General features: G+C 40.9%; 55 protein-coding genes, 2 tRNA genes and 1 other RNA gene. 46 read left to right on the top strand and 12 right to left on the bottom strand.

Annotated features, from left to right (window positions below; all coding sequences use genetic code 11):
• The first annotated feature begins 167 nt into the window (after window positions 1-167).
• Both pdxS and pdxT read left to right on the top strand, forming a co-directional pair.
• Window positions 168-1,043 (top strand): pyridoxal 5'-phosphate synthase lyase subunit PdxS, encoded by an 876-nt coding sequence (pdxS, locus tag HMPREF1516_RS00290; protein ID WP_033605544.1) that lies wholly within the window; start codon window positions 168-170, stop codon window positions 1,041-1,043.
• Entirely contained in the window at window positions 1,044-1,625 is a 582-nt protein-coding gene (pdxT, locus tag HMPREF1516_RS00285) for a pyridoxal 5'-phosphate synthase glutaminase subunit PdxT (protein WP_033605543.1), read from the top strand.
• A gap of 19 nt (window positions 1,626-1,644) precedes the next feature.
• Here the strand turns inward: pdxT and trhA are convergent, their stop codons facing one another.
• Window positions 1,645-2,292 carry a PAQR family membrane homeostasis protein TrhA gene (gene trhA / locus HMPREF1516_RS00280; RefSeq protein ID WP_001097972.1) on the bottom strand — a complete coding sequence of 216 codons (648 nt, stop codon included), beginning with the start codon at window positions 2,290-2,292 and terminating at the stop codon, window positions 1,645-1,647.
• Window positions 2,289-2,735, bottom strand: coding sequence for a DUF1836 domain-containing protein (locus HMPREF1516_RS00275; protein ID WP_001087579.1), 447 nt, complete (start codon window positions 2,733-2,735; stop codon window positions 2,289-2,291). Before HMPREF1516_RS00275 ends, trhA begins: the two co-directional genes overlap by 4 nt.
• A 134-nt stretch (window positions 2,736-2,869) precedes the next feature.
• Here HMPREF1516_RS00275 and HMPREF1516_RS00270 point away from each other — a divergent pair, with 134 nt between their 5' ends.
• From HMPREF1516_RS00270 to trxB, 7 genes are all read left to right on the top strand, one after another.
• Window positions 2,870-3,364 (top strand): GNAT family N-acetyltransferase, encoded by a 495-nt coding sequence (locus HMPREF1516_RS00270; protein WP_033605542.1) that lies wholly within the window; start codon window positions 2,870-2,872, stop codon window positions 3,362-3,364.
• A complete protein-coding gene (locus HMPREF1516_RS00265) occupies window positions 3,361-3,876 on the top strand; it encodes a methylated-DNA--[protein]-cysteine S-methyltransferase (protein ID WP_033605541.1) in 516 nt (171 codons plus the stop codon). The genes HMPREF1516_RS00270 and HMPREF1516_RS00265 overlap by 4 nt, the downstream gene beginning before the upstream one ends.
• 12 nt (window positions 3,877-3,888) lie before the next feature.
• Window positions 3,889-4,245, top strand: a complete 357-nt coding sequence (locus HMPREF1516_RS00260; protein ID WP_000889065.1) for an arsenate reductase family protein — start codon at window positions 3,889-3,891, stop codon at window positions 4,243-4,245.
• A 156-nt stretch (window positions 4,246-4,401) separates the two neighbouring features.
• Window positions 4,402-5,202 carry an amino acid ABC transporter permease gene (locus HMPREF1516_RS00255; RefSeq protein ID WP_000219161.1) on the top strand — a complete coding sequence of 267 codons (801 nt, stop codon included), beginning with the start codon at window positions 4,402-4,404 and terminating at the stop codon, window positions 5,200-5,202.
• Window positions 5,202-5,945, top strand: coding sequence for an amino acid ABC transporter ATP-binding protein (locus HMPREF1516_RS00250; RefSeq protein ID WP_000590976.1), 744 nt, complete (start codon window positions 5,202-5,204; stop codon window positions 5,943-5,945). Before HMPREF1516_RS00255 ends, HMPREF1516_RS00250 begins: the two co-directional genes overlap by 1 nt.
• 77 nt (window positions 5,946-6,022) lie before the next feature.
• Window positions 6,023-6,247 carry a DUF4059 family protein gene (locus HMPREF1516_RS00245; RefSeq protein ID WP_000926603.1) on the top strand — a complete coding sequence of 75 codons (225 nt, stop codon included), beginning with the start codon at window positions 6,023-6,025 and terminating at the stop codon, window positions 6,245-6,247.
• Between the two features lie 65 nt (window positions 6,248-6,312).
• On the top strand, window positions 6,313-7,224 hold the full coding sequence (trxB, locus tag HMPREF1516_RS00240) for a thioredoxin-disulfide reductase (protein WP_000272337.1): 912 nt from the start codon (window positions 6,313-6,315) through the stop codon (window positions 7,222-7,224).
• Between the two features lie 191 nt (window positions 7,225-7,415).
• On the opposite strand, the gene rlmB is transcribed toward trxB, so the two are convergent.
• Window positions 7,416-8,144: a 23S rRNA (guanosine(2251)-2'-O)-methyltransferase RlmB gene (gene rlmB / locus HMPREF1516_RS00235; RefSeq protein WP_000855767.1), complete on the bottom strand. Its 729-nt coding sequence runs from the start codon at window positions 8,142-8,144 to the stop codon at window positions 7,416-7,418.
• A 44-nt stretch (window positions 8,145-8,188) separates the two neighbouring features.
• Complete coding sequence (def, locus tag HMPREF1516_RS00230) at window positions 8,189-8,800, bottom strand: peptide deformylase (RefSeq protein ID WP_001272964.1); 612 nt, start codon at window positions 8,798-8,800, stop codon at window positions 8,189-8,191.
• 155 nt (window positions 8,801-8,955) lie between these two features.
• On the opposite strand from def, the gene HMPREF1516_RS09680 reads away from it, so the two are divergent.
• The 4 genes from HMPREF1516_RS09680 (at window position 8,956) to ssrA (ending at window position 12,171) form a co-directional block, all read left to right on the top strand.
• Complete coding sequence (locus tag HMPREF1516_RS09680; RefSeq protein WP_000415552.1) at window positions 8,956-10,275, top strand: CapA family protein; 1,320 nt, start codon at window positions 8,956-8,958, stop codon at window positions 10,273-10,275.
• A 23-nt stretch (window positions 10,276-10,298) separates the two neighbouring features.
• Window positions 10,299-11,126: a Cof-type HAD-IIB family hydrolase gene (locus HMPREF1516_RS00215; RefSeq protein ID WP_000152918.1), complete on the top strand. Its 828-nt coding sequence runs from the start codon at window positions 10,299-10,301 to the stop codon at window positions 11,124-11,126.
• A gap of 1 nt (window position 11,127) precedes the next feature.
• Window positions 11,128-11,763, top strand: a complete 636-nt coding sequence (locus HMPREF1516_RS00210; RefSeq protein ID WP_000290625.1) for an SGNH/GDSL hydrolase family protein — start codon at window positions 11,128-11,130, stop codon at window positions 11,761-11,763.
• Between the two features lie 60 nt (window positions 11,764-11,823).
• Window positions 11,824-12,171, top strand: a transfer-messenger RNA (tmRNA) gene (gene ssrA / locus HMPREF1516_RS09675).
• Window positions 12,172-12,390: 219 nt separating this feature from the next.
• Here ssrA and HMPREF1516_RS00205 read toward each other — a convergent pair.
• Window positions 12,391-12,478: transfer RNA gene (locus HMPREF1516_RS00205), tRNA-Ser, on the bottom strand.
• Window positions 12,479-12,639: 161 nt separating this feature from the next.
• On the opposite strand from HMPREF1516_RS00205, the gene HMPREF1516_RS00200 reads away from it, so the two are divergent.
• The 4 genes from HMPREF1516_RS00200 to HMPREF1516_RS00185 all read left to right on the top strand — a co-directional run bounded on the left by HMPREF1516_RS00200 (window position 12,640) and on the right by HMPREF1516_RS00185 (window position 18,630).
• Window positions 12,640-13,380, top strand: a complete 741-nt coding sequence (locus HMPREF1516_RS00200; protein ID WP_002877167.1) for a DeoR/GlpR family DNA-binding transcription regulator — start codon at window positions 12,640-12,642, stop codon at window positions 13,378-13,380.
• Window positions 13,377-14,288, top strand: coding sequence for a 1-phosphofructokinase (pfkB, locus tag HMPREF1516_RS00195; protein WP_000640816.1), 912 nt, complete (start codon window positions 13,377-13,379; stop codon window positions 14,286-14,288). The genes HMPREF1516_RS00200 and pfkB overlap by 4 nt, the downstream gene beginning before the upstream one ends.
• Window positions 14,285-16,237: a PTS fructose transporter subunit IIABC gene (locus tag HMPREF1516_RS00190; RefSeq protein WP_033605540.1), complete on the top strand. Its 1,953-nt coding sequence runs from the start codon at window positions 14,285-14,287 to the stop codon at window positions 16,235-16,237. The genes pfkB and HMPREF1516_RS00190 overlap by 4 nt, the downstream gene beginning before the upstream one ends.
• Before the next feature lie 86 nt (window positions 16,238-16,323).
• Window positions 16,324-18,630, top strand: a complete 2,307-nt coding sequence (locus HMPREF1516_RS00185; protein ID WP_084647618.1) for a DNA translocase FtsK — start codon at window positions 16,324-16,326, stop codon at window positions 18,628-18,630.
• Window positions 18,631-18,673: 43 nt separating this feature from the next.
• On the opposite strand, the gene HMPREF1516_RS00180 is transcribed toward HMPREF1516_RS00185, so the two are convergent.
• The gene (locus HMPREF1516_RS00180) at window positions 18,674-19,099 is read right to left on the bottom strand and encodes a DUF6556 family protein (protein ID WP_033605538.1); all 426 of its coding nucleotides are present in this window, start codon (window positions 19,097-19,099) and stop codon (window positions 18,674-18,676) included.
• Window positions 19,100-19,236: 137 nt separating this feature from the next.
• Between HMPREF1516_RS00180 and HMPREF1516_RS00175 the strand changes: the two genes are divergently transcribed.
• The 9 genes from HMPREF1516_RS00175 to HMPREF1516_RS00135 all read left to right on the top strand — a co-directional run bounded on the left by HMPREF1516_RS00175 (window position 19,237) and on the right by HMPREF1516_RS00135 (window position 28,212).
• A complete protein-coding gene (locus HMPREF1516_RS00175; RefSeq protein ID WP_033605537.1) occupies window positions 19,237-20,379 on the top strand; it encodes a cysteine desulfurase family protein in 1,143 nt (380 codons plus the stop codon).
• Between the two features lie 8 nt (window positions 20,380-20,387).
• Complete coding sequence (gene thiI, locus HMPREF1516_RS00170) at window positions 20,388-21,602, top strand: tRNA uracil 4-sulfurtransferase ThiI (RefSeq protein WP_033605536.1); 1,215 nt, start codon at window positions 20,388-20,390, stop codon at window positions 21,600-21,602.
• Window positions 21,603-21,738: 136 nt separating this feature from the next.
• On the top strand, window positions 21,739-22,563 hold the full coding sequence (locus tag HMPREF1516_RS00165; RefSeq protein WP_001016818.1) for an alpha/beta hydrolase: 825 nt from the start codon (window positions 21,739-21,741) through the stop codon (window positions 22,561-22,563).
• A gap of 20 nt (window positions 22,564-22,583) precedes the next feature.
• Complete coding sequence (locus tag HMPREF1516_RS00160) at window positions 22,584-23,324, top strand: esterase family protein (RefSeq protein WP_000546816.1); 741 nt, start codon at window positions 22,584-22,586, stop codon at window positions 23,322-23,324.
• A 12-nt stretch (window positions 23,325-23,336) separates the two neighbouring features.
• The gene (locus HMPREF1516_RS00155) at window positions 23,337-24,503 is read left to right on the top strand and encodes an ATP-grasp domain-containing protein (RefSeq protein ID WP_033605535.1); all 1,167 of its coding nucleotides are present in this window, start codon (window positions 23,337-23,339) and stop codon (window positions 24,501-24,503) included.
• A gap of 156 nt (window positions 24,504-24,659) precedes the next feature.
• Window positions 24,660-25,529 (top strand): aquaglyceroporin Gla, encoded by an 870-nt coding sequence (gene gla, locus HMPREF1516_RS00150; RefSeq protein ID WP_000348103.1) that lies wholly within the window; start codon window positions 24,660-24,662, stop codon window positions 25,527-25,529.
• A 111-nt stretch (window positions 25,530-25,640) separates the two neighbouring features.
• Window positions 25,641-26,366, top strand: coding sequence for a CppA N-terminal domain-containing protein (locus HMPREF1516_RS00145; RefSeq protein ID WP_000382984.1), 726 nt, complete (start codon window positions 25,641-25,643; stop codon window positions 26,364-26,366).
• On the top strand, window positions 26,363-27,298 hold the full coding sequence (locus tag HMPREF1516_RS00140; RefSeq protein ID WP_000764158.1) for a serine hydrolase domain-containing protein: 936 nt from the start codon (window positions 26,363-26,365) through the stop codon (window positions 27,296-27,298). Before HMPREF1516_RS00145 ends, HMPREF1516_RS00140 begins: the two co-directional genes overlap by 4 nt.
• 8 nt (window positions 27,299-27,306) lie before the next feature.
• Window positions 27,307-28,212 (top strand): DMT family transporter, encoded by a 906-nt coding sequence (locus HMPREF1516_RS00135; RefSeq protein ID WP_033605534.1) that lies wholly within the window; start codon window positions 27,307-27,309, stop codon window positions 28,210-28,212.
• A gap of 44 nt (window positions 28,213-28,256) precedes the next feature.
• Here the strand turns inward: HMPREF1516_RS00135 and HMPREF1516_RS00130 are convergent, their stop codons facing one another.
• Both HMPREF1516_RS00130 and rsmG read right to left on the bottom strand, forming a co-directional pair.
• Window positions 28,257-29,540: a uracil-xanthine permease family protein gene (locus tag HMPREF1516_RS00130; RefSeq protein ID WP_000808282.1), complete on the bottom strand. Its 1,284-nt coding sequence runs from the start codon at window positions 29,538-29,540 to the stop codon at window positions 28,257-28,259.
• Window positions 29,541-29,861: 321 nt separating this feature from the next.
• Window positions 29,862-30,575, bottom strand: coding sequence for a 16S rRNA (guanine(527)-N(7))-methyltransferase RsmG (gene rsmG / locus HMPREF1516_RS00125; protein WP_000801957.1), 714 nt, complete (start codon window positions 30,573-30,575; stop codon window positions 29,862-29,864).
• 93 nt (window positions 30,576-30,668) lie between these two features.
• Between rsmG and HMPREF1516_RS00120 the strand changes: the two genes are divergently transcribed.
• The 3 genes from HMPREF1516_RS00120 (at window position 30,669) to HMPREF1516_RS00110 (ending at window position 32,837) form a co-directional block, all read left to right on the top strand.
• The gene (locus tag HMPREF1516_RS00120; protein ID WP_000219838.1) at window positions 30,669-31,229 is read left to right on the top strand and encodes a LemA family protein; all 561 of its coding nucleotides are present in this window, start codon (window positions 30,669-30,671) and stop codon (window positions 31,227-31,229) included.
• A 1-nt stretch (window position 31,230) separates the two neighbouring features.
• Window positions 31,231-32,130 (top strand): zinc metalloprotease HtpX, encoded by a 900-nt coding sequence (gene htpX, locus HMPREF1516_RS00115; protein WP_000895756.1) that lies wholly within the window; start codon window positions 31,231-31,233, stop codon window positions 32,128-32,130.
• Window positions 32,131-32,237: 107 nt separating this feature from the next.
• On the top strand, window positions 32,238-32,837 hold the full coding sequence (locus tag HMPREF1516_RS00110) for a CPBP family intramembrane glutamic endopeptidase (RefSeq protein ID WP_223326387.1): 600 nt from the start codon (window positions 32,238-32,240) through the stop codon (window positions 32,835-32,837).
• A 189-nt stretch (window positions 32,838-33,026) separates the two neighbouring features.
• On the opposite strand, the gene HMPREF1516_RS00105 is transcribed toward HMPREF1516_RS00110, so the two are convergent.
• Together HMPREF1516_RS00105 and HMPREF1516_RS00100 are read right to left on the bottom strand one after the other, a co-directional pair.
• Window positions 33,027-34,586, bottom strand: a complete 1,560-nt coding sequence (locus HMPREF1516_RS00105) for an ATP-binding cassette domain-containing protein (protein WP_033605533.1) — start codon at window positions 34,584-34,586, stop codon at window positions 33,027-33,029.
• A gap of 329 nt (window positions 34,587-34,915) precedes the next feature.
• Window positions 34,916-35,245 (bottom strand): hypothetical protein, encoded by a 330-nt coding sequence (locus HMPREF1516_RS00100; RefSeq protein ID WP_033583983.1) that lies wholly within the window; start codon window positions 35,243-35,245, stop codon window positions 34,916-34,918.
• 168 nt (window positions 35,246-35,413) lie between these two features.
• Between HMPREF1516_RS00100 and HMPREF1516_RS00095 the strand changes: the two genes are divergently transcribed.
• The 7 genes from HMPREF1516_RS00095 (at window position 35,414) to HMPREF1516_RS00065 (ending at window position 44,799) form a co-directional block, all read left to right on the top strand.
• On the top strand, window positions 35,414-35,956 hold the full coding sequence (locus HMPREF1516_RS00095) for a YceD family protein (protein ID WP_000773191.1): 543 nt from the start codon (window positions 35,414-35,416) through the stop codon (window positions 35,954-35,956).
• Window positions 35,957-36,586 (top strand): endonuclease III, encoded by a 630-nt coding sequence (nth, locus tag HMPREF1516_RS00090; RefSeq protein ID WP_000244435.1) that lies wholly within the window; start codon window positions 35,957-35,959, stop codon window positions 36,584-36,586.
• Between the two features lie 211 nt (window positions 36,587-36,797).
• Entirely contained in the window at window positions 36,798-37,319 is a 522-nt protein-coding gene (pyrR, locus tag HMPREF1516_RS00085; protein WP_000850018.1) for a bifunctional pyr operon transcriptional regulator/uracil phosphoribosyltransferase PyrR, read from the top strand.
• 18 nt (window positions 37,320-37,337) lie between these two features.
• Window positions 37,338-38,276 (top strand): aspartate carbamoyltransferase catalytic subunit, encoded by a 939-nt coding sequence (locus HMPREF1516_RS00080; RefSeq protein WP_033583988.1) that lies wholly within the window; start codon window positions 37,338-37,340, stop codon window positions 38,274-38,276.
• A 34-nt stretch (window positions 38,277-38,310) separates the two neighbouring features.
• Window positions 38,311-39,390, top strand: a complete 1,080-nt coding sequence (locus HMPREF1516_RS00075) for a carbamoyl phosphate synthase small subunit (RefSeq protein ID WP_000166847.1) — start codon at window positions 38,311-38,313, stop codon at window positions 39,388-39,390.
• A gap of 448 nt (window positions 39,391-39,838) precedes the next feature.
• Window positions 39,839-43,015 carry a carbamoyl-phosphate synthase large subunit gene (gene carB / locus HMPREF1516_RS00070; protein WP_033605532.1) on the top strand — a complete coding sequence of 1,059 codons (3,177 nt, stop codon included), beginning with the start codon at window positions 39,839-39,841 and terminating at the stop codon, window positions 43,013-43,015.
• Between the two features lie 449 nt (window positions 43,016-43,464).
• Window positions 43,465-44,799, top strand: coding sequence for an Nramp family divalent metal transporter (locus HMPREF1516_RS00065; protein ID WP_033605531.1), 1,335 nt, complete (start codon window positions 43,465-43,467; stop codon window positions 44,797-44,799).
• A 116-nt stretch (window positions 44,800-44,915) separates the two neighbouring features.
• Here the strand turns inward: HMPREF1516_RS00065 and HMPREF1516_RS00060 are convergent, their stop codons facing one another.
• Window positions 44,916-45,158: a type B 50S ribosomal protein L31 gene (locus HMPREF1516_RS00060; RefSeq protein WP_000710762.1), complete on the bottom strand. Its 243-nt coding sequence runs from the start codon at window positions 45,156-45,158 to the stop codon at window positions 44,916-44,918.
• 95 nt (window positions 45,159-45,253) lie between these two features.
• A complete protein-coding gene (locus HMPREF1516_RS00055; RefSeq protein WP_000401791.1) occupies window positions 45,254-46,189 on the bottom strand; it encodes a DHH family phosphoesterase in 936 nt (311 codons plus the stop codon).
• 103 nt (window positions 46,190-46,292) lie between these two features.
• On the opposite strand from HMPREF1516_RS00055, the gene HMPREF1516_RS00050 reads away from it, so the two are divergent.
• The 10 genes from HMPREF1516_RS00050 (at window position 46,293) to csn2-St (ending at window position 54,469) form a co-directional block, all read left to right on the top strand.
• Window positions 46,293-46,736 carry a flavodoxin gene (locus HMPREF1516_RS00050; protein ID WP_001162125.1) on the top strand — a complete coding sequence of 148 codons (444 nt, stop codon included), beginning with the start codon at window positions 46,293-46,295 and terminating at the stop codon, window positions 46,734-46,736.
• Window positions 46,737-46,851: 115 nt separating this feature from the next.
• The gene (locus HMPREF1516_RS00045) at window positions 46,852-47,118 is read left to right on the top strand and encodes a chorismate mutase (RefSeq protein WP_000362353.1); all 267 of its coding nucleotides are present in this window, start codon (window positions 46,852-46,854) and stop codon (window positions 47,116-47,118) included.
• Entirely contained in the window at window positions 47,115-47,489 is a 375-nt protein-coding gene (crcB, locus tag HMPREF1516_RS00040) for a fluoride efflux transporter CrcB (protein ID WP_000712109.1), read from the top strand. Before HMPREF1516_RS00045 ends, crcB (HMPREF1516_RS00040) begins: the two co-directional genes overlap by 4 nt.
• Window positions 47,483-47,812, top strand: a complete 330-nt coding sequence (gene crcB / locus HMPREF1516_RS00035) for a fluoride efflux transporter CrcB (RefSeq protein ID WP_033583998.1) — start codon at window positions 47,483-47,485, stop codon at window positions 47,810-47,812. The genes crcB (HMPREF1516_RS00040) and crcB (HMPREF1516_RS00035) overlap by 7 nt, the downstream gene beginning before the upstream one ends.
• Window positions 47,813-47,930: 118 nt before the next feature.
• Complete coding sequence (gene rplS / locus HMPREF1516_RS00030; RefSeq protein ID WP_001068669.1) at window positions 47,931-48,278, top strand: 50S ribosomal protein L19; 348 nt, start codon at window positions 47,931-47,933, stop codon at window positions 48,276-48,278.
• Window positions 48,279-48,320: 42 nt separating this feature from the next.
• Window positions 48,321-48,392, top strand: a tRNA-Arg gene (locus HMPREF1516_RS00025).
• Window positions 48,393-48,610: 218 nt separating this feature from the next.
• Complete coding sequence (gene cas9 / locus HMPREF1516_RS00020; RefSeq protein WP_001013912.1) at window positions 48,611-52,015, top strand: type II CRISPR RNA-guided endonuclease Cas9; 3,405 nt, start codon at window positions 48,611-48,613, stop codon at window positions 52,013-52,015.
• A gap of 177 nt (window positions 52,016-52,192) precedes the next feature.
• Window positions 52,193-53,101: a type II CRISPR-associated endonuclease Cas1 gene (gene cas1, locus HMPREF1516_RS00015; protein WP_033605530.1), complete on the top strand. Its 909-nt coding sequence runs from the start codon at window positions 52,193-52,195 to the stop codon at window positions 53,099-53,101.
• Window positions 53,102-53,105: 4 nt separating this feature from the next.
• A complete protein-coding gene (cas2, locus tag HMPREF1516_RS00010; RefSeq protein WP_001268300.1) occupies window positions 53,106-53,429 on the top strand; it encodes a CRISPR-associated endonuclease Cas2 in 324 nt (107 codons plus the stop codon).
• Window positions 53,426-54,469 carry a CRISPR-associated protein Csn2-St gene (gene csn2-St / locus HMPREF1516_RS00005; protein ID WP_033605529.1) on the top strand — a complete coding sequence of 348 codons (1,044 nt, stop codon included), beginning with the start codon at window positions 53,426-53,428 and terminating at the stop codon, window positions 54,467-54,469. Before cas2 ends, csn2-St begins: the two co-directional genes overlap by 4 nt.
• Window positions 54,470-54,731: the final 262 nt, after the last annotated feature.

Raw genomic sequence — 54,731 nt, 5'->3', positions numbered from 1 at the left:
CTTACCGTACTCAAGTACAGCCTGCGGCTAGCTTCCTAGTTTGCTCTTTGATTTTCATTGAGTATCAATCTGTACCCATACAATTATTGTTTTTCTATCTTGTACTTCATTCTAATCTGGCTTAAAATGAAATGGTAGCTACCAATACAAATGATGAGGATTAAGAAATGACTGAAAATCGTTATGAACTAAATAAAAACTTGGCACAGATGCTCAAAGGTGGGGTTATCATGGACGTTCAGAACCCTGAACAGGCTCGTATCGCAGAGGCTGCTGGTGCGGCAGCTGTTATGGCCTTGGAACTGATTCCAGCTGATATTCGTGCAGCTGGTGGAGTTTCTCGTATGAGTGATCCAAAGATGATTAAGGAAATTCAAGAAGCGGTCAGTATTCCAGTGATGGCCAAGGTCAGAATCGGGCATTTTGTCGAAGCTCAGATTTTAGAGGCTATTGAGATTGACTATATCGATGAGAGTGAAGTGCTGTCTCCAGCAGACGATCGTTTCCATGTGGACAAGAAAGAATTCCAAGTTCCTTTTGTCTGTGGAGCTAAGGATTTGGGTGAAGCCTTGCGTCGTATCGCTGAAGGAGCTTCCATGATTCGTACCAAGGGAGAACCGGGTACAGGAGACATCGTTCAAGCTGTTCGTCATATGCGTATGATGAATCAAGAAATTCGCCGCATTCAAAACCTCCGTGAAGATGAGCTCTATGTGGCTGCCAAGGACTTGCAAGTCCCTGTTGAATTAGTCCAATACGTCCACCAACATGGAAAATTACCAGTTGTCAACTTCGCAGCCGGAGGTGTGGCAACACCAGCAGATGCTGCGTTAATGATGCAATTGGGGGCAGAGGGCGTCTTTGTCGGTTCAGGTATTTTCAAATCAGGCGACCCTGTTAAACGAGCAAGTGCTATTGTTAAGGCCGTAACCAACTACCAAAATCCTCAAATTCTGGCTCAAATCTCTGAAGATCTAGGGGAAGCCATGGTTGGTATCAATGAGAATGAAATCCAAATTCTTATGGCAGAGCGAGGAAAATAGATGAAAATTGGAATATTGGCCTTGCAAGGCGCCTTTGAAGAGCATGAAAAAGTGCTAGATAAATTAGGTGTCCCAAGTGTTGAAATTAGAAACTTAGATGATTTTCAACTGCATCAGAGTGACTTGTCTGGTTTGATTTTACCTGGTGGTGAGTCTACGACAATGGGCAAACTCTTGCGTGACCAGCAGATGCTGGCTCCAATCCGAGAAGCTATTTTATCTGGCCTTCCCGTTTTTGGTACTTGTGCGGGCTTGATTTTGCTGGCTAAGGAAATTATTTCTCAGGAAGAAAGTCATCTAGCGACTATGGACATAGTAGTTGAGCGCAATGCCTATGGGCGTCAACTAGGAAGTTTTTATACAGAAGCAGAATGTAAGGGAGTTGGCAAGATTCCAATGATCTTTATCCGCGGACCAATTATCAGCAGTGTTGGAGAGGGTGTGGAAATCCTAGCAACAGTTGATGATCAAATCGTTGCAGCTCAAGAAAAAAATATGCTGGTGACCTCTTTTCATCCTGAGTTAACAGACGATGTTCGCTTGCACCAGTACTTTATCAATATGTGTAAAGAAAAAAGTTGAGAAAAGATTCTCAACTTTTTTACATGTAATAAACAATCGCGATATATTGGAGTGCAGATGCTGCTAGGATAAAGAGATGCCAGATCATGTGGAAATAAGGTTTTTTCTTAGCGTAAAATCCAGCTCCAACTGTATAACAGAGCCCACCAGTTACCATGAGACTCCAGAAAATTGGCGTTGTTTGACTAATGATGGCAGGAATGATAGCCAGAACCAACCAGCCCATAATCAGGTAAAGGGCAAGGCTGAATTTCTCATTGACCTTTTTAGCAAAGATTTTATAGAGGATGCCAAAGATAGTTGTTCCCCACTGAATGGCAATGATCAGATAGCCAAACCAGTTATTCATCAAAGTCAATACGACCGGCGTATAAGAGCCTGCGATAGCCACATAAATCATAGAATGGTCGATGATCCGCAAGACGTATTTGTGGGTTGAACCATAGGCCATAGAGTGGTAAATGGTTGACGAGAGGAACATGAGAAATAGACTGATAACAAAGATAGAAACGCCAAAAGACGATAAAAATCCATGTGCTTCATAACTATAGGTGGATGAAATAGGGAGTAGGATGAGCATGATAACTGCACCTACAGCATGGGTCACGCTATTAGCAATTTCCTCTCCAAAACTGAGTTTTTTACTGAGCTTTAGGCTGGTGTTCATTGGATTTCCTCCTCTTCTTTGCTAAGGATTAAGTCTAGAGTTTGATGATAGAGTTTAACCGTTTGACAGCTGGTTTGGATAATAGGATTTTCTGGATCAATCCCATGGTTCATGTAGTCCACAAAAGCATCGTAGAGCTGGTCTGAGCTCGCTTGAGTTTGCAGAGTATTAAGGGTCTGAGCGATTTCTTGGATCGAAAAGACAGACTTGAGAGTGGTGATGGCAATCAAACGGGCGATCTGTTTGCGTTGGTATTTTTTCTTGTCTGGCTTTGTCAGGTAACCATGTTTGACATAGTTATTGACCATAGATGCTGTTAGTCCCTTGTCCTTATCTGGAGAGATAGGGGCACAGACCTGATTGACATAAAGTAAAACTTGATCCAGATAGAGGTCAATGTTTGGAATGTCTTCCCATTTTGGGTAGGAAAAGTTAGAATTCATTTCCAACTCCTTTTTATCTAGTTTCGATAACTAGATTATAAAATAATAAAAAACAAAAGTCAAGTTTCAACTGCTTGTAGAAAGCTTTAAATTATGCTATGATGAGAGAAAATAGTTAGAAATGAGGGGAAAAGATGGAGATTCGTTTAGCTTTCCCAAACGAAGTGGATGCGATTATGCAGGTGATGGAGGATGCCAAAAAGTGCTTAGCAAAGTCTGGTAGCGACCAGTGGCAAAATGGCTATCCAAATGCAGATATCATTATTGATGATATCATCTCAGGCCAAGCCTATGTGGCCTTGGAAGAAGGAGAACTGCTGGCCTATGCTGCTGTGACCAAGAGTCCAGAGGAAGCCTATGAAGCCATTTATGAAGGAAGTTGGCAAGGGGGAGAACCAGAATATCTGGTTTTTCACCGTATCGCTGTGGCAGCAGATGTCCAAGGACAGGGAGTTGCTCAGACTTTCCTAGAAGGCTTGATTGAAGGATTTGATTACCTAGATTTTCGTTCAGATACGCATGCAGAAAACAAGGCTATGCTGCATGTCTTTGAAAAACTAGGCTTCCAACAGGTCGGTAAGGTTCCAGTTGATGGGGAACGTTTGGCCTATCAGAAATTAAAAAAATGAAGCAAAAAAAGTACGTAAAAATGTTCTACTCGTCGCCAATTGGAACCTTGTCCTTGGTTGCTGACGAGCAATATCTGTATGGAATTTGGGTGCAGGACCAGAAGTATTTTGAGAGGGGATTAGGGGATGAAACGATAGAAGAAGTTGTTAGCCACCCTGTATTAGAGCAAGTTATTTTCTATTTAGATATCTATTTCGAAGGCAGTGTTCAGGATATATCTGACTTACCTTTGGCTCCTATTGGAACAGATTTTGAAAAGCGGGTCTGGGCCTACTTACAGAGCATTCCTTATGGTCAAACAGTGACTTACGGTCAAATAGCGAAAGATTTGCAGGTGGATTCTGCCCAAGCGATTGGCGGAGCAGTGGGGCGTAATCCTTGGTCCATCCTCGTACCCTGTCACCGTGTGCTGGGATCAGGCAATCGTCTGACAGGCTATGCATCGGGAGTCGAAAAGAAAGCCTGGCTCTTGCAACATGAAGGTGCAGCATTTCAAGAAAATAAAAAATAGAAAGAAAAGCAGATGTTAGAATTTATCGAATACCCAAAATGTTCAACTTGTAAGAAAGCAAAAAATGAATTGGATAAACTTGGACTGGAATACCAAGATGTCCACATCGTAGAAGAAACACCAAGTGAAGATGTGATTTTGAACTGGTTGGAAACTTCCGGTTTTGAAGTGAAACAATTTTTCAATACTAGCGGGATCAAATACCGCGAACTGGATCTAAAAGATAAGGTGGGAAGTTTGTCAAAACAAGAAGCAGCCAAGCTTCTAGCGAGTGATGGTATGTTATTGAAACGTCCAATTTTGGTGGAGAATGGTGCTGTTAAACAAATCGGCTATAGAAAACCCTATGAGAACTTAGGTTTGAGATAGTTTTTATTTATCTCCTTGATAGGTAAAATATATAGCCTCCCTGTTTTAAAGTGTGATAAACTAGAAGATAGACAAAGTCTGAGTAGCCCGTAGCAAATAATTTGCTTGCGAGCAGAAGTATGATAGAATGAATCATTATCAGGAGAGGATGTTTTTATGACTGTTACAACATTTTTAGCATCAGATTGGTACCAAAGTTTGATGCAACTCATTCCGGATGGTAAACTCTTTAGTTTGCGTTCGGTCTTTGATGGAATTCCAAGGATTGTCCAACAACTGCCTACAACCTTGATGTTGACACTTGGAGGTGCACTCTTTGGTTTGCTACTTGCCTTGATTTTTGCCATTGTTAAGATCAATCGTGTTAAAATTCTATATCCCTTGCAGGCCTTTTTCGTTAGCTTCTTAAAAGGTACTCCAATCCTAGTTCAACTTATGTTGACCTACTACGGAATTCCTTTGGCACTGAAAGCTATCAACCAACAATGGGGCACTGGTTTCAATATCAATGCGATTCCAGCAGCGCTTTTTGCGATTGTGGCCTTTGCTTTTAATGAGGCGGCTTATGCAAGTGAAACGATTCGTGCAGCCATCCTTTCTGTTAATCCAGGTGAAATTGAGGCGGCGCGTAGTCTGGGTATGACTCGTGCTCAAGTTTATCGTCGCGTGATTATTCCAAATGCGGCGGTGGTAGCGACACCGACTTTGATTAACTCTCTTATCGGTTTGACCAAGGGAACTTCTCTAGCCTTTAGTGCGGGTGTTGTCGAAGTTTTTGCTCAAGCTCAGATTTTGGGTGGAGCAGATTATCGTTACTTTGAGCGTTTCATCTCCGTAGCCCTTGTTTATTGGGTAGTCAATATCGGAATTGAAAGCCTCGGTCGTTTCATCGAGAGAAAAATGGCTATTTCTGCACCTGATACAGTGCAAACAGATGTGAAAGGAGACCTTCGTTAATGATTAAGATTTCGAATTTAAGCAAATCCTTTTCAGGACAAACTGTCTTGGATCATCTGGACTTGGATATCCAAAAAGGGGAGGTAGTGGCCTTGATTGGTTCATCTGGAGCTGGGAAATCAACCTTTCTTCGTAGTTTGAACTATCTTGAAACTCCAGATAGTGGAACGATTCAGATTGACAATTTTAAAGTTGATTTTTCTCAGATTAGCCAAGAAGAAATCCTAACCCTTCGTCGCAAGTTGTCTATGGTTTTCCAACAGTTTAATTTGTTTGAACGCCGAACTGCTCTTGACAATGTTAAGGAAGGTTTGGTTGTTGTCAAGAAATTATCGGATGAGGAAGCAACAAAAATCGCCAAGGAAGAGTTGGCTAAAGTTGGTCTTTCTGACCGTGAAAACCATTACCCTCGCCACTTATCAGGTGGACAAAAGCAACGGGTTGCCCTCGCGCGTGCGCTTGCTATGAAACCAGATGTCTTGCTCTTGGACGAGCCCACTTCAGCCCTTGACCCGGAGTTGGTCGGTGAAGTAGAAAAGTCTATTGCAGATGCTGCCAAGTCAGGTCAGACCATGATTTTGGTCAGTCATGATATGTCTTTTGTAACCCAAGTGGCAGACAAGGTTTTATTCCTAGATAAAGGGAAAATCATCGAGTCTGGCACACCGGATGAAATCATCAATCATCCAAAAGAAGAACGGACAAAAGAATTCTTCGCTAGTTACAAACGGACTTATATTTGATATAATAGAAAAAGGAAAACTCAGTTAGTTGGACTAGCTGAGTTTACTCTTTAAAAAAGATAGAAACGAGAGAGATCATGCTGCTGCAACTGTTTTCTTTATATTTCGAGAGTTTGATCTTAACGACCATCCTTGTCGTGATTTTTCTGGGGATTTGGATTGGATTGAGAGCCATGTCTGGTGTGGACAAGACAGCCAAGGCTCGTCAAGCTCATCTCTATGATATGATTATGATTGGAGTTTTGGTCGTTCCGGTGTTATCCTTTGCCGTCATGAGTTTGCTCTTGGTTTTCAAGGCATAATCCTTGCGTGACTAGCAAGAATAAGTTAGAATAAAGATAGTTACAACAAGAAAGAAGGAATCGAAATGTACGATACGATTATTATCGGTGCTGGACCTGCGGGAATGACCGCTGCCTTATATGCTGCTCGAAGCAATCTGAAAGTAGGCTTGATTGAAGGTGGTCTGCCAGGCGGGCAAATGAATAACACATCTGATATCGAAAACTATCCAGGTTATGCCAATATCAGTGGACCTGAATTGGCTGAAAAGATGTTTGAACCACTTGAAAACCTTGGAGTAGAGCATCTTTATGGCTATGTTGAAAATATTGAAGACAAGGGTGACTATAAGAAGGTAATCACTGATGATCAAGTTTACGAAACCCGTACTGTCATCGTGGCAACTGGGTCAAAACACCGTCTTTTGGGAGTTCCCGGAGAAGAAGAACTGAACAGTCGTGGTGTTTCTTACTGTGCAGTCTGTGATGGAGCTTTCTTCCGTGACCAAGACTTGCTCGTAGTCGGTGGTGGAGATTCAGCGGTAGAAGAAGCCCTCTTCTTGACTCGCTTTGCCAAGACTGTTACCATTGTTCACCGTCGCGACCAACTTCGTGCCCAAAAGGTGTTGCAAGACCGTGCCTTTGCTAATGAGAAAGTCAACTTTATCTGGGACTCTGTCGTCAAGGAAATCAAAGGTGAAAACCGAGTAGAATCTGTCGTATTTGAAAATGTAAAAACAGGTCAAATAACAGAGCAAGCCTTTGGTGGTGTCTTTATCTATGTTGGTTTGGATCCCGTTAGCGATTTTGTCAAAGATTTGAATATTCAAGATCAGGCTGGCTGGATTGTGACAGATAACCACATGAAAACTGCCGTTGACGGTATCTTTGCGGTTGGAGATGTTCGCCAGAAAGACCTTCGCCAAGTAACAACAGCAGTTGGAGATGGGGCTATCGCTGGTCAAGAAGCTTACAAATTTATTACAGAACATAGTTAATACACTTCGAAAATCTCTTCAAACCACGTCAGCTTCGCCTTGCCGTAGGTATGGGTACTGACTTCGTCAGTTCTATCCACAACCTCAAAGCAGTGCTTTGAGCTGTCTTAAGCTAGCTTCCTAGTTTGCTCTTTGATTTTCATTGAGTATAATCATAAAAAAGTTTCCAATCAGATGACTGGAAACTTTTTTTATAGTCTATTTCGGAAAACTTCGTACATGAGAATGGCTGCAGCAACACTGGCATTGAGGCTTTGAACATGTCCATTCATGGGAATGGTAATCATCTCATCAACCTGTTTTTTGATGTTGCTAGAGATGCCTTTTCCTTCATTTCCGATGATGAGGGCGATTTTTCCTTTTGTATTCCACTTGTGGCAAGGAGTACCGTTCATATCCGTTCCAAAGGTCCAGAAGCCTTCATCCTTGAGTTTGTCTAGAGTTTGACTGAGGTTGGTCACTCGCGCAATCGGTACATGCTCAATAGCACCTGTGGCCGTTTTGGCAACGACAGGAGTCACTCCGACGGCACGGTGCTTGGGAATGATGACACCTGAAACATTGGTCGCATCAGCAGTCCTTAAGATAGAACCTAAGTTGTGAGGGTCAGTTAGACCATCCAGAATCAATAGAAGTGGATTTTCTTCTTGGCGTGTTTTTGCAAGGATGTGATCCAGCTCGCTATAGGCAAATTCAGAGACTCTTAGGACAAAGCCTTGGTGAACAGCGCCTTCGGTCATCTCAGATAGGGATTTTTTTGAGGTCCAAGAGATGGAGACTTTTTTCTCAGCAGCCAGTTCCTTGACTCTCTCAACATTCTTTCCCCTTAGATCTTCTTGGAGGTAGAGTTTGTTTCCTGTATTTTCAAGGAGGGCTTCAGTAACGGCATGGACGCCATAGACAATATCATTTGTTTTCATGCCTCTATTATAACACAAAACCCCGTCTTGCAACGGGATTTTCTTTATTCAAGAATCAGTAAACCATCTTTAACTGCAAATGGGTCTTTTTCATTGATACGATCGTAGAACATGATTCCGTTGATGTGATCAATTTCATGTTGGACAACGATGGAGTTGTATCCTTTAAGCTTGATGCGGTGTTTTTCGCCGTCCTTGTCAAAGTAGTCAACAGTGACGCGGGCATGACGAACAACATAGCCTGGAACTACACGGTCGACAGATAGGCACCCTTCTCCTTCACCGAGGGCGGCGTCCTGAACAGAGTGAGAGACGATTTTTGGATTGTACATAACAGCTTGCAGGTCGTAGGCTTCCTGAGGAGTTTCACCTTCTTCCACAATATTTGGCACTAAAACAGCGATAATGCGTTTTGAGATATCTAACTGAGGAGCAGCCAATCCAACACCACCACGCAAGCCCATTTTCTCAGCCATAACAGGATCCTGAGAATTTTTGAGGAATTGCATCATCTTTTCTCCAAGGATGATTTCCTGGTCAGACAGTGGGAAAGTGACCTCCTCAGCAACCGCGCGTAAAGTTGGGTTCCCCTCACGGATAATATCGTTCATATTAATTAAATGAGCAGCTTTTGTAATACGTTCTATAGCAGACATTTTCTCTCCTTTCATTACCTCTACATGATAACACAAAATAGGCGAGAAAGAAAGTCACAGAAGTTCCTAAAAAATAATATAATAAACGGTATTCCTCTTTTGTCTGTGGTATAATAAAAGAAAAGACTTGCAGTAAAAGCAAGGGGGGAATAAAGATGGAAAAGCGACAAGATAGATGGTCTCATGGTCCTATTTTTGGATTGTTGAAGAGTAGTATTGGTTTCTTTAGGAATTATAAATCTTGGACAAATGCCCAGTTTATTACGGTGCTGTTGCTTGCAGTTTCCTTGTCTATGGGGCTGAACTTGTTGACCCAAGCAGTACAAGGGAACAAGGGAACAAGTCCGAGTGGTCAAACAGTTGATTCTGCTCAGACGTCTAGTCAGTCTAAGGAAAATCAGTCTGCCGAAACGACAGCTCGTATCATGGCAAATGGTGACCTTCTCTACCATATTCCTATCTACCGAACAGCTCTGAAAGAAGATGGAACCTATGATTTCCATGAAAATTTTGAGTATGTAAAACCCTGGCTCAAACAAGCGGATTTAGTGCTTGGTGACTTTGAAGGAACGGTGAACAAGGACCACTACTTGGCAGGCTATCCTCTCTTTAATGCACCAGGGGAAGTCATGGATGCGATCAAGGATGCAGGCTACCAAGTTCTAGACTTGGCTCATAATCACATCTTGGATTCTCAAATTGAGGGAGTGGTTTCGACAGCAGAAGCTATTGAAAAGGCAGGGATGACACCCATAGGAGTCTACACACATGAATCCCGTGACCAAGCTCCACTAGTTATCAAGGAAGTCAATGGTATCAAGGTAGCTCTCCTAGCCTATTCTTACGGTTTTAATGGCATTGAGCAGTATATCTCTCAAGAGGATTATAATCGCTATCTTTCTGACCTGAATGAAGATAAGATGAAGGCGGAAATCGAACGAGCTGAGCAAGAGGCGGATATTACTGTCATCATGCCTCAGATGGGAATTGAGTACCAGCTAGAACCGACGGAAGAACAGAAAACACTGTACCATAAGATGATTGACTGGGGAGCTGATATTATCTTTGGAGGGCATCCTCATGTCGTTGAACCTGCTGAAACCGTTGAAAAAGATGGTGACAAAAAATTGATCATCTACTCCATGGGGAATTTCCTCTCAAACCAGCGCATTGAAACCATGCAAGACGAGGAAAATGCCAAGTGGACGGAGCGAGGAGTTCTCATGGATGTGACCATTAAGAAAAAAGATGGCAAGACAAGGATTGAAACTGCTAAAGCGCATCCAACTTGGGTTAATCGAACTCCAAAAGGTACTTACTCTCCAGAAGGCTATCCGCTCTTCCTCTATCAGACCTATATCCTAGAGGACTTCATCGAGGGAGGCAGTCATCGTGATCAGTTGGACGAGGCGACCAAGGAACGAATTGACACGGCCTATAAAGAAATGAATGAACATGTAGGGTTGAAGTGGTAGGTGCTCACCCTAAAGGAGATAGGATGACGATTAAATTAATTGCAACAGACATGGATGGAACCTTGCTAGACCCGAGAGGTCAGCTGGATCTGCCCCGCTTGGAAAAGATTTTAGATCAGCTGGATCAAAGGGATATCCGTTTTGTCATTGCGACGGGGAATGAAGTTCATCGTATGAGACAATTGCTTAAACATTTGGCGAGTAGAGTTGTCCTAGTCGTTGCCAATGGGGCGCGTATTTTTGAAAATAATAAACTGATTCAAGCACAGATCTGGGATAATGCTATGGTTGACAAGGCTTTAGTTCATTTTAAAGGGAGGGAGTGTCGAGATCAATTTGTTGTCACTAGTATGAACGGGAGTTTTGTCAAGAAAGGAACTGTTTTTACAGAACTTGATAAATTTATGACTCCTGAGATGATTGAAAAACTCTATCGGCATACAAACTTTGTTGAAGAGCTCAGCTCGGGCCTCTTCGGTGGAGTGTTAAAGATGAGTATGGTCGTCGGTGAAGAACGCTCTAGTTCTGTTTTGCGGGAAATAAATGACCTCTTTAATGGGCATGTAAGAGCTGTTTCCAGTGGTTATGGTTGTATCGATATCCTACAGGCTGGGGTTCACAAGGCTTGGGGATTGGAAGAATTACTCAAGCGCTGGGATTTGACATCAGAACAAATCATGGCTTTTGGTGATAGCGAAAACGATATTGAAATGTTAGAGCTGGCTGGAATTGCCTATGCGATGGAAAATGCAGATGATAATGTCAAGGCAGTTGCGACTGCCCTGGCACCAGCCAACAGCCAGGCGGGTGTGTATCAAGTTCTAGAAAATTGGTTAGAGAAAGAGGGATAAGGTGGCAGTACAGTTATTAGAGAATTGGCTCTTAAAGGAGCAGGCAAAGATTCAAACCAAGTATCGTGAATTGAATCAAGTATCTGTTCTAGAGCCAGATATCATCTTTATTGGTGATTCGATAGTGGAGTATTGCCCTCTTCAAGAGTTGTTGGGAACTGCCAAGACGATTGTTAATCGTGGCATCCGAGGCTACCAGACGAGACTTTTATTAGAGAATCTAGACGCCCATCTTTATGGTGATGCTGTGGATCAAATTGTTCTCTTAATTGGGACAAATGATATTGGGAAAGATATTCCCTTGAATGAAGCTTTGGATAATCTTGAGCGAGTTATCCAATCAATTGCCCGAGATTATCCGTTGTCACAAATAAAGCTCCTTTCTATTCTGCCAGTCAATGAGGGAGAGAAATACAAGCAGACTGTTTATATCCGAACCAATGAAAAGATTAGAGAATGGAATCAAGCCTATGAGGCTCTAACATCCGCCTATATGCAGGTAGATTTTGTGCCTGTTTATGATAGTTTGATAGATTCAGAAGGACAACTCAAAAAAGACTATACAACAGATGGCCTCCATCTAAGTGTAGCCGGTTATCAAGCCTTATCGGAAGCCTTAAAAGGGGTTCTTTTCTAAAGAGGTGGCTTGATTTTGCATTTTTCATGAAGATAGGTTATAATGGTTCTATCGTCTTTTGGGGTCGTTACGGATTCGACAGGCATTATGAGGCATATTTTGCAACCCGTGTGGCGACGTAAACGCTCAGTTAAATATAACTGCAAAAAATAACACTTCTTACGCTTTAGCTGCCTAAAAACCAGCAGGCGTGACCTGATTTGAATTGCTCGTGTTCAATGACAGGTCTTATGATTAGCGAGATACGATCAAGCCTTGTCTAGTGGTTTGATAAGAGATTAATAGACTCGCAGTTCCTAGGCTTGAGTTATGTGTCGAGGGACTGTTAAAACAATACATAACCTATGGTTGTAGACAAATATGTTGGCAGGTGTTTGGACGTGGGTTCGACTCCCACCGGCTCCATTATTCTTTCACCAACCTTGGAAAAACGTTGTTAAATCAACGTTTTTTGTTTTTGCCTTTTGTATTCCTTGGTATTCTTTTGCTAAAAAAGGATACAACATTTTTGTCGTATCCTAGAAATCTATATCCTTTTGTTTTATGAAATCATATAGTGTTTGTATTATTTGATTTTTAAATACTTGTGATAAAAAACTGCACCGAAATGCAGTTTTTGTTTTTCTACGGAAGACATGGGATTCGAACCCACGCACGCTGTTACACGCCTACCGCGTTTCCAACACGGCCTCTTAAGCCTCTTGAGTAATCTTCCAATACTTACTCAAATAGTCTACCATAAAGCCACTTATCTTGCAATAAAAATTTTGGAAATAAGGAAAATGATAGAATTTGAAAGAAAATGATAAAAAATGCTTGACTTTGATAGAAATTGTGCTAGAATGAATAGTGTAAACGATAACAGGAGGTGATTTGGTGTTAAAAACTGAGCGGAAGCAACTGATTTTAGAGGAGTTAAATCAACATCATGTAGTTTCCCTAGAAAAATTGGTTAATCTATTAGAAACATCAGAATCAACGGTACGAAGAGATTTGGATGAGTTGGAGGCGGAAAACAAGCTTCGCCGTGTGCATGGTGGAGCAGAATTACCCCACTCCTTGCAGGAAGAAGAAACCATCCAAGAAAAATCTGTCAAAAACCTTCAAGAGAAGAAGCTACTGGCTCAGAAAGCAGCCTCTCTTATTAAGGAGAAAGATGTTATCTTTATCGATGCTGGCACAACAACTGCTTTTTTAATCAAGGAATTGGTTAATAAGAATATTACAGTTGTGACCAACTCCATTCACCATGCAGTTCAGTTGGTTGAAAAACAGATTCCAACTGTCATGGTTGGAGGAAGTGTCAAGATGGCAACAGATGCATGTATCGGTGGAGTGGCTCTTAACCAAATCAATCAATTGCACTTTGACCGTGCCTTTATCGGGATGAATGGTGTCGACGATGGTTATTATACGACTCCTGATATGGAGGAGGGAGCCGTTAAGCGTGCTATTTTAGAGAATGCCAAACAAACCTATGTCTTGGTTGATTCGTCTAAGATTGGACAAACTTGCTTTGCCAAGGTAGCACCACTTAAACGCGCCATTGTTATTACAAGTCAAGGGCATGAGCTCTTGCAGGCTATTAAGGAGAAAACGGAGGTAATAGAAGTATGATTTATACAGTCACACTCAATCCATCCATTGACTATATCGTGCGCTTGGACCAAGTTCAAGTCGGTAGTGTCAATCGTATGGACAGTGATGATAAGTTTGCTGGTGGGAAAGGAATCAATGTCAGTCGTGTCTTGAAACGCTTGGGTATTCCAAATACAGCGACTGGATTTATCGGAGGATTTACTGGTAAATTTATCACAGATACTCTAGCAGAAGAGGAAATCGAAACACGTTTTGTCCAAGTAGCAGAAGATACTCGTATCAATGTTAAAATCAAAGCAGACCAAGAAACAGAAATCAATGGAACGGGTCCAAATGTGGAACCAGCTCAGCTAGAAGAATTGAAAGCTATTTTATCTAGTTTGACAGCAGAAGATACGGTTGTGTTTGCAGGTTCAAGCGCTAAGAACCTAGGCAATGTTATCTATAAGGATTTGATTGCATTGACACGCCAGACTGGTGCGCAAGTGGTTTGTGACTTTGAAGGACAGACCTTGATTGATAGTTTAGACTACCAGCCACTTTTGGTTAAACCAAACAATCACGAACTTGGAGCTATCTTTGGAGTGAAACTTGAAAGTTTAGATGAAATCGAGAAATATGCTCGAGAATTGTTAGCTAAAGGTGCTCAAAACGTTATCATCTCCATGGCTGGGGACGGTGCCCTCCTTATCACATCTGAAGGAGCTTACTTCGCAAAACCTATCAAGGGAACGGTCAAAAATTCAGTTGGTGCTGGTGACTCTATGGTTGCTGGATTTACCGGTGAATTTGTCAAATCAAAAGACGCAGTAGAAGCCTTCAAGTGGGGAGTAGCTTGTGGAACAGCAACTACCTTCTCGGATGACTTGGCAACAGCGGAATTTATTAAAGAAACATATGAAAAAGTTGAGGTAGAAAAACGATGAAAATTCAAGACCTATTGAGAAAAGATGTCATGTTGCTGGATTTGCAGGCGACTGAAAAAACAGCAGCTATCGAAGAGATGATTCATAGCTTGGTAGATCACGGTTATGTGACGGATTTTGAAATCTTTAAAGAAGGAATCTTAGCGCGTGAAGCTCTAACTTCTACTGGTTTGGGTGATGGAATCGCTATGCCTCACAGTAAAAACTCTGCTGTCAAAGAAGCAACAGTTCTCTTTGCCAAGTCAAACAAGGGTGTTGACTATGAGAGCTTGGATGGGCAACCAACAGACCTCTTCTTCATGATTGCTGCTCCAGAAGGTGCAAATGATACTCACTTAGCAGCCTTGGCAGAATTGTCTCAATACTTGATGAAAGACGGTTTTGCTGACAAACTTCGCCAAGTAACATCTGCAGATCAAGTTATCGAACTATTTAACCAAGCTTCAGAAAAAGCTGAGGAGCCTATCTCAGTACCTGCTAATGACTCTGGCGACTTTATCGTAGCTGTTACAGCTTGTACAACAGGTATTGCCCACACTTACATGGCCCAAGAGGCCCTTCAAAAGGTTGCCGCTGAAATGGGTGTTGGTATCAAGGTTGAAACCAACGGTGCTAGTGGTGTAGGTAACCAACTAACTGCAGAAGACATCCGTAAGGCTAAAGCTGTTATCATCGCAGCAGACAAGGCGGTCGAGATGGATCGTTTCGATGGCAAACCATTGATTAATCGTCCAGTTGCTGACGGTATCCGTAAGACGGAAGAGTTGATCAACTTGGCTCTTTCAGGAGATGCTGAAGTTTATCGTGCAACTAATGGAGCAAAAGCTACAACAGCAAGCAATGAAAAACAAAGTATCGGTGGTGCTTTCTACAAACACTTGATGAGTGGTGTATCTCAAATGTTGCCATTCGTTATCGGTGGTGGTATCATGATTGCCCTTGCTTTCTTGATCGACGGAGCTTTTGGTGTGCCACAGGATAGTCTTGGCAATCTCGGATCCTACCATGAGCTAGCTTCCATGTTCATGAAAATCGGTGGGGCTGCCTTTGGCTTGATGCTTCCAGTCTTTGCTGGTTATGTAGCCTACTCTATTGCTGAAAAACCAGGTTTGGTAGCTGGTTTTGTGGCTGGTGCTATTGCCAAAGAAGGTTTTGCCTTTGGTAAAATTCCTTATGCCGCAGGTGGTGAAGCAACTTCAACTCTTGCAGGTGTATCATCTGGTTTCCTAGGTGCCCTTGTTGGTGGATTTATCGCAGGAGCTTTGGTTCTTGCTATCAAGAAATACGTTAAAGTTCCCCGTTCACTTGAAGGTGCTAAATCAATCCTTCTCTTGCCACTTCTTGGAACTATTTTGACAGGATTTGTCATGCTGGCTGTCAACATTCCAATGGCAGCAATCAACACTGCTATGAATGACTTCCTTGGCGGACTTGGAGGAGGCTCAGCGGTCCTTCTCGGTATCGTTCTTGGTGGTATGATGGCTGTTGATATGGGTGGACCTGTCAATAAAGCAGCCTATGTCTTTGGTACAGGTACGCTTGCAGCGACTGTTTCTTCAGGCGGTTCTGTAGCCATGGCAGCAGTTATGGCTGGAGGAATGGTGCCTCCACTTGCAATCTTTGTCGCAACCCTTCTTTTCAAAGACAAATTTACCAAAGAAGAACGCAACTCTGGTTTGACAAATATCATCATGGGCTTGTCATTTATCACTGAGGGTGCGATTCCATTTGGTGCCGCTGACCCAGCTCGTGCGATTCCAAGCTTCATCCTTGGTTCTGCAGTAGCAGGAGGACTTGTTGGTCTTGCAGGAATCAAACTCATGGCGCCACACGGAGGAATCTTCGTTATCGCCCTTACTTCAAATGCCCTCCTTTACCTTGCCTCTGTCCTGGTTGGTGCAATTGTAAGTGGTGTGGTTTATGGTTACCTACGCAAGCCACAAGCATAAAATGGATTAGAATAGAAAGATTGTTACCATTTGGTGCAATCTTTTTCTCTATTCGAAATGGCTGTGAAATATGGTATAATAAAAGAATGGCAAACAAGAATACTACAAAAACAAGACGGAGACCGTCTAAAGCAGAACTTGAAAGAAAACAGGCTATTCAGAGGATGTTGATTTCCTTAGGAATTGCCTTATTGTTGATTATTGCAGCCCTTAAACTTGGTGCAGCAGGTGTCACTCTTTACAATCTCATTCGACTGGTGGTCGGAAGTTTGGCCTATGTGGCCATTGGTGCCCTTCTCATTTATCTTTTTCTATTTAAATGGATCCGCAAGCAAGAGGGACTTCTGTCAGGATTTCTCTGTATCTTTGCTGGCTTTCTCTTGATTTTTGAGGCCTACTTGGTTTGGAAATATGGCTTGGAGCAGTCAGTTCTAAAAGGGACCCTGTCTCAAGTTATGACGGACCTGACTGGTATGCGGGTGACTAGCTTCGCTGGTGGAGGCTTGCTTGGTGTCGGACTTTATATTCCCATAGCCTTTCTTTTCTCAAATATCGGGTCGTACTTTATTGGAGTTCTTTTGATTCTAGTTGGGGCACTCTTGGTTAGTCCTTGGTCTATTTATGATGTTGCAGCCTTTATTGGAGCTCAGTTCAGATCCTTCATGGAAAAACAGGAACAGAGAAAACAGGAACGCTTCATCAAGAGAGAAGAAGAGAAGGCTCGTCAAGAAGCTGAAGAAGCAGCAAGAATCAAGAGAGAACAAGAAGAACAGGATGCACTACCGCTTCCTCCTGTAGATCCTGAAACTGGAGAAATCTTACCAGAAGTTCCAGACTATGATCTTCCACCAATTCCTGAAAAAGAATGGAGTGAACCCGAGATTATCCTCCCTCAAGCTGATTTTGACGTTCCAGATGTGGAAGAAGACTTTGAGGATGAAGAGGTGCAGGTTGATTTTTCTGCCAAGGAAGCCCTCGAATACAAGCTACCAAGCTTGCAACTCTTTGCGCCAGATAAACCCAAAGATCAGTCCAAGGAAAAGAAGATTGTTCGAGAAAATATCAAAATCTTAGAAGAAACCTTTGCTAGCTTCGGTATCAAGGTAACGGTTGAACGGGCTGAAATCGGCCCATCAGTAACCAAGTATGAAGTCAAACCAGCAGTCGGTGTACGGGTTAACCGCATTTCCAATCTGGCAGACGACTTAGCGCTTGCTCTGGCGGCCAAGGATGTTCGGATTGAGGCTCCAATACCTGGTAAATCCTTAGTCGGAATTGAGGTTCCTAACTCTGAAATTGCGACTGTTTCCTTCCGTGAGCTCTGGGAACAGTCTCAGACTAAACCAGAGAATCTCCTCGAAATTCCCCTAGGGAAGGCTGTCAATGGAACTGCTCGCACCTTTGACCTTTCTAAGATGCCCCACCTACTTGTTGCAGGTTCGACAGGATCAGGAAAATCAGTCGCAGTTAACGGTATTATCGCTAGCATTCTTATGAAAGCAAGACCAGACCAAGTCAAGTTTATGATGGTGGATCCAAAGATGGTTGAGTTATCGGTTTACAATGACATTCCTCATCTCTTGATTCCAGTTGTGACCAATCCACGCAAGGCCAGCAAGGCTCTGCAAAAGGTTGTGGATGAGATGGAAAACCGTTATGAACTCTTCGCTAAGGTTGGTGTGCGAAATATCGCTGGTTACAATGCTAAGGTCGAGGAATTTAATAGCCAATCCGAGTACAAACAAGTAGCGCTGCCTTTAATTGTTGTCATTGTAGATGAGTTGGCAGACCTCATGATGGTGGCTAGCAAGGAAGTGGAAGATGCCATCATTCGTCTCGGACAGAAGGCGCGTGCCGCAGGGATTCACATGATTCTCGCAACGCAACGTCCATCAGTCGATGTTATCTCTGGTCTTATCAAGGCCAATGTCCCGTCTCGTGTGGCTTTTGCAGTTTCATCAGGTACAGACTCACGAACCATCTTGGATGAAAATGGAGCAGAAAAATTGCTTGGTAGAGGAGATATGCTCTTTAAACCAATCGATGAAAATCACCCAGTCCGTCTACAAGGATCCTTCATCTCAGATGACGATGTCGAGCGCATTGTAAACTTCATCAAGGCTCAGGCGGATGCGGACTACGATGAGAGTTTTGATCCAGGTGAGGTTTCTGAAAATGAAGGAGAATTTTCAGATGGTGAAGCTGGCGGCGATCCGCTTTTTGAAGAAGCTAAGGCTTTGGTTATCGAAACTCAGAAAGCTAGCGCTTCGATGATTCAGCGTCGTTTGTCGGTTGGATTTAACCGTGCGACCCGCCTTATGGAAGAACTCGAAATGGCGGGTGTTATCGGTCCAGCTGAAGGAACCAAACCACGAAAAGTATTGCAACAATAAAAAATAGCTTCTTTCCAAAGCTGGAAGGAAGCTATTTTAGTAGTTATTGATTGCTTTTGTTTTCGGAACTAGTCGTTTTGGACGAGTTTCCACTATCAGTTGTTTCTTTTGTTGAGGAAGGTGTAGAAGAACCCTGAGTTGTTGTTTTCTTCTCTTCTTTTTGCTCTTCCTTTTTATTGGATTGAGGAGTTTCTTCTTGCGGGGTATTTTCTTTAGTAGAAGTGTTGTCCTTGTTAGGTGTAGTATTTTCCTGAGGGGATTCCTTTTGAATCTCCTTGACAACAGTTGTTTGAGTTGTCGTTGGTTCTTTTTTGTTGTTTTTGTTATTATCCATAGCGTTCATGATGGTAATAGTAGCAGTGATGAGACCAAGGATACTACCGATGGTAGCAATCGTTTTTTGAAAGACAGTAAATCCCTTTTTGATGTGTTCTGTTTTTGGTTTTGAAGTTCTATGATAGTTAGACATGATACTCTCCTTTAATTATGATTTATTATACCTCATTTCTTTAAAAAAATCTTAAAAAAAGAGGACTTGCCCTTTCTTGTCGCAAGCTTCGTTTCATGATACAATAGAAGAAGTGATTTTAGAAAGCGTGAGAAAACATGATCTACTTTGATAATTCGGCAACGACCAAGCCTTATCCTGAAGCACTTGAAACCTATACGCAGGTCGCTTCGAAAATTGTAGGAAATCCATCCAGTCTCCATCGTTTGGGAGATCAGGCAACACGAATTTTAGATGCTTCCCGGCAGCAAATTGCAGATTTGATTGGCAAGAAGAGTGATGAAATCTTCTTTACTTCTGGTGGAACAGAAGGAGATAACTGGGTCATCAAAGGTGTGGCCTTTGAAAAAGCCCAGTTTGGCAAGCACATCATCGTATCAGCTATTGAGCATCCAGCAGTCAAGGAGTCAGCCCTCTGGCTGAAAAATCAAGGTTTTGAGGTGGATATTGCTCCAGTTGATAGCAGAGGATTTGTGGATGTTGAAGCATTAGCAGATTTGATACGTCCTGATACGACTCTTGTCTCCATCATGGCAGTTAACAACGAAATTGGCTCTATCCAGCCTATTGAGGCTATTTCGAAACTGTTAGCAGATAAGCCGACCATTTCCTTCCATGTTGATGCGGTTCAGGCACTCGCTAAGATTCCGACTGAAAAATATCTGACAGATCGAGTGGATTTTGCGACCTTTTCGAGTCATAAATTTCATGGTGTTCGAGGAGTCGGCTTTGTCTATATCAAGTCTGGTAAGAAAATTACGCCTCTTTTGACAGGTGGTGGTCAAGAGGGAGACTATCGTTCGACAACTGAGAATGTGGCAGGAATTGCAGCGACAGCCAAGGCCCTCCGTTTGTCTATGGAAAAGTTAGATATCTTTACTAATAAGGCAGGGCAGATGAAATCAGTCATTCGCCAAGCGCTTTTGGACTATCCAGATATTTTTGTCTTTTCAGATGAGGAAGACTTTGCCCCTCATATCCTGACTTTTGGAATCAAGGGTGTTCGTGGTGAAGTCATTGTTCACGTATTTGAAGACTATGATATTTTCATCTCCACAACCTCGGCTTGTTCATCCAAGGCTGGAAAACCTGCGGGGACCTTGATTGCCATGGGAGTGGACAAAGATAAGGCCCAGTCAGCTGTGCGTCTAAGTCTGGACCTTGAAAACGATATGAGTCAGGTTGAGCAGTTTTTGACCAAGCTAAAATTAATTTACAATCAAACTAGAAAAGTAAGATAGGAGCATTCATGCAGTATTCAGAAATTATGATTCGCTACGGAGAGTTGTCAACCAAGGGTAAAAACCGTATGCGGTTCATCCATAAACTTCGCAATAACATTTCGGGCGTTTTGTCCATTTATCCCCAAGTTAAGGTAACCGCTGATCGCGACCGTGCCCACGTTTACCTCAATGGAGCCGACTACACAGCAGTTGCAGAATCTCTCAAACAAGTCTTTGGGATTCAAAATTTTTCTCCAGTATATAAGGTTGAAAAATCTGTAGAAGTTCTGAAGTCTTCTGTCCAAGAGATTGTGACAGATATCTACAAGGAAGGCATGACCTTTAAGATTTCTAGTAAGCGTAGCGATCACAACTTTGAGCTCGATAGTCGTGAACTCAACCAAACACTTGGTGGAGCTGTATTTGAGGCAATTCCAAATGTCCAAGCTCAAATGAAAAATCCTGATATCAATCTTCAGGTGGAGATTCGTGAGGAAGCGGCTTATATTTCTTATGAGACTATTCGAGGAGCAGGTGGCTTGCCTGTGGGGACTTCTGGTAAGGGGATGCTCATGTTGTCAGGAGGGATTGACTCGCCTGTGGCAGGTTATTTAGCCCTTAAACGTGGAGTAGATATTGAGGCCGTTCACTTTGCCAGCCCACCTTACACAAGTCCTGGTGCCCTTAAAAAGGCCCAAGATTTGACCCGTAAATTAACCAAGTTTGGCGGCAATATCCAGTTTATCGAAGTGCCTTTCACAGAGATTCAAGAGGAAATCAAGGCTAAGGCGCCAGAAGCCTACCTCATGACCTTGACGCGTCGTTTTATGATGCGCATTACTGACCGTATCCGTGAGGTACGAAATGGTTTAGTTATCATCAATGGGGAAAGTCTTGGTCAAGTAGCTAGCCAAACTCTTGAAAGTATGCAGGCTATCAACGCTGTGACCAACACCCCTATCATCCGCCCTGTGGTTACGATGGACAAGTTGGAAATCATTGACATCGCTCAGGAAATCGATACCTTTGAAATTTCAATCCAGCCTTTTGAAGATTGCTGTACTATTTTTGCTCCTGACCGTCCTAAGACCAATCCTAAGATTAAGAATGCGGAGCAGTATGAAGCACGCATGGATGTTGAAGGCTTGGTTGAGCGAGCAGTGGCAGGGATTATGATTACTGAGATTACACCTCAAGCTAAAAAAGATGAAGTTGATAACTTGATTGACAATCTCCTCTAATCAGAAAATCCAGAAGAATTCAGAAAAACAAATGAAAAAAGTTAGTTATTTATCCTTAAAATGGACATTTACTGACTTTTTTTCTATTTTTATGGTATAATGAGATAAAATTTTGAATATAGAGAGTTTTCTGACAATGAATCATTCCTACTTTTACTTAAAAATGAAAGAACACAAACTTAAGGTTCCTTATACAGGAAAGGAGCGTCGTGTGCGTGTTCTTCTGCCTAAGGACTACGAGAAGGACACAGACCGTTTTTATCCTGTAGTTTACTTTCATGATGGGCAAAATGTCTTTTACAGCAAGGAGTCTTATATCGGACACTCTTGGAAAATTATTCCAGCTATTAAGCGAAATCCAGATATCAGTCGCATGATTGTCGTTGCCATAGATAATGACGGCATGGGACGGATGAATGAGTATGCGGCTTGGAAGTTTCAAGAATCTCCTATACCAGGGCAGCAGTTTGGCGGTAAGGGTGTGGAGTATGCCGAGTTTGTCATGGAGGTGGTCAAGCCTTTTATCGATGAAACCTATCGTACCAAAGCTGATCGCCAGCACACGGCTATGATTGGTTCGTCACTAGGAGGCAATATTACTCAGTTTATCGGACTAGAGTACCAAGACCGAATTGGTTGTCTAGGTGTCTTTTCATCTGCCAACTGGCTTCACCAAGAAGCCTTTAACCGCTATATCGAGCGTAAGAAATTGACGCCTGAACAGCGCATTTTCATCTATGTAGGGACAGAAGAAGCAGACGATACGGACAAGACCCTAATGGCTGGCAATATCAAGCAAGCCTATATCGATTCGTCGCTTCGTTATTATCATGATTTGATTGCAGGTGGAGTAGGCTTGGATAATCTTGTCTTGAAAGTTCAGTCTGGAGCCATCCATAGTGAGATTCCATGGTCGGAAAATCTACCAGACTGTCTCCGATTTTTTGCAGAGAAATGGTAAGTTAAGAAAGGAGAAAGCCGATGCATATTGAAAACCTTAGCCACTGGAGTGGCAATCTTAATCGTGAAATGTACCTTAACCGTTACGGACATGCTGGGATTCCAGTTGTTGTTTTTGCTTCATCTGGTGGCAGTCACAACGAATACTATGATTTTGGCATGATTGACGCCTGTGCTTCCTTTATCGAGGAAGGTCGCGTCCAGTTCTTTACTCTCTCCAGTGTGGACAGTGAGAGCTGGCTGGCTACTTGGAAAAATGGTCATGACCAGGCGGAGATGCACCGCGCCTACGAACGCTATGTAATTGAGGAAGCCATTCCTTTTATCAAGCATAAGACAGGTTGGTTTGATGGTATGATGACGACAGGTTGCTCGATGGGGGCCTACCATGCACTTAATTTCTTCCTCCAGCATCCAGATGTCTTCACCAAGGTGATTGCTCTCAGCGGTGTTTACGACGCACGTTTCTTCGTTGGCGATTACTACAATGATGATGCTATTTACCAAAACTCACCAGTAGATTATATCTGGAATCAAAACGACGGATGGTTTATCGACCGTTACCGTCAGGCAGAAATCGTCGTCTGTACGGGCCTTGGTGCCTGGGAACAAGACGGTCTACCATCTTTCTACAAGCTCAAAGAAGCCTTTGACCAGAAACAAATTCCAGCCTGGTTTGCTGAATGGGGACACGATGTCGCCCATGACTGGGAATGGTGGCGTAAACAAATGCCCTATTTTCTTGGACACCTGTATCTATAAAAGGAGTTGCCTATGAATTACCTTGTTATTTCTCCCTACTATCCGCAAAACTTTCAACAGTTTACCATCGAGCTAGCCAATAAAGGCATCACCGTTCTAGGGATTGGGCAAGAACCCTATGAACAACTAGATGAACCATTGCGCAATAGCTTGACTGAGTATTTCCGAGTTGATAATCTTGAAAATATCGATGAGGTTAAACGTGCAGTTGCCTTTCTTTTCTATAAACATGGTCCTATCGACCGCATCGAGTCCCACAATGAATACTGGCTTGAACTGGACGCAACACTTCGTGAGCAATTTAATGTCTTTGGTGCCAAACCAGAGGATCTCAAAAAGACCAAGTTTAAGTCTGAAATGAAGAAACTTTTCAAAAAAGCAGGTGTTCCTGTGGTACCTGGAGCTGTTATCCAGACGGAAGCAGATGTGGATAAAGCTGTGAACGAAATCGGTCTACCAATGATTGCCAAACCTGATAATGGAGTGGGAGCGGCAGCAACCTTTAAGCTTGAGACAGAAGACGATGTAAATCACTTTAAGGCTGAATGGGACCATTCAACCGTGTATTTCTTTGAAAAATTTGTCACTTCTAGCGAAATCTGTACCTTTGACGGGCTTGTGGACAAGGATGGCAACATCGTCTTTTCAACGACTTTCGATTATGCCCATACTCCACTTGATCTGATGATTTATAAGATGGACAATTCCTACTATGTACTCAAGGATATGGATCCCAAACTGCGCAAGTATGGCGAGGCCATTGTCAAGGAATTTGGTATGAAAGAACGCTTTTTCCATATCGAGTTTTTCCGTGAAGGGGACGACTACATTGCCATTGAGTACAATAATCGTCCTGCAGGTGGCTTTACCATTGACGTTTATAACTTTGCTCATTCCTTGGACCTCTATCGTGGCTATGCAGCGATTGTCGCAGGAGAAGAGTTCCCAGCATCAGAGTTTGAACCTCAATACTGTTTAGCTACATCACGTCGTGCAAATGCCAACTATGTCTATTCAGAAGAAGACTTGCTTGCTAAATACAGTCAGCAATTCAAGGTCAAAAAAATCATGCCAGCAGCCTTTGCAGAGCTACAAGGGGATTACCTTTATATGCTGACTACTCCAAGTCGCCAAGAGATGGAGCAGATGATTGCAGACTTTGGTCAGCGTCAAGAGTAACGAAAAGGATGAAGGGAGTTTGACTTCTTTTGCCCTTTTCTTAAAGATAAGTTAAATAAAGCGTTTTCCATAGATTCTTTTAGAAAATCTGTTGCTAAAAGGTCTAAAAATTGATAGAATAAGGATTGTCTAAAAAAATTAAGGAGAATCTATCAAATGGATTTTACATGGGCTATTAAATATGCCACTGAATTTTTGGGAACTGCCATTTTGATCATTCTTGGTAATGGTGCAGTTGCTAACGTTGAACTTAAAGGTACGAAAGGTCACCAAAGTGGCTGGCTCGTTATCGCGGTTGGTTACGGTATGGGGGTTATGATCCCAGCCTTGATGTTCGGTAATGTATCTGGTAACCACATCAACCCAGCTTTCACACTTGGACTTGCTGTGAGTGGACTTTTCCCTTGGGCACAAGTACCATATTACATCCTTGCGCAAGTTTTAGGAGCGATTTTTGGTCAAGCTATGGTTGTGGCAACTCACCGTCCTTACTACTTGAAAACAGAGAATTCTAATAACATTTTGGGTACTTTCTCAACGATTTCAAATGTTGATCACGGTACAAAAGAATCACGTTTCGCAGCAAGTGTAAATGGTTTTATCAATGAGTTTGTCGGTTCGTTTATTTTGTTCTTTGCAGCCCTAGGAATGACTAAAAACTTTTTTGGTGCAGAAGTAATGCAATACATGAAGCAAATGGCAACGCAGGCTAATCAAACAGTTGACTTTTCTGAATTAGCTATTAAGGCTCAAATAGCACCACACACAGCAGCAGGTCTTTCAGTTGCTCATTTAGGGCTTGGTTTCCTAGTAATGGCCTTGGTAACTTCACTCGGTGGACCTACTGGACCTGGTTTGAACCCGGCTCGTGACTTTGGACCACGTCTTCTTCACGAACTCCTTCCAAAATCAGTTCTTGGTCAACACAAGGGTGATTCAAAATGGTGGTATGCATGGGTTCCGGTTGTAGCTCCAATTGCAGCGGGAATTGCAGCAGTAGCACTATTCAAACTACTTTACCTATAAGAAACGAAACTGGGGAAACCCAGTTTTTTTCTTGGAAAATTTTCTAATTTAAACAAATATGGCTTGTAAAATATTCTAAAATCCTTTAAAATAAAAGAGTTGGAGGAACTTATGGATGTGAATGAGATTGTTCGGATCATTCCGACTTTGAAAGTTAATAATCGAAAATTAAATGAGATATTTTATATTGAAACTCTAGGAATGAAACCCTTACTAGAAGAGTCTGCCTTTCTTTCATTAGGCGACCAGACGGGTACGGAGAAATTGATTTTAGAAGAAGCTCCAAGCATGCGAACTCGTAGAGTTGAAGGACTTAAGAAGCTAGCTAGACTCTTGATAAAGGTTGAGGATCCTTCTGAAATCGAGGCCCTTCTTTCTCAAATGAAGTCTCTTCCTCGCTTGTTTAAAGGAAACCGTGGGTATGCTTTTGAGATTGTTTCACCTGAAGAGGATGTGATCCTTGTTCATGCAGAAAATGATGTAAGAGATTTGGTTCCACTGGAAACTGTTCCTGAATTTTATTCAAATACAAGTATAAAATACGTGAGTCAATTTGAGGTTTCTATGGAGTTGCGTTTACCTGAAGGGACAGAGAGTTTACTTGATCCTGAAGGAGTAGCACCAGCAATCACCTTTACGAAAGGGCAAGGACCAGATTTGGCTGTTGAAAACAATGTCACTTGGGATTTGACGATGTTAAAATTTTTAGTAAGAAATTTTGATCTAACCAGTCTTCGTAAGAAATTTGAAAAGACAGGCTACTTTGTCCCTAAGTCTAAAAAATTCTTCCTTGGTAAAGATACCAATAACATCGAATTGTGGTTTGAAGAAGCATGAAGTTGGAAAAAATTCTAAGAAAAATAGAAAATCAAATCGAGGCAGGGATTTATCCCGGGGCCTCTTTTGCGTATTATAAGGATGGTGAATGGAAAGAGTCTTATCTAGGATTGAGTGATCCAGAAAGGGGCTTGAAAACAGAGAGCGGTTTGATTTATGATCTGGCTAGTGTGAGTAAGGTTGTGGGAGTGGGGACGGTTTTTACCTTCTTGTGGCAGCAGGGCAAATTAGATATTAATCGACCGGTGACGGATTTTTTACCGGAGTGTGATTATCCTGATATCACTATACGGCAACTTCTGACTCATGCAACAGACTTAGACCCCTTTATTCCAAATCGGGATCTCTTGACTGCCCCTGAATTAAAAGAAGCCATGTTTCACCTCAACAGACGAAGTCAGCCTGCTTTCTTATACTCGGACGTTCACTTTTTACTCTTGGGCTTTCTTTTGGAAAAAATCTTTAACCAAGACTTGGATCAGATTATAGAAGAACAAGTTTTGGAACCATGGGGAATGACGGGAACCAAGTTTGGTCCCGTTGAGCAAGCTGTCCCAACAGTGAGAGGGGTGGAGGCCGGAATCATTCATGATCCCAAAGCTCGTCTATTAGGGAAACACGCTGGAAGTGCTGGTTTGTTTTCGACTGTTAAGGATTTGCAGATCTTTCTGGAACATTACTTGAAAGATGATTTTGCTGCAGAATTGAGCCGAAATTTTTCTCCTTTAGATGATAAGGAGCGGTCTCTATCATGGAATCTGGAAGGAGCTTGGCTCGACCATACGGGTTATACAGGTACCTTCATTATGTGGAATCGGGAGAAGCAGGAAGCGGCTATCTTTCTATCCAATCGAACGTATGAGAAGGATGAGCGTGCCCAGTGGATAGTCGATCGAAACCAAGTGATGGAAATGATTCGTCAAGAGGAGTAGGAAGAAGTATGTCAAAAACCGTAAAAGGAACTCTGTATACAGTAGTGGCAGGGATTGCTTGGGGCTTGTCTGGAACCAGTGGCCAATACCTAATGGCACACGGGATTTCCGCTCTAGTCTTGACCAATTTACGACTTATCATTGCAGGCTTGGCACTAGTAATCTTATCCTATGCGACTTCAAAGGATAAACTCTATGCTTTTTTTAAAGACAGAAAAAGTCTACTATCTCTGTTACTATTTGCAGTTTTCGGGCTTTTCTTAAACCAGTTTGCCTATCTTTCTGCCATTCAGGAAACCAATGCTGGAACTGCGACAGTTCTCCAGTATGTATGCCCTGTTGGGATCTTGGTTTATACCTGTATCAAGGACAAGGTAGCTCCGACTCTGGCTGAGATTATTTCGATTGGATTGGCTATAGGAGGAACTTTTCTGATCGCGACGCACGGGAAAGTTGACCAGTTATCTGTCACACCCCTAGGTCTGTTCTGGGGCCTCTTTTCAGCCTTGACCTATGCCCTCTATATCATCCTTCCTATTGCTTTGATTAAGAAGTGGGGCAGTATTTTGGTGATTGGTGTTGGGATGGTTATTTCTGGTGTAGTGGCTCTTCCTTTCACAGGAGTCTTACAGGCCAGCATACCAACCAGCTTAGATTTTCTCTTTGCATTTGCTGGGATTATCATCATCGGAACGGTTTTTGCCTATACAGCTTTCCTAAAGGGAGCTAGTCTGATAGACCCTGTTAAGTCTAGTTTATTAGCTTCCATAGAACCAATTTCTGCCGTTTTCTTTGCCTTTCTGATTATGAAGGAACAGTTTTATGCGATTGATTTTGTCGGTATGGCTATGATTTTACTAGCCGTGACCATTATTTCATTGAAAGATTTACTGTTGGAAATAAAGAGTAAGTAATTAAAAAATCCACTCAATCGAGTGGATTTTGTGTGTATAGATGATTAGTCTTTATTTTCGTGTGGCAAAATCAAGTTTAAGATAATTCCTGTCATGGCTGATAAAGCAGTACCTGAAAGTGTAACTGGGCCAAGTTTGAGGATGGCTCCACCAAGTCCAAGTACCAACATGGCACTGGCAATGATGAGGTTACGCATTTGACTGAAGTCAACACGTTCCTTAATCAAAACTTTCAAACCATTGCTGGCGATAACTCCGTAGAGAAGGATGGACATGCCACCAAGCACAGCATTTGGAATGGTTGAAATCAAGGCAGTGAATTTACCTAGGAAGCTAAGAGCAATGGCGATGAAGGCCGCGTTACGGATAACTGAGACAGAAGCGATACGAGTCATCCCGATGACCCCTGTATTTTCTCCGTAAGTCGTATTAGCTGGTCCACCGAGGAAGGCTGATACAGATGTCGCGATACCATCACCAAGAAGCGTACGGTGAAGTCCTGGTTCTTTCAGGAATTGACGGCCACAGATTTGGCTTAAAACTGTGTGGTCTCCGATGTGTTCTGAAATTGTTACGATTGCAATTGGCAAGATGGCGATTGTTTCAGGACCGAAGTACAAGTTGTACTCTTTAAAGGCTCCACCTGTACTAAATGGCAAGTAGAAACCAGGAATTTCAAACCAATTGGCTTGAAGGACTGGGGTAAAGTCAACCAAACCAAGCATCATAGCAAAGATATACCCACCGATGATGGCAAAGAGGAAAGGAATGATACGAAGGAAACCTTTTCCTTTTGTATTGATAAAGGCGGCAATCAAGAATGTAACAACGGCTACAAGGGCGTTTTTCCAGTTTCCGTCTGCTACGAGTCCAGCATTCGTTACAGCAGAACCAGCAAGACCAAGACCGATAACGATAATCATAGGTCCGATAATGATTGGGGGCAAGAGTTTATCAATCCATTTCGTACCTGCAAAACGAACACTTGCTGCTACAAGAACATAGACCAAACCAGTCAAGATTACCCCCGTTTGAGCAGCAGATACATCGCCCCCCATTTCTTTCATGGCTAAAGACATAGCCGTGATAAAGGCGAATGAAGAACCTAGGTAAACTGGAACCTTAAAGCCAGTAGAAATCATGTAGATAAGTGTTCCAATACCGGATGCAAAGAGAGCAACCGATACGGGCATTCCCAAAATTAAGGGAACGAGAATGGTTGCGCCAAACATGGCAAATACGTGCTGGAAGCTTAGAAGAATACCTTTACCAGCAGAAGGACGTTGATCAACGTCTAGTAACAAGTCAACAGTTGATTCCTGTTTCATAAAAACCTCACTTTTGGGCACCAAAAAAGAGCCCATTATTTTGCAGCAATAGGCCCTCAGAGTAAGACTTTTTAAAAAATAGCTATCTTTTAAAAATTTATATAAATCTGCGCCTTCGTCACCTCACAGGATGACATTAAAAACCTTTGCTTGTGATAGTATAGCAGAAAAAAATGATTTTGTAAATCATTTTTTCCCGAGCCCGGAAATGTGAGAGTGAGGTCCGTTTTGTAAACGAATTTTTCCCGAGCACGGAAATGCGAGAGCGAGGTATGATTTTGTAAATGGTTTTCTGAATTTTAAACAAGGGTGCACCATTGTTTAAAGTGGGCGTTTGTTGGGCATGCCAGCCTTTCTTGGATACTTGTTAGGTGTTTCCTTTTTCTTTTCGACCACAGTGATGTAGCGAGGATCTCCATTTGGCAGGGCATAGCTGAGGTTGTCCTCTACCTTACTAAAGAGGAGGTTGAGGGCATTCTTGGCTTCTAGCAATTCCTCAGGAGCATTGCTGGCCTTGAGTGCCAATAGTTTTCCGCCAACTTTAAGATAGGGAATGGTCAGCTCAGACAAAACCTGCATACGGGCAACCGCACGAGCCGTCACCACATCAAACTGGGCACGGAAGTTCTTGTCTTGGGCAAAGTCTTCTGCCCGCCCATGGTAGAAGTGAACACCATCCAAATCCAACTCCTGAGCCAAAAGTTGAAGGAAATTGATGCGCTTATTTAGCGAATCAATGATGGTTACATTTAACTGAGGATAGAGGATTTTCATAGGAAGGCTGGGAAATCCTGCCCCTGCTCCGATATCAAGAAGTTTGATAGTTTCATTTGAAATCAAGCCTTGTAGGATGGGTGCAATCGAATCATAAAAGTGCTTAAGGTAGACTTCTTCTTTATCCGTAATAGCGGTCAAATTAATCCTCTCATTCCACTCGACCAAGAGTTCAAAATACCGTTCAAATTGGTTCTTTTGCTGGTCCGAAAGTGGAAGATTTTGCTCAGCTAGTAGGCTGTAAAATGTTTCTGGTTTCATAGTAGTTTCCTTCTCTAGTATCATCTTATTTTACCATATTCGTTAAAATTTTGATATACTGGTAGTAATCTAAAAGCAGAAAGGAATAAGATTATGACTTGGATTATTCTTGGAGTTTTGGCTCTGATTGTTATTTTTGTGATTGTTAGCTATAACGGTTTGGTTAAAAATCGTATGCAGACCAAGGAGGCTTGGAGCCAGATCGATGTTCAGTTGAAGCGTCGTAATGATCTCCTCCCAAACTTGATTGAAACAGTCAAAGGCTATGCCAAATATGAAGGTTCTACCTTGGAAAAAGTAACAGAACTTCGTAGACAAGTAGCCGCAGCAACTTCACCAGCAGAAGCTATGAAGGCCAGTGATGCCCTTACCCGCCAGATTTCTGGTATCTTTGCAGTAGCAGAGAATTACCCAGACTTGAAAGCTAGTGCTAATTTTATCAAATTGCAAGAAGAGTTGACCAATACAGAAAATAAAATTTCTTATTCACGCCAACTCTACAACAGTGTTGTCAGCAACTACAATGTAAAACTTGAAAGCTTCCCAAGTAACATCATCGCAGGGCTATTTGGCTTTAAAGCTGCAGACTTCCTTCAAACACCTGAAGAGGAAAAGGCAGTTCCTAAAGTTGACTTTAGCGGTTTAGGTGACTAAGATGTTGTTTGATCAAATTGCGAGCAATAAACGAAAAACTTGGATTTTGTTGCTGGTTTTCTTCCTACTCTTGGCCTTGGTTGGTTATGCAGTTGGCTATCTCTTTATGCGTTCAGGTCTTGGGGGCATGATTATTGCCTTGATTATTGGTCTTATCTACGCTCTGACCATGATCTTTCAATCGACAGAGATTGTCATGTCTATGAATGGGGCGCGTGAGGTTGATGAGCAAACAGCCCCAGATCTCTACCATGTAGTAGAAGATATGGCCATGGTCGCTCAGATTCCCATGCCACGTGTTTTCATCATTGAGGATTCTTCTTTAAATGCCTTTGCAACAGGTTCGAATCCGCAGAATGCAGCAGTTGCAGCCACTTCGGGTCTTCTGGCTATCATGAATCGTGAGGAGCTAGAAGCTGTTATGGGTCATGAAGTCAGTCATATCCGAAACTACGATATTCGCATTTCGACCATTGCTGTTGCCCTTGCCAGTGCCATTACCCTTCTGTCTAGTATGGCAGGACGGATGATGTGGTGGGGTGGCGCTGGTCGCAGACGGAGCGATAATGATCGTGATGGAAATGGTTTGGAGATTATCATGCTTGTTATCTCTCTCTTAGCCATTGTTCTAGCACCTCTCGCAGCAACCTTGGTGCAACTAGCCATTTCCCGTCAGAGGGAATTTTTGGCGGATGCATCCAGTGTGGAGCTGACTCGCAATCCTCAAGGGATGATCAATGCCTTGCGTAAGTTGGAGAATAGCGAGCCGATGCATCAACATGTTGACGATGCCAGTAGCGCTCTTTATATCAATGATCCGAAGAAAGGTGGCGGACTCCAAAAACTATTTTACACCCACCCACCTATCTCAGAACGAATCGAACGCTTGAAACAGATGTAAAAAAATCCAGAGATGACCTCTGGATTTTTGCTTTTAGTATCTCGCTTTTAACTTGTTATCTCTCCAAAAAATAGTATAATATATGTAATTCTATATAATTGAGGTGAATGATGTATAAGCGCTGGATGACGTTTTTCTTGATTTTGATTTTTATGCCGATTCATTTGAGTATAGCAGAGAAAATCATGCGAATAAATTCATTACCGCTATCAATCCTTTTTACACTTGTTGAACTTGCATTATTTTTATATGTAGGAAAAAAGTATGACTTGTTTCACATTCGGCAAATCAGCCTAAAAGATATTCTTAAATGTTTTCTTTCATACGCCTTGCTTTTCCTGTTTTATATTATGGTCAATTTTTTAGGCCCTACCCAATCAGACACAACTCAAACTGTGCAAAGTTTATCACTTTCATGGTCTGTACTTTTTGTGGATCTCTGTGTTTTGGCACCTGTCACGGAAGAAATCTTTATGCGAGGTATGTTACAGGGGATAGTATTTAAGAATACCTATTTTGGATTGTTTGCCACATCGCTTCTTTTTGCTTATCTTCATGGTCCCTATACTATTCCTAGCTTTATCAGCTATTTAGGTATGGGATTTGCATTTGGGGTAAGGTATAAGACTTCTGACAACCTATGGAATTCCATTCTTTTGCATGTCCTCAATAATCTGGTTGCATTTTGCTTTTTGTACATGAGATAATGCTACATTAGAATGCTTTGAGCTGTAAGATAGTAAAAAATGATTTCTAGCTTATACAATTTAAACAAAAGCCAGAGCATAATCTGTCACGTCGATGATGCCAGCAGCGATCTTTATATCAATGTTCCCAAGAGCGACGTATGTAAAAAGAATCCAGAGAAGTCTCTGGATTTTTGCTATGTTCAAAAATTATAAATCTTGTAAATCAACAACTTCCAAACCATTTTCTGTCAAACGATAGGTACTCGTACAGACCTCTTTTAAGAAGCGTCTGTCATGCGAAACAGTGATCAGACCGCCGGGATAGGAGGCAAAGAGTTTTCTGATTTCGGGTTGAGAAGTGGGAGAAAAATTACGTGTAGGCTCATCCAGAAGGAGAAAGTTTGGTTTGTGCAACACTAAATCCAAAAGTAGGAGTTTGCCTTGTTGCCCGCCAGATAGGGAGCGGATTTGGTGGTGCATCTCTAGATAGCTGAAATTGAGACTGGCTAGGTGAGATTGGATTTTCTGTAGTTCTTCTTTTTGTCCAGTGTGGCTGAGGTAGGCTACTGGAGATAAATCCAATTGCAGTTTTTTATGGTAATCTTGTGGCATAAAACCAAGCGAAATCTCTCTTCTGGCGCTGAGCAGTTGTTGAAACTTGGCTAACAGAGTTGATTTCCCAACACCATTTGGCCCGATGATACCGATTTTATCTTGGCCACGGACCGTTAGTCGTAACTCCTGAGTTAAAATGCGCTCGCCAATAGACAAATTTTCTTTTTCCAGTTGGACTAAGACTTTAGAAGCCGGTAATGGTTGGATGTCTGAAAAGAAAAGTTGGATTTGTTCCTCTTCAAGTGGCATTTGGGCCATGGACTGAGCTTCCTTTTCAAAGCGTTTTTCTTGAGAGAGAACAGTTTTCATCTTTTTAGCCAATAGGCGACCGGCAGTACTGTCTTTGGTAGCTCGAAGTGCAGTTTCTACATTTTGCTTAACTCGGCGATGTTTTTCTATGGTTTTATCATAGGCTCTCTGGTCGTTAGCAGCTTGCTGGCTTTGTCTTGCAAAATTAGCCTTTCTCTGCTCATTATAGCGATCATAGTCTAAATGCTCGACTAGCGTTTCCGCTTCTTTCCGATGCTTGACCAGTCGCAAGTGGACAATAGTATCAGCCGTATGAGAAAGAAAGTCTTCATCATGGGAAATGAAAATAACTGTTTGCTTCATCTTCTGTATCTGCCTTTTTAGCCAATCAACCGTCTCAAGGTCCAGGTCATTTGAAGGTTCATCTAAAAATAGAATCTCAAAAGGTTTTGCTAACTCGTGAATGAGCTGAATTTTCAAAGCTTCGCCCCCTGATAGACTGCCAATTTCTTGGTCGCTAGCAAAACGGTCGCTATCAAAGTGCAACTCCTCCGCCAAGCGATAGAGAATACTGTAGTCTAAATCAGCAGAATCCAAAAAGAAGTAGTCGTGTAGAGTCCTATTTTTTAGCTCCTCAGGTAACTTTTGAGGAATGTAGGCCAGTGATTGAAGGTCAGACTGGATGTCGCCCCTGATAGTAAAATCAGATAATGCTTCTCCCATTAAAGCTCGTAGTAAAGTCGATTTACCATTTCCTTCTTCACCAATAATAGCAACCTTTTCCCCGTCTTGGATAGTCATGGTTAGGTCAGATACAAGATCTCGTAGATCTTTGTTTTGCGTGATGGTTAGATGATTGATTTTTATCATATTGTTGCCCTTTCTAGAATGTCGATAGTGCATAACAAAAAGCTCTACTTTATCTAGTAGAGCCCAAAGTCACTGTCAAAACTCTATTATCCTCGTTGAAAAACTCGTCAAACTAGCTTGGAGTTGCCTAACCCAACCCAAGAGGAGCATAGCTTTCTAGTTTTTCGATTTTCAATGAGGACAAGATACTAGAAAATCTAGTATAAAAAGAGCACACAAAAAGAGACAAAAACAAGATCTACTAAATAAAGTTCTTTATTTGATAGATTAGTTGTTCATGTCTCCCATACCTCCGAGTATTAGTACCTCTATCCTATACCTTTAAGGAAATTTTGTCAATAGAAAACAAGTAATTTCAAGCTCTAAAAACCAAAAACAGGCCCATAGAGAGTTAATACGTGTTTGACATGTTCATAGTGGAACTTGTCATAGTTGCGCCAAGCAGAACGAGCTTGATCGTTTAGTTTTAGGCTCCCTAGTCCAATCAGCAGACTAGTACGTTGGTAAAATTTCTCAAGGTCAATTAAGATACTGTTGTCTAGCTTTTCTGCTTTTTTTAGTTCCTTAAGAGTAGTGTTCAGCAGCTCTTGCAGTCGAAGATCATCGGCTGTTCCCTGTTTGCAACTTTGGTAGCTTTTATTTAACTCGGAAAGGAGTTGGTAAGCTTCAGTGATGAGTGCTTTGTCTTCCATGTGAGCATCCTCCTTGCTCTGATGTATTCTTGCCTGTAGTATAGCACTAATAGGAAGTTTTGTCATAGTAAATATGTTAAAAAATGAGATTTCAATATCAAAGTTTGGAAAGCTGACTTATAGCCTTTTCATGGTATAATCAAGTGAGTACATCTTTATGGAGGAAATATGAAGTTAAATATTCAAGAAATTCGTAAGCAACCTGAAGGTCTGCATTTTGAACAAGCTTTAGACCTGGCAGCAGACTTGCGCAAACGGAACCAAGAGATTTTAGATGTCAAAGATATCCTTGCAGTGGGGAAGGTACAGTACGAAGACCGTCTGTATTTCTTGGACTATCAGTTGTCATATACCATTGTCCTTGCTTCCAGCCGCAGTATGGAGCCAGTTGAGTTGGCTGAATCTTATCCAGTCACAGAAGTTTTCATGGAAGGAGCGACCAACCAACTAGACCAGGAAGTTCTAGATGATGACTTGGTCTTGCCTATCGAAAATGGGGAAATCGACCTTGCTGAGAGCGTAGCAGATAATATTCTGCTCAATATCCCAATCAAGGTCTTGACGGCAGAAGAAGAGGCGGGTCAAGGTTTTGTGTCCGGAAATGACTGGCAAATCATGACAGAGGAAGAATACCAAGCTCAACAAGCAGTCAAGAAAGAAGAAAACAGTCCATTTGCTGGCTTGCAAGGACTATTTGATGGAGACGAGTAGATGGTTTTATCCAAGAAACGTGCCCGTCATGTCATTGAGGAAATTATTGCCCTCTTTCCAGATGCCAAGCCTAGTCTTGATTTTACTAATCATTTTGAACTACTGGTTGCGGTGATGTTGTCAGCTCAGACGACAGATGCAGCGGTAAATAAGGCCACACCAGGTCTCTTCGCTGCCTTTCCGACACCACAAGCCATGTCTGTAGCGACAGAGAGTGAAATTGCTTCACACATTTCTCGCCTGGGACTGTATCGAAATAAGGCTAAATTCCTTAAAAAATGTGCCCAACAGTTACTAGACGATTTTGATGGTCAAGTGCCTCAGACTCGAGAGGAATTAGAAAGTCTAGCTGGTGTTGGTCGTAAAACAGCAAATGTAGTATTGAGTGTGGGCTTTGGAATTCCTGCTTTTGCAGTGGACACTCATGTGGAGCGTATCTGTAAGCATCACGATATCGTTAAAAAATCAGCTACGCCACTTGAAGTAGAAAAACGTGTCATGGACGTCCTACCACCAGAAGAGTGGTTAGCAGCCCACCAGGCCATGATTTACTTTGGACGAGCTATCTGTCATCCCAAAAATCCAGAATGCGATCACTATCCCCAATTATATGATTTTAGTAATGTTTAAGAGGACTCTGAAAAAAGTTTTTGCTTGATTTTAAGGGTGCTTTGTGCTATAGTAAATGGTAACTAAATAGTCCTTTAAACCTGTCCCGTGAGGCAGGCAAGGAGCGCGATAAAGTAGAAGGGTGAAGTCTATACTGTTTATAGTAGGGCTCGCTTGGCTATACATTTCAAGTCTCCTTGTAGAAGGAGACTTTTCTTTTTGGAGGTTTGTCATGAAGACAAAAGAAGTTGTAGACGAATTGACTGTCAAACGAGCGATTACGCGAATTACTTATGAGATTATTGAGCGCAATAAAGATTTGAATAAAATTATCCTAGCGGGGATAAAAACGCGTGGTGTTTTCATCGCTCATCGTATCAAAGAACGCTTGGAGCAGTTGGAAAATATCACTGTTCCTGTTGTGGAATTGGACACCAAGCCTTTCCGTGACGATGTTAAAAGCGGAGAAGATACTTCTTTGATTTCTGTTGATGTGACAGACCGTGAAGTTATCTTGGTGGATGATGTACTCTATACAGGCCGTACTATCCGTGCTGCGATCGATAATATTGTCGGACATGGTCGTCCTGCGCGCGTGAGTCTTGCGGTGCTAGTTGACCGTGGACATAGAGAATTGCCTATCCGTCCAGATTACGTTGGGAAAAATATCCCAACCAGTCGTTCTGAAGAAATCATCGTAGAGATGACAGAACTTGATGGCCAAGATAGAGTTCTGATTACTGAAGAAGCTTAGAAAGCTGAAGGAGTAGCTATGTCAGAAAATCAACAAGCATTGAACCATGTGGTTTCTATGGAAGACCTCACTGTCGATCAAGTGATGAAATTGATTAAGCGAGGAATTGAGTTTAAAAATGGAGCCCAGCTTCCTTATGAAGACCATCCGATTGTTTCAAATCTTTTCTTTGAGGATTCTACACGGACACATAAGTCCTTTGAAGTGGCAGAGATTAAGCTAGGGCTGGAGCGACTTGACTTTGATGTGAAGACCAGCTCAGTAAATAAGGGTGAGACACTTTATGATACCATCTTAACCTTGTCTGCGCTTGGTGTAGATGTCTGCGTGATTCGGCACCCAGAGGTTGACTACTACAGAGAGTTGATTGCGAGTCCGTCGATTACGACTTCCATTATCAATGGTGGTGATGGCTCAGGTCAACATCCTAGCCAGAGCTTGCTTGATTTGATGACCATTTATGAGGAATTTGGGCACTTTGAGGGTCTCAAGGTTGCTATTGCAGGCGACTTGGACCACTCACGTGTTGCCAAGTCCAATATGCAGATTTTGAAACGCTTGGGAGCGGAACTTTACTTTGCAGGACCTGAGGAATGGAGAAGTCAAGAGTTTGCGGACTATGGACAGTTTGTAACTATTGATGAGATTGTTGATCAGGTGGATGTTTTGATGTTACTCCGCGTTCAACATGAACGCCATGATAGTGGAGCAGTTTTTTCAAAAGAAGCCTACCATGCTCAACACGGTTTGAACCAAGAACGCTATAATCGCTTAAAAGAAGAAGCCATTATTATGCATCCGGCTCCAGTTAATCGAGATGTGGAAATTGCTGACCACTTGGTTGAAGCGCCAAAATCACGTATTGTCCAACAAATGACCAACGGTGTCTTTGTTCGAATGGCAATCTTAGAATCCGTATTGGCGAGTAGAAACGCCAATGAAAACACAAGACGTTAAAAGACGCCAGTGAGCGTCCACGAGAGGTGAAAATATGACAAAAAGACTTCTAGTATTAGAAGATGGCACAGTTTTTGAAGGCAAGGCCTTCGGAGCAGATATTGATGTAACAGGCGAAATCGTCTTTAACACAGGGATGACCGGCTATCAAGAATCCATTACAGACCAGTCTTATAATGGACAAATCTTGACCTTTACTTATCCTTTGGTGGGAAATTATGGAATTAACCGTGATGATTATGAATCCATCATTCCAACTTGTAAGGGAGTTGTCGTTTTCGAAGAGGCGCGTCGAGCTAGCAACTGGCGCAACCAAATGACGCTGGATGAATTTTTGAAAGCTAAGAAAATTCCGGGTATTTCAGGGATTGATACGCGTGCACTTACCAAGATTATCCGTAAGCATGGTACGATGCGTGCAACTTTGACTCATGTTGGGGACAGTATGGACCATGTGACGGACCAGCTCCAAGCAACAGTCTTGCCGACAGACAATATCAAGCAGGTTTCTACTAAAACTTCCTATCCAGCTCCGGGAGTTGGTTTGAGTGTAGTGCTAGTGGACTTTGGTCTCAAGCACTCAATCTTACGTGAACTTTCTAAACGCAACTGTAACGTGACGGTTGTTCCTTATTCGACAACGGCTGAAGAAATTCTTCATCTTAATCCTGATGGAGTTATGTTGTCAAACGGTCCAGGAAACCCAGAAGACGTTCCAGAAGCACTGGACATGATTCGTGGTGTGCAAGGAAAAATTCCAATTTTTGGTATCTGTATGGGACACCAACTCTTTGCCATGGCAAATGGGGCTAAGACCTACAAGATGAAATTTGGTCATCGTGGATTTAACCACGCGGTACGTGAGATTGCTACAGGACGAGTAGACTTTACTAGCCAGAACCATGGTTATGCGGTTAGCCGTGAGGATTTGCCAGAGCACTTGATTATTACACACGAAGAAATCAATGACAAGTCAGTTGAAGGAGTTCGACACAGATACCAACCAGGTTTTTCTGTACAATTCCACCCAGACGCAGCTCCTGGTCCACACGACGCAAGCTACCTATTTGATGAATTTATCGAGATGATGGAAGCCTTTAAACAAGCAAACTAAGAACGAGTAAAAGCTCGTCGGAGAATTTATGTAACTGAACACGGACGGAAAGCTCGGAATTTAGAGAAACCAACTTGGATTGTCAATCCTTCCTTGGTTTCCTAAAATTCAATCGCTTTCTATTCGTCCTTTGTATCTTATTTAATGTCGCTCTGTGAGGCGACGAATAGAAAGACAGGTCGTTTCTTTTAGTCGCTATTGGGTGAACTAAAAACTCCCTGCACTAGATTTTTTATCGAAAAATATCGTTTCTCTAAAAAATCGTCGGAGAATTTATTTAATGGCAACCAGAGAGTTGCCGAATAGAAAGGAGAAGGGTGGTCCGTATTTGCTGAACTGAATACGGGCTACGGACTGTGCTAAAAAGATAGTTATTCCTAGAACTGACAGTTCTTCGTCATAACTCCTATTTTAGCTTTGTCCGCTTGACGCCCTTAATATCTTATAAATGCCTAAACGTACTGATATTCAAAAAATTATGGTGATTGGTTCTGGTCCGATTATTATTGGTCAGGCTGCTGAGTTTGACTACGCTGGGACCCAGGCTTGCTTGTCTTTGAAAGAGGAGGGCTATGAGGTTGTTTTGGTGAACTCAAACCCTGCAACCATCATGACGGACAAGGAGATTGCTGATAAGGTTTACATCGAACCGATTACACTTGAGTTTGTGACACGTATTCTTCGTAAGGAACGTCCAGATGCCTTGCTACCAACACTTGGTGGTCAGACAGGTCTCAACATGGCCATGGAATTGTCTAAAAACGGTATCCTTGATGAGCTTGGTGTTGAACTTCTGGGAACTAAATTATCTGCCATTGATCAAGCGGAAGATCGTGACCTCTTTAAACAATTGATGGAAGAGCTTGAGCAACCAATCCCTGAATCTGAAATTGTCAACACAGTTGAAGAAGCTATTGCCTTTGCGGCGTCAATTGGCTATCCTGTTATAGTTCGTCCAGCCTTTACCCTTGGTGGTACTGGTGGCGGTATGTGTGCCAACGAGGAAGAATTGCGTGAAATCGCTGAAAATGGGTTGAAATTGTCACCTGTTACCCAATGTTTGATTGAACGTTCCATTGCCGGTTTCAAGGAAATCGAATACGAAGTCATGCGTGATTCAGCTGACAATGCCCTCGTTGTTTGTAACATGGAAAACTTTGACCCAGTTGGGATTCATACAGGGGATTCTATTGTATTTGCTCCTGCGCAAACCATGTCGGACTATGAAAACCAAATGCTCCGTGACGCGAGCTTGAGCATTATCCGCGCTCTCAAGATTGAAGGTGGGTGTAACGTTCAGCTGGCCCTTGATCCGCATAGCTTCAAGTACTATGTTATCGAAGTAAACCCTCGTGTATCGCGTTCGTCAGCCCTTGCTTCTAAGGCGACGGGTTATCCGATTGCCAAATTAGCTGCCAAGATTGCTGTCGGTTTGACCCTGGATGAGGTCATCAACCCAGTTACAGGTTCAACTTATGCCATGTTTGAGCCAGCCCTTGACTACGTCGTTGCGAAAATTCCACGTTTCCCATTTGACAAGTTTGAAAAAGGTGAGCGTCGTCTTGGAACTCAGATGAAAGCGACTGGGGAAGTCATGGCCATTGGTCGTAACATCGAGGAATCTCTTCTAAAAGCCTGTCGTTCACTTGAAATTGGGGTTCACCACAATGAAATGCCTGAACTGGCAACCGTTTCTGATGATGCCTTGATTGAAAAGGTTGTCAAGGCCCAAGACGACCGTCTCTTCTACGTATCAGAAGCTATTCGCCGTGGTTACACACCAGAAGAAATTGCTGAATTGACTAAGATTGATATCTTTTATCTTGATAAGCTCTTGCACATCTTTGAAATTGAGCAAGAATTGGGTGCCCATCCACAAGATCTAGAAGTCTTGAAAACAGCTAAACTCAATGGATTTTCAGACCGTAAGATTGCTGAACTCTGGAAAACGACAGCTGACCAAGTTCGCCAACTTCGTTTGGAAAACAAGATTATCCCAGTCTACAAGATGGTTGATACTTGTGCGGCAGAGTTTGACTCTGAAACACCATATTTCTATTCAACATATGGTTGGGAAAATGAATCTATCAAATCTGATAAGGAATCTGTACTTGTCCTAGGTTCAGGTCCAATCCGTATCGGACAAGGAGTTGAGTTTGACTACGCAACTGTTCACTCAGTTAAGGCTATCCAGGCTGCTGGCTATGAAGCTATCATCATGAACTCAAATCCAGAGACCGTTTCTACAGACTTCTCTGTGTCTGACAAGCTCTACTTTGAACCATTGACATTCGAAGATGTCATGAATGTTATCGATTTGGAACAACCAAAAGGTGTTATTGTTCAGTTTGGTGGTCAAACAGCCATCAACCTTGCGGAGCCTTTGGCAAAAGCAGGTGTGACCATCCTTGGTACCCAAGTAGCTGACTTGGACCGTGCCGAAGACCGTGACCTCTTTGAACAAGCCCTTAAAGACTTGGATATTCCACAGCCACCAGGTCAAACGGCTACCAATGAAGAAGAAGCAGTGCTTGCAGCTCGCAAGATTGGTTTCCCAGTCCTCGTTCGCCCATCTTATGTCTTGGGGGGACGTGCTATGGAAATTGTAGAAAACGAAGAAGACCTTCGTTCTTACATGCGTACCGCTGTTAAGGCTAGTCCAGACCACCCAGTTCTTGTTGACTCTTACATCGTTGGGCAAGAGTGTGAAGTTGATGCCATTTCAGACGGAGAAAATGTCCTTATCCCTGGTATCATGGAACATATCGAACGTGCCGGTGTTCACTCAGGTGACTCAATGGCCGTTTACCCACCACAAACCTTGTCGCAAAAGGTTCAGGAAACCATCGCAGACTATACCAAACGCCTAGCAATTGGTCTTAACTGTCTTGGCATGATGAACATCCAGTTTGTCATCAAGGATGAAAAAGTTTATGTTATTGAGGTTAATCCACGTGCCAGCCGTACAGTGCCATTCCTTTCTAAGGTAACCAATATTCCTATGGCTCAGGTAGCGACTAAGCTCATTCTTGGGCAGAGTCTTGAAAAACTTGGCTACCAAGATGGCCTTTATCCAGAAAGCACTCGCGTTCATATCAAGGCGCCAGTCTTCTCCTTTACCAAACTAGCTAAGGTAGATAGCTTGCTTGGTCCTGAAATGAAGTCAACAGGGGAGGTTATGGGTTCTGATACAACTCTCGAAAAAGCTCTCTACAAGGCCTTTGAAGCTTCTTATCTTCACTTGCCAACCTTTGGAAATGTTGTCTTTACTATCGCAGATGATGCCAAGGAAGAAGCTTTGGATTTGGCTCGTCGTTTCCAAAATATCGGCTACGGTATCCTCGCGACAGAAGGGACAGCAGCCTTCTTTGCCAGTCATGGACTGCAAGCTCAACCTGTTGGTAAGATTGGTGACGATGAACAGGATATCCCAAGCTATGTTCGTAAAGGGAAAATCCAAGCTATCATCAACACAGTTGGTACTAAGCGAACTGCTGATGAAGATGGTGAACAAATCCGCCGTTCAGCTATCGAACATGGTGTACCACTCTTTACAGCCCTAGATACAGCGGATGCTATGCTTAAGGTACTTGAAAGCCGTAGCTTCGTTACAGAAGCAATTTAGTTTCTTGTTAAATGATCTAAGTAGCTTTTATCCAGCGTCAAAAGACGCTGGTTTTTCCTCTTTTATAGAGAAATCGAGTTAGAAATAATAGTTACAGTTCACTATTAAATGTCAAAGTTTATCAATAGATTTATCATTATCGTTAATGAGTAGACTTATTCTGACTTTCCCTAAAATTTTGTTGAATTTTCTTAAGTTTTTATCATATTTTTTATAATTAAGGTGCCTTAAGAAAAATAATGAAAAAACTAAATGTTTTTCATATAGTTTTCATTTTTTGTGTTATAATTAAGGTGCCTTAAGAAAAATATTAAGGTGCCTTAAGAAAAATAATGAAAAAAACTAAATGTTTTTCATATAGTTTTCATTGTTTTAATAGTTTAAAGTCAATCTTATTTTTCTCTAATAGAAAATAATGAAAAAGTAGGTTTAGAAAGAGGTAAGTATCTATGTCTTCTCATAAAAAAGTGTCACTCTCTGAGATTAATCAATCTATCGATACTCCAAATAACAATCATTTCTGGCAAAATTTAAAGGCCTTTTTAGGTCCGGGTGCTCTTGTCGCAGTTGGTTATATGGATCCAGGAAACTGGATTACCAGTGTAGTCGGTGGTGCTTCCTACAAATATAGTCTCTTATTTGTTATTTTGATTTCATCCATCATTGCCATGCAACTACAACAGATGGCTGGAAAGCTTGGTATCGTGACTAGGATGGACCTGGCGCAGGCAACAGCTCATCATGCTCCCAAGTGGCTTCGCTATAGTTTATGGGTGATTTTAGAATTAGCTTTAATGGCGACAGATTTGGCTGAAGTTTTAGGTTCAGCAATTGCCTTAAATCTTTTGTTTAAAATACCGATTATGATTGCTATCCTTCTAACCGTTTTAGATGTATTTTTGTTACTTCTATTGATGAAATTTGGTTTTAAAAAAATTGAAGCCATTGTTACGACCCTTATTTTAACCATATTGGCCATCTTTACCTATCTGGTGGCCTTATCCAATCCAAGTATCCAGGGGATTATTGGTGGTTATTTACCAACTTCAACTTTATTTGAAACACCGTTACCAGGTCATGAAAGTCAATTGACCTTGGCTCTAGGAATTGTGGGAGCGACAGTCATGCCCCATAATCTCTATCTTCATTCCTCTCTATCCCAGACAAGGAAAATCAATCACAAAGATAAGAAGGATGTTCGAAAAGCCGTGCGTTTTATGACCTGGGATTCAAATCTTCAGTTGTCCTTAGCCTTTATTGTCAATTCCTTACTTCTTATTTTAGGGGCCTCTCTCTTTTTTGGTCATGCATCTGAAATTTCAGCATTCTCCCAAATGTACAATGCTTTACAGGATTCGACAATAGCAGGAGCGATAGCTAGCTCAACTCTGTCAACTTTGTTTGCTTTAGCCCTTTTAGCAAGTGGTCAAAATTCGACCATTACAGGTACTTTGACAGGACAGATTGTCATGGAAGGCTTCTTGCATCTGAAATTGCCTCAGTGGATTATCCGTATCGGTACCCGTATTTTTGCCTTGCTTCCTGTGATTGTTGTTGCCGTTTTGTTTGGATATCAAGAAAAAACCTTGGATCAGTTATTGGTCTATTCACAGGTCTTTCTGTCAATTGCTCTTCCGTTTTCAATCTTCCCCTTAATTTATCTGACCTCTAAGAAGTCACTGATGGGAGAATTCACCAATGCCAAGTGGAACACAATCCTAGGTTACGCAGTTTCAATCATCTTGACCATTCTAAATATCAAGCTTCTTTTCGATATTTTTTAACCTCGTTTGACATCAATTATAGTGTCAGCGTGAAGGTTGACAAATAGAAAGTAGTAGTGATTGGTTCATAAAAAGAAGTGCAAAAAAAGAACAGTGGTAACTGTTCTTTTTTATCATTATTTGAGACCGTATTTTTTGTTGAAACGATCCACGCGTCCATCTGCTTGAGTGAACTTTTGACGTCCAGTGTAGAATGGGTGTGAGTCTGATGAAATTTCCACACGGATCAATGGGTAAGTTTCGCCTTCGAACTCAACAGTTTCGTTAGAGCGTTTTGTTGAACCGCTAAGGAATTTGTAACCAGTAGTTGTGTCCATGAAGACAACTGGGCGATATTCTGGATGGATATCTTTTTTCATTTTGCAATATTTCCTTTCTGCCATGGTCTCTTTGCGAGCCATAGATTGTTACCATACTAGTCTATCAGATTCTGATAAGTTTGGCAAGTCTTTTATCAGTTTTTAAGCAAGTTTTTTAACTTTTGATAGATGATTTCGTTTTCTTCTAGACTATAGGAATTGGCGCCACTGGCTAATGGATGCCCTCCTCCATTATGTCGTTTGGCAATTTCATTGATGGGGGTGATTTTGCTGCGCATCCGCACACGGAAGTGACCATCAGCTTGCTCAACAAAGATAGCCCAAGCCCTAACAGTATCAATTCGACCAGGTGCCCCAACAATCGCTGCTGTTTCAGCATCCGTAACCTTATATTTTTCCAAGATGTCTTGAGTAAGCAGAACGCGTGCTGCCCCATTCTCATCAACTTCTAAGTGATCATAAACATACCCTTGCAATTTTGCAATCTTGAAGCTCATGGTATCCATTTGACGAGACAGTCCAGCAAAGTCAAAATCAATTTCTCGGAGCTGGCCAGCTATTCTAAAGGTACGAGCACTAGTTGACGGGTAGAGAAAGCGTCCCGTGTCCCCGACAATTCCTGCATAGAGAAGTCGTGCCGCTTCGCTAGACAAAGCCAGCTGATTTTCTTGAGCAAATAATGCAATCATCTCACTGGCACTGCTTGAACTTGTATCCACCCAAGATAGGTCACCATAGATATCATCATTTGGATGGTGATCGATTTTGATGGTGAAAGTGGCTTGTTCGTAGCGTTTATCATCGATACGAGGACGATTCGCTGTATCACAAATAATAGCAAGAGCTCCGTGGTAGTCACTGTCTTGGACAGTATCCATTTCCGCCATCCAGGTTAGAGTTGGTTCGTTATAACCGACTGCTTTGATGGTCTTTTCTGGAAAATGGTGTGTGAGAAGAGCTTTTAAACCTACCTGACTCCCTAAGGCATCTGGATCTGGTTTCATGTGACGATGAATGATAATGGTATCGTATTCTTTGATTTTCTCTAATATTTGCTGGCAAATTTCCATAAACAACCTCAATTCTTTCTCATTTCATTGTAGCACAAGAATTTTTATTTTTAAAATGAAAAAGATATGATATAATGGAGAAAGATAAATTGAGGAGGACGATATGGCATTAGCAAAAATTGTATTTGCCAGTATGACCGGTAATACCGAAGAAATTGCAGATATTGTAGCAGATAAATTGCGTGACTTGGGTTTGGATGTCGATGTTGATGAATGTACGACTGTTGACGCTTCAGACTTCTTGGAAGCGGATATCGCAATCGTTGCGACTTACACCTACGGAGATGGAGAATTGCCAGATGAGATGATGGACTTCTACGAAGACCTAGCTGATCTCAACTTGAATGGCAAAATCTACGGAGTGGTCGGTTCAGGAGATACCTTCTACGACGAATTCTGTAAGGCTGTCGATGACTTTGATCGTGTATTTGTAGCGACAGGAGCTGAAAAAGGTTCAGAGTGCGTTAAAGTAGACCTTTCTGCCGAAGAAGAAGACATCGAACGCTTGGAACAATTCGCAGAAGAATTGGCTGCAAAAGTAGGATAAGAAACAAACTGCGCTGACTGGAAGGAGTCAGTGCAGTTTTTAGTAGTTAAACTAGATTTTACTAGCCTATTTGCTGGCTTTTTGATACAATAATTCAAATAAAGGAGGAGACACTATGGATTTAGCTAGTATTCGGCAAGAAATTGATCAAATCGACGACCAAATCGTCAAGCTCCTAGAAGAACGGATGCATTTGGTTGAGGGAGTGGTTGCCTATAAGAAAGCCTCAAGAAAACCTATTTTAGATTCTAAGAGAGAAGCGGTTATTTTTGAAAAGGTTAGAAGTCGTGTAGAGGACAAGCGCTATCAGGAGACTATTGTTGCGACTTTTTCTGACATACTCAAACGTTCGCGTGATTATCAGGATCAAAATATCAAATGAAAAAAGAACAATTTTATCCGCTTGGAATTTTTCTGGCTGCAATGGTGGGAGGCCTTATCCGCTACTTTGTATCTAGTCAGTTGCCAGCCAGTCCTGAATTTCCTTGGGGAACCCTTCTCGTCAATTATCTGGGAATATTCTGCCTAGTCTATCTGGTGAAAGGCTATTTGGTCTATAAGAGAACTAGTAAAGGCTTAATTTTGGCGCTGGGGACAGGTTTTTGCGGAGGTTTAACAACCTTTTCTAGCCTAATGCTTGATGCAGTGAAACTTCTTGATACCGGGCGTTATCTTAGCTTAATCATCTATCTGCTTTTGAGTATTGGAGGAGGTCTACTCTTGGCTTATGTTCTAGGGAGGAAGAAATGGTAATCGTTTATCTTGCAATCGCCTGCGGGTTCGGAGCCCTGGTGCGTTATTTCTTTTCCCGCTATAATCAAGCTTCAAAATTACCTCTAGGAACTCTCCTTGCCAATCTTCTAGGATGTTTTTTAATTGGCCTACTCTACAATCATGTGGAGTCCAAGGAAATCTATGCTATCCTAGCGACAGGTTTTTGTGGAGGGTTGACGACCTTTTCAACCTTGAATGACGAGCTGCAAAGACTATTAAGTGACAAGAAGGTATTTTATAGCTATTTTCTCTTAACTTACATAGGCGGCTTAGTGGCGATTTTTTTAGGAATTCTGCTATAAATTTCTTTACTTTTAGGTAGAAATTTGGTAAACTATATCCTGTGTGTAATGGACGCACAAAAATACAGTTTATCCGCTGAGGAAGGTTCCTCAAGATTGACAAAGATAGGAGAATAAAATGAATCCATTAATCCAAAGCTTGACTGAAGGTCAACTTCGTACAGATATCCCATCATTCCGTCCTGGTGACACTGTTCGTGTACACGCGAAAGTTGTCGAAGGTAACCGTGAACGTATCCAGATTTTTGAAGGTGTTGTTATCGCACGTAAAGGTGCAGGCATCTCAGAAAACTACACAGTTCGTAAAATCTCTAACGGTGTAGGTGTTGAGCGTATCTTCCCAATCCACACTCCACGTGTTGAAAAGATCGAAGTTGTTCGTTACGGTAAAGTACGTCGTGCGAAATTGTACTACTTGCGTGCTCTTCAAGGTAAAGCAGCTCGTATCAAAGAAATCCGTCGTTAATTCGACTAAAAAACTCTGCTTACCCAGCAGGGTTTTTCTCTAGCTCCCTTAGTTCAATGGATATAACAACTCCCTCCTAAGGAGTAGTTGCAGGTTCGATTCCTGCAGGGGGCATATAAATTATTGATTTTTATGTAGAAATCACTCAAGTTAAATACAACTCCAAAGCGTGAGATCACGCTTTTTTGTTTTTTATCAATGATCAAAACGTGAGAATTTGCATATAATTATAAAAGGACAGGATATTTTAGTTAATTGCATATAATGATTTGATTTTTTAGGAAGTAAGGAGTAAAATTTAGTTAATATGATGATTAGTTAGGAGTATAATTATGAATGGTTTAGTTTTAGGATTGGATATCGGTATTGCCTCCGTAGGAGTGGGAATTCTAGAAAAGAATTCTGGAAAGATTGTTCATGCTAGTTCACGAATTTTTCCTGCTGCAACTGCTGACAATAATGTTGAAAGAAGAAAAAATAGACAGGCTCGACGATTACATCGTAGAAAAAAACACCGTGGTGCTCGGCTTAAGGATCTATTTGAATACTATGGTTTGTTAACTGATTTTTCTAAGGTATCCATTAATCTTAATCCATATCGACTTCGTGTAGATGGCTTGGATCAGCAACTAACGAATGAAGAGCTGTTCATAGCTTTAAAGAACATTGTTAAGAGACGTGGTATTAGCTATTTGGATGATGCTTCTGAGGATGGGGGTACAGTATCGTCTGATTATGGTAAGGCAGTTGAAGAAAATAGAAAATTACTTGCTGAACAAACACCAGGTCAAATCCAACTAGAGCGTTTTGAAAAATATGGTCAATTAAGGGGAGATTTCACTGTTGTGGAAAATAGTGAGAAATGCCGATTGATCAATGTTTTTTCAACATCTGCGTATAAAAAGGAAGCTGAAAGAATTTTAAGAAAACAGCAAGAATTTAATAATCAGATTACGGATGAATTTATAGAGGATTATCTAAAAATCCTTACAGGTAAAAGAAAATACTATCATGGACCAGGTAATGAAAAATCACGGACGGATTATGGACGTTTTCGAACAGATGGTGCTACCTTGGATAATATTTTTGGTATTTTAATCGGTAAATGTACATTTTATCCGAATGAATACAGAGCTTCTAAAGCTTCCTATACTGCTCAAGAGTTTAACTTGCTAAATGATCTAAATAATTTAACAGTTCCTACAGAGACTAAGAAACTGAGTGAGGAACAAAAGAAAACAATCATTGAATATGCAAAGTCGGCGAAAACATTAGGAGCTTCAACCTTATTGAAGTACATTGCTAAAATGATTGATGCTTCAGTAGATCAGATACGTGGTTATCGAGTTGATGTAAACAATAAACCTGAAATGCATACTTTTGAAGTATATCGAAAAATGCAATCGCTAGAAACAATTTCAGTTGGGGAATTGTCTAGAAATATTCTAGATGAGCTTGCCCATATTTTAACTCTAAATACTGAACGAGAAGGTATAGAAGAAGCGATTAACACAAAGTTAAGGGATTCTTTTAGTCAAGACCAAGTACTTGAATTGGTTCAATTTAGAAAAAATAATAGCAGTCTATTTAGTAAGGGATGGCATAATTTTTCTCTTAAACTCATGATGGAATTGATACCAGAACTCTATGAAACTTCAGAAGAGCAAATGACAATTCTAACACGATTGGGGAAACAAAAATCTAAAGAAACATCAAAAAGAACCAAGTATATTGATGAAAAAGAAGTAACAGAAGAAATTTATAACCCTGTAGTAGCAAAATCTGTCAGACAAGCTATAAAAATAATCAACGAAGCAACTAAAAAACATGGTATCTTTGATAATATCGTTATCGAAATGGCGCGTGAAAATAACGAAGAAGACGCTAAGAAAGATTATATAAAACGTCAAAAGGCAAACCAAGATGAGAAATATGCGGCTATGGAAAAAGCGGCGTTTCAATACAATGGGAAAAAAGAGTTGCCGGATAACATTTTTCATGGGCATAAGGAATTAGCTACTAAGATTCGTTTATGGCATCAACAGGGAGAAAAGTGTCTCTATACTGGGAAGAGTATTCCGATTTCAGATTTAATTCATAATCAGTATAAGTACGAAATCGACCATATTTTACCTCTTTCTTTATCGTTTGATGATAGTCTATCTAATAAAGTATTGGTTCTTGCCACAGCAAACCAAGAAAAGGGACAACGTACACCGTTTCAGGCTTTAGATAGTATGGATGATGCCTGGTCCTACCGTGAGTTTAAGTCTTATGTAAAAGAGTCTAAATTATTAGGTAATAAAAAGAAAGAGTACCTTTTAACGGAAGAAGATATTAGTAAAATTGAAGTGAAGCAGAAATTCATCGAACGAAATTTGGTTGACACTCGATATTCTTCTCGAGTTGTTTTAAATGCTCTACAAGATTTTTATAAAAATCATAATTTCGATACAACTATTTCAGTAGTACGTGGACAATTTACCTCTCAGCTAAGAAGAAAGTGGGGACTTGAAAAATCTCGTGAAACCTATCACCACCATGCTGTGGATGCCTTAATTATTGCCGCTTCTAGTCAATTAAGATTATGGAAAAAACAGAATAATCCTCTGATTGCTTATAAAGAAGGACAGTTTGTTGATTCACAGACTGGAGAAATTATTTCGTTAACTGATGATGAATACAAAGAGTTAGTGTTTAAAGCGCCTTATGACCATTTTGTTGATACATTAAGTAGCAAGACATTTGAGGATAGTATACTATTTTCTTATCAAGTAGATTCAAAATTTAATCGAAAAATTTCAGATGCTACAATTTATGCAACAAGAAAAGCAAAGTTGGATAAAGAGAAAAAAGAATACACTTATACTTTGGGAAAAATTAAAGATATCTATTCTTTAGGGACTAAAACTCCTTCTAAAACTGGGTTCTATAAGTTTTTAGATTTATACAATAAGGATAAATCCCAATTCTTAATGTTTCAGAAAGATAGAAAAACTTGGGACGAAGTAATAGAGAAGATAATGGAACAATATCGACCATTTAAAGAATACGATAAAGCTGGAAAATTAGTCGATTTTAATCCATTTGAGAAATATAGACAAGAAAATGGACCAATCCGTAAGTACAGTAAAAAAGGCAATGGTCCAGAAATTAAAAGTCTTAAATATTACGATATTTTATTAGGTAAACACAAAAATATAACTCCTGAAGGGAGTCGAAATACTGTAGCTTTGTTATCTTTAAATCCTTGGAGAACAGATGTGTATTACAATATGGAAACTAAAAAATATGAATTTTTAGGATTAAAGTATGCAGATTTGCCTTTTGAAGAAGGTGGTGCTTATGGTATTTCTACAGAGACGTATAATGAATTAAGAGAGAAAGAGGGAATTGGTAAAAATTCTGAATTTAAGTTTACCCTGTATAAGAATGATTTAATTTTAATTAAAGATACTGAAACGAATTGTCAACAATTCTTTAGATTTTGGTCTCGTACTGGGAAAGATAATCCAAAAAGTTTTGAAAAACATAAAATAGAATTGAAACCTTATGAAAAAGCAAAATTTGAGAAAGGAGAAGAACTTGAAGTATTAGGAAAGGTACCACCTTCCTCTAATCAATTCCAAAAAAATATGCAAATAGAAAATCTTTCTATTTACAAAGTCAAAACAGATGTTTTGGGTAATAAACATTTTATCAAAAAAGAGGGTGACAAACCAAAACTCAAATTTTAAAATATTTTTAAAAAAGAGTTGCAAACGCTTGTACAATGTATTATAATAGTAACTGCAAGGGACGCCTTGCACAGTTACTTAAATCTTGCAGATGCTACAAAGATAAGGCTTCATGCCGAATTCAACACCCTGTCATTTATGGCGGGGTGTTTTCGTTTTGTGAAAGAGGAAAATACGATGACTTGGAGAATTGTGCATGTCTGTCAGAGTGAAAAAATGCAATTGAAGTTAGATAATCTTCTAATTAAGAAAATGGGTCAAGACTATGTTATCCCACTGAGTGATATTTCGATAATTGTAGCAGAGGGAGGGGAGACAGTTGTAACTTTAAGATTATTAAGTGCTCTAAGTAAGTATAATATTGCCTTGATTGTCTGTGATAATGAGCACTTGCCTACAGGAATTTATCATTCTCAAAATGGCCATTTTAGAGCCTATAAAAAATTACAGGAGCAATTATTGTGGACGCAGGAGCAAAAAGATAAATTATGGCAGATAGTGACCTACTTCAAAATAAACAATCAGCAAGATGTTCTTGCAATGTTTGAGAAAAATATTGAATGCATTCAATTATTAGCAGACTATAAAGATCATATTGAATATGGAGATAAAACTAATCGTGAAGGTCATGCTGCTAAAGTTTATTTCAATGAATTATTTGGAAAGAAATTCGTACGTCTTACACAACAGGAAACGGATGTCATCAATGCTGGTCTAAATTATGGCTATGCGATTATGAGAGCGCAGATGGCACGTATTATTGCTGGTTATGGTTTGAATCCCTTAATTGGCATTTTCCATAAGAATGAATATAACCAATTTAATTTGGTTGATGATCTAATGGAACCTTTTCGGCAGATTATCGATGTCTGGGTCTATCAAAATTTACGAGATGAAGAGTATTTGAAATATGAATTTCGTCTTGCGTTGACGGATACACTAAATGCGAAGATTCGTTATGGGAAAGAAACGTGTTCTGTAACGGTAGCAATGGATAAATATGTAAAAGGTTTTCTAAAATGTATCTCTGATAAGGATACCAGTAAATTTTACTGTCCAATGGTTTCGAGTGTAGAATGGAGCTAAAGAAATGAGGTATGAAGCATTGAGATTATTGTGTTTTTTTGATCTACCAATGGAAACAAATCAAGAAAAAAGAGTCTATCGTAATTTTCGGAAAGACTTAATCGCAAACGGTTTTGAAATGTTGCAGTTTTCTGTTTATTATCGAACCTGTCCGAACCGAAGTTTTGCAAGTAAATTCTATAAAAAATTAAGTCAGAGTAATTTACCAAGTGGGAATGTCCGTTTGCTAGCTGTGACTGAGAAACAATTTTCTGAAATGGTTTTAATCATTGGTGGAAAAACAAAGCAAGAAGAAGTAGTCAGTGATAATAAGTTGGTAGTTATATGAAAATGAACATTAGTCATCCGTATAAGGATAATATTTCATTAAGTTTTGGCCAATTTACTCAAATTGTAGGTCAAGATCAGCAATTAAAATACTATATTTGGCAGATACTATTATGGTATTTTGGAGGAAAAAAATATAGTGAGGAAGATTTAGTTCTATTTGAACAAAATGAGCCTAAAATACTAATAGACGATACAATAGTTTCCCGGTTAGAATTCAGTGTTATTCAAGTGTCCAATATCAATGATTTAATTGAACAAATGGAATATAAAAAAGGAACAGTAGCCTATGATTATATAAAGAAAAAGATTAATTCTATAGAGATAATGGAGCAAATTGAAAATATCAATGAGAATCTAGATAAGATTTCACTTCTATTGAATCAGAAGTTGAATCTTCAATTAGATGAAATTATCTATCATACCGAAGCAAAATATTTTAATACGGATCAATTGATTCAAAAGAATTTTTTACCATACTTTGGAAAAAATGATAAAAATATATCCTTTGAATTTGTAGATAATAAGACAAAGTTTTTATTATTTCTTTCCATGTTAGAAGTCATGGCGACGAACAGTTCTGAAAAGTTTTTGCTTGTCTTACGAAATTTGGATGATTTTCTATCCTATAGTGATTTTGTTGAATGTTGCGAGAAAATGGAGTTTCTTACTAATCATAATGATTCATTATATATTGTTTTGTTTCCTTCCAATGAAGGTTATCTTCATGTCACGAAAGAAGTTTTAGAGGAAATCAATATTGTTTCCGATTATGTTGATCATTTTTATTCGCTAGAATTCATGTATGATCGCTTTACCAATCAGTATCCAATAAATCAAATACCTGATGAACAAGAATTTTTAACTTCTTTAAGAAAAATTGGATCCTATTTATTTAGCTCGGACATTCTCCACATGAGTCTATCTGTAGAAGATCAAGTGGCATTAAAAATTTTGAATAATTTGTATCAGTATGAAATGAAAACAAAATTTCGTAGTGAATCAGTCAATCCAATGTTATTGAAATATTTGGAAGAATAGTATTGACGAGTAGAATTTAAGAATTTATAATATTTTTGAGGGGAGCAAAAATCAAAATTGACGAATTTGAGGTTTTTGTACTCTCAAGATTTAAGTAACTGTACAACCAGAGGTCGGGGAGTTGGAGGGGACACCCTGTTTTTGTACTCTCAAGATTTAAGTAACTGTACAACATAAGATGAATACAAAAATGAATTTAGAAGTTTTTGTACTCTCAAGATTTAAGTAACTGTACAACCTACTAAGTACATTGCTAAAATGA

The sequence above is a fragment of the Streptococcus sp. CM6 genome, from assembly GCF_000526095.1.
Lineage (GTDB): Bacteria > Bacillota > Bacilli > Lactobacillales > Streptococcaceae > Streptococcus > Streptococcus oralis_BW.
Note: the sequence above shows the minus strand (reverse complement) of the source record. Positions and strands in the feature narration are given on the sequence as shown.

Coding starts and splice junctions, on each gene's coding strand:
- pdxS (WP_033605544.1), top strand. CDS start 168: ATGACTGAAAATCGTTATGAACTAAATAAAAACTTGGCACAGATGCTC.
- pdxT (WP_033605543.1), top strand. CDS start 1,044: ATGAAAATTGGAATATTGGCCTTGCAAGGCGCCTTTGAAGAGCATGAA.
- trhA (WP_001097972.1), bottom strand. CDS start 2,292: ATGAACACCAGCCTAAAGCTCAGTAAAAAACTCAGTTTTGGAGAGGAA.
- HMPREF1516_RS00275 (WP_001087579.1), bottom strand. CDS start 2,735: ATGAATTCTAACTTTTCCTACCCAAAATGGGAAGACATTCCAAACATT.
- HMPREF1516_RS00270 (WP_033605542.1), top strand. CDS start 2,870: ATGGAGATTCGTTTAGCTTTCCCAAACGAAGTGGATGCGATTATGCAG.
- HMPREF1516_RS00265 (WP_033605541.1), top strand. CDS start 3,361: ATGAAGCAAAAAAAGTACGTAAAAATGTTCTACTCGTCGCCAATTGGA.
- HMPREF1516_RS00260 (WP_000889065.1), top strand. CDS start 3,889: ATGTTAGAATTTATCGAATACCCAAAATGTTCAACTTGTAAGAAAGCA.
- HMPREF1516_RS00255 (WP_000219161.1), top strand. CDS start 4,402: ATGACTGTTACAACATTTTTAGCATCAGATTGGTACCAAAGTTTGATG.
- HMPREF1516_RS00250 (WP_000590976.1), top strand. CDS start 5,202: ATGATTAAGATTTCGAATTTAAGCAAATCCTTTTCAGGACAAACTGTC.
- HMPREF1516_RS00245 (WP_000926603.1), top strand. CDS start 6,023: ATGCTGCTGCAACTGTTTTCTTTATATTTCGAGAGTTTGATCTTAACG.
- trxB (WP_000272337.1), top strand. CDS start 6,313: ATGTACGATACGATTATTATCGGTGCTGGACCTGCGGGAATGACCGCT.
- rlmB (WP_000855767.1), bottom strand. CDS start 8,144: ATGAAAACAAATGATATTGTCTATGGCGTCCATGCCGTTACTGAAGCC.
- def (WP_001272964.1), bottom strand. CDS start 8,800: ATGTCTGCTATAGAACGTATTACAAAAGCTGCTCATTTAATTAATATG.
- HMPREF1516_RS09680 (WP_000415552.1), top strand. CDS start 8,956: ATGGAAAAGCGACAAGATAGATGGTCTCATGGTCCTATTTTTGGATTG.
- HMPREF1516_RS00215 (WP_000152918.1), top strand. CDS start 10,299: ATGACGATTAAATTAATTGCAACAGACATGGATGGAACCTTGCTAGAC.
- pfkB (WP_000640816.1), top strand. CDS start 13,377: ATGATTTATACAGTCACACTCAATCCATCCATTGACTATATCGTGCGC.
- HMPREF1516_RS00190 (WP_033605540.1), top strand. CDS start 14,285: ATGAAAATTCAAGACCTATTGAGAAAAGATGTCATGTTGCTGGATTTG.
- HMPREF1516_RS00185 (WP_084647618.1), top strand. CDS start 16,324: ATGGCAAACAAGAATACTACAAAAACAAGACGGAGACCGTCTAAAGCA.
- HMPREF1516_RS00180 (WP_033605538.1), bottom strand. CDS start 19,099: ATGTCTAACTATCATAGAACTTCAAAACCAAAAACAGAACACATCAAA.
- HMPREF1516_RS00175 (WP_033605537.1), top strand. CDS start 19,237: ATGATCTACTTTGATAATTCGGCAACGACCAAGCCTTATCCTGAAGCA.
- thiI (WP_033605536.1), top strand. CDS start 20,388: ATGCAGTATTCAGAAATTATGATTCGCTACGGAGAGTTGTCAACCAAG.
- HMPREF1516_RS00165 (WP_001016818.1), top strand. CDS start 21,739: ATGAATCATTCCTACTTTTACTTAAAAATGAAAGAACACAAACTTAAG.
- HMPREF1516_RS00160 (WP_000546816.1), top strand. CDS start 22,584: ATGCATATTGAAAACCTTAGCCACTGGAGTGGCAATCTTAATCGTGAA.
- HMPREF1516_RS00155 (WP_033605535.1), top strand. CDS start 23,337: ATGAATTACCTTGTTATTTCTCCCTACTATCCGCAAAACTTTCAACAG.
- gla (WP_000348103.1), top strand. CDS start 24,660: ATGGATTTTACATGGGCTATTAAATATGCCACTGAATTTTTGGGAACT.
- HMPREF1516_RS00145 (WP_000382984.1), top strand. CDS start 25,641: ATGGATGTGAATGAGATTGTTCGGATCATTCCGACTTTGAAAGTTAAT.
- HMPREF1516_RS00140 (WP_000764158.1), top strand. CDS start 26,363: ATGAAGTTGGAAAAAATTCTAAGAAAAATAGAAAATCAAATCGAGGCA.
- HMPREF1516_RS00135 (WP_033605534.1), top strand. CDS start 27,307: ATGTCAAAAACCGTAAAAGGAACTCTGTATACAGTAGTGGCAGGGATT.
- HMPREF1516_RS00130 (WP_000808282.1), bottom strand. CDS start 29,540: ATGAAACAGGAATCAACTGTTGACTTGTTACTAGACGTTGATCAACGT.
- rsmG (WP_000801957.1), bottom strand. CDS start 30,575: ATGAAACCAGAAACATTTTACAGCCTACTAGCTGAGCAAAATCTTCCA.
- HMPREF1516_RS00120 (WP_000219838.1), top strand. CDS start 30,669: ATGACTTGGATTATTCTTGGAGTTTTGGCTCTGATTGTTATTTTTGTG.
- htpX (WP_000895756.1), top strand. CDS start 31,231: ATGTTGTTTGATCAAATTGCGAGCAATAAACGAAAAACTTGGATTTTG.
- HMPREF1516_RS00110 (WP_223326387.1), top strand. CDS start 32,238: ATGATGTATAAGCGCTGGATGACGTTTTTCTTGATTTTGATTTTTATG.
- HMPREF1516_RS00105 (WP_033605533.1), bottom strand. CDS start 34,586: ATGCACTATCGACATTCTAGAAAGGGCAACAATATGATAAAAATCAAT.
- HMPREF1516_RS00100 (WP_033583983.1), bottom strand. CDS start 35,245: ATGGAAGACAAAGCACTCATCACTGAAGCTTACCAACTCCTTTCCGAG.
- HMPREF1516_RS00095 (WP_000773191.1), top strand. CDS start 35,414: ATGAAGTTAAATATTCAAGAAATTCGTAAGCAACCTGAAGGTCTGCAT.
- nth (WP_000244435.1), top strand. CDS start 35,957: ATGGTTTTATCCAAGAAACGTGCCCGTCATGTCATTGAGGAAATTATT.
- pyrR (WP_000850018.1), top strand. CDS start 36,798: ATGAAGACAAAAGAAGTTGTAGACGAATTGACTGTCAAACGAGCGATT.
- HMPREF1516_RS00080 (WP_033583988.1), top strand. CDS start 37,338: ATGTCAGAAAATCAACAAGCATTGAACCATGTGGTTTCTATGGAAGAC.
- HMPREF1516_RS00075 (WP_000166847.1), top strand. CDS start 38,311: ATGACAAAAAGACTTCTAGTATTAGAAGATGGCACAGTTTTTGAAGGC.
- carB (WP_033605532.1), top strand. CDS start 39,839: ATGCCTAAACGTACTGATATTCAAAAAATTATGGTGATTGGTTCTGGT.
- HMPREF1516_RS00065 (WP_033605531.1), top strand. CDS start 43,465: ATGTCTTCTCATAAAAAAGTGTCACTCTCTGAGATTAATCAATCTATC.
- HMPREF1516_RS00060 (WP_000710762.1), bottom strand. CDS start 45,158: ATGAAAAAAGATATCCATCCAGAATATCGCCCAGTTGTCTTCATGGAC.
- HMPREF1516_RS00055 (WP_000401791.1), bottom strand. CDS start 46,189: ATGGAAATTTGCCAGCAAATATTAGAGAAAATCAAAGAATACGATACC.
- HMPREF1516_RS00050 (WP_001162125.1), top strand. CDS start 46,293: ATGGCATTAGCAAAAATTGTATTTGCCAGTATGACCGGTAATACCGAA.
- HMPREF1516_RS00045 (WP_000362353.1), top strand. CDS start 46,852: ATGGATTTAGCTAGTATTCGGCAAGAAATTGATCAAATCGACGACCAA.
- crcB (WP_000712109.1), top strand. CDS start 47,115: ATGAAAAAAGAACAATTTTATCCGCTTGGAATTTTTCTGGCTGCAATG.
- crcB (WP_033583998.1), top strand. CDS start 47,483: ATGGTAATCGTTTATCTTGCAATCGCCTGCGGGTTCGGAGCCCTGGTG.
- rplS (WP_001068669.1), top strand. CDS start 47,931: ATGAATCCATTAATCCAAAGCTTGACTGAAGGTCAACTTCGTACAGAT.
- cas9 (WP_001013912.1), top strand. CDS start 48,611: ATGAATGGTTTAGTTTTAGGATTGGATATCGGTATTGCCTCCGTAGGA.
- cas1 (WP_033605530.1), top strand. CDS start 52,193: ATGACTTGGAGAATTGTGCATGTCTGTCAGAGTGAAAAAATGCAATTG.
- cas2 (WP_001268300.1), top strand. CDS start 53,106: ATGAGGTATGAAGCATTGAGATTATTGTGTTTTTTTGATCTACCAATG.
- csn2-St (WP_033605529.1), top strand. CDS start 53,426: ATGAAAATGAACATTAGTCATCCGTATAAGGATAATATTTCATTAAGT.